Origin of the sequence: Marinobacter manganoxydans MnI7-9, from assembly GCF_000235625.1 — a bacterium.
GTDB classification, from domain to species: domain Bacteria; phylum Pseudomonadota; class Gammaproteobacteria; order Pseudomonadales; family Oleiphilaceae; genus Marinobacter; species Marinobacter manganoxydans.
On record NZ_AGTR01000028.1, the window covers coordinates 57,672 to 115,342 of the forward strand.

The 57,671-nt window shown below is 58.0% G+C and carries 42 protein-coding genes (2 of these 42 cut by a window edge); 15 read left to right on the forward strand and 27 right to left on the reverse strand.

The features are described 5' to 3' along the window. A protein-coding gene (gyrA, locus tag KYE_RS07705) for a DNA gyrase subunit A (RefSeq protein ID WP_008172069.1) crosses the window boundary here: on the reverse strand, positions 1-630 show its beginning. Its footprint begins 2,001 nt before the window's first position; the window shows 630 of its 2,631 coding nt (coding positions 1-630); its start codon is at positions 628-630; its stop codon lies off the left edge, out of view. A gap of 126 nt (positions 631-756) precedes the next feature. After that, positions 757-1,611, reverse strand: coding sequence for a formyltetrahydrofolate deformylase (gene purU / locus KYE_RS07710; RefSeq protein ID WP_008172070.1), 855 nt, complete (start codon positions 1,609-1,611; stop codon positions 757-759). 143 nt (positions 1,612-1,754) lie between these two features. On the opposite strand from purU, the gene ggt reads away from it, so the two are divergent. From ggt to ftsH, 3 genes are all read left to right on the forward strand, one after another. Next, the gene (gene ggt, locus KYE_RS07715) at positions 1,755-3,518 is read left to right on the forward strand and encodes a gamma-glutamyltransferase (protein ID WP_008172072.1); all 1,764 of its coding nucleotides are present in this window, start codon (positions 1,755-1,757) and stop codon (positions 3,516-3,518) included. Between the two features lie 40 nt (positions 3,519-3,558). Further along, positions 3,559-3,738 (forward strand): thiamine-binding protein, encoded by a 180-nt coding sequence (locus tag KYE_RS07720; RefSeq protein WP_008172074.1) that lies wholly within the window; start codon positions 3,559-3,561, stop codon positions 3,736-3,738. Positions 3,739-3,803: 65 nt separating this feature from the next. Then, positions 3,804-5,717 carry an ATP-dependent zinc metalloprotease FtsH gene (gene ftsH / locus KYE_RS07725; protein WP_008172077.1) on the forward strand — a complete coding sequence of 638 codons (1,914 nt, stop codon included), beginning with the start codon at positions 3,804-3,806 and terminating at the stop codon, positions 5,715-5,717. Positions 5,718-5,732: 15 nt separating this feature from the next. Here ftsH and KYE_RS07730 read toward each other — a convergent pair whose 3' ends face one another. From KYE_RS07730 to cysP, 7 genes are all read right to left on the reverse strand, one after another. Then, positions 5,733-6,452 (reverse strand): ZIP family metal transporter, encoded by a 720-nt coding sequence (locus KYE_RS07730; protein WP_008172078.1) that lies wholly within the window; start codon positions 6,450-6,452, stop codon positions 5,733-5,735. A gap of 35 nt (positions 6,453-6,487) precedes the next feature. Next, positions 6,488-7,354, reverse strand: a complete 867-nt coding sequence (locus KYE_RS07735; RefSeq protein ID WP_008172080.1) for a universal stress protein — start codon at positions 7,352-7,354, stop codon at positions 6,488-6,490. Further along, a complete protein-coding gene (locus tag KYE_RS07740; protein ID WP_008172082.1) occupies positions 7,347-9,746 on the reverse strand; it encodes a Lon protease family protein in 2,400 nt (799 codons plus the stop codon). Before KYE_RS07740 ends, KYE_RS07735 begins: the two co-directional genes overlap by 8 nt. A gap of 132 nt (positions 9,747-9,878) precedes the next feature. Next, on the reverse strand, positions 9,879-10,970 hold the full coding sequence (locus KYE_RS07745) for a sulfate/molybdate ABC transporter ATP-binding protein (protein WP_008172084.1): 1,092 nt from the start codon (positions 10,968-10,970) through the stop codon (positions 9,879-9,881). A gap of 9 nt (positions 10,971-10,979) precedes the next feature. After that, on the reverse strand, positions 10,980-11,810 hold the full coding sequence (cysW, locus tag KYE_RS07750; protein ID WP_008172086.1) for a sulfate ABC transporter permease subunit CysW: 831 nt from the start codon (positions 11,808-11,810) through the stop codon (positions 10,980-10,982). Positions 11,811-11,813: 3 nt separating this feature from the next. Beyond that, positions 11,814-12,686, reverse strand: a complete 873-nt coding sequence (gene cysT, locus KYE_RS07755; RefSeq protein WP_008172088.1) for a sulfate/thiosulfate ABC transporter permease CysT — start codon at positions 12,684-12,686, stop codon at positions 11,814-11,816. A gap of 18 nt (positions 12,687-12,704) precedes the next feature. Next, complete coding sequence (cysP, locus tag KYE_RS07760) at positions 12,705-13,739, reverse strand: thiosulfate ABC transporter substrate-binding protein CysP (RefSeq protein WP_008172090.1); 1,035 nt, start codon at positions 13,737-13,739, stop codon at positions 12,705-12,707. 256 nt (positions 13,740-13,995) lie between these two features. Here cysP and KYE_RS07765 point away from each other — a divergent pair, with 256 nt between their 5' ends. Further along, positions 13,996-15,480: a hypothetical protein gene (locus KYE_RS07765; protein ID WP_008172091.1), complete on the forward strand. Its 1,485-nt coding sequence runs from the start codon at positions 13,996-13,998 to the stop codon at positions 15,478-15,480. After that, the gene (locus KYE_RS07770) at positions 15,477-16,517 is read left to right on the forward strand and encodes a hypothetical protein (RefSeq protein WP_227497787.1); all 1,041 of its coding nucleotides are present in this window, start codon (positions 15,477-15,479) and stop codon (positions 16,515-16,517) included. The genes KYE_RS07765 and KYE_RS07770 overlap by 4 nt, the downstream gene beginning before the upstream one ends. Positions 16,518-16,597: 80 nt before the next feature. Here the strand turns inward: KYE_RS07770 and KYE_RS07775 are convergent, their stop codons facing one another. From KYE_RS07775 to KYE_RS07825, 10 genes are all read right to left on the reverse strand, one after another. Further along, positions 16,598-17,008: a hypothetical protein gene (locus tag KYE_RS07775; protein ID WP_008172093.1), complete on the reverse strand. Its 411-nt coding sequence runs from the start codon at positions 17,006-17,008 to the stop codon at positions 16,598-16,600. 45 nt (positions 17,009-17,053) lie between these two features. Beyond that, positions 17,054-18,283, reverse strand: coding sequence for a hypothetical protein (locus tag KYE_RS07780; RefSeq protein WP_008172094.1), 1,230 nt, complete (start codon positions 18,281-18,283; stop codon positions 17,054-17,056). A gap of 311 nt (positions 18,284-18,594) precedes the next feature. After that, positions 18,595-19,311: a sulfite exporter TauE/SafE family protein gene (locus KYE_RS07790; RefSeq protein WP_008172096.1), complete on the reverse strand. Its 717-nt coding sequence runs from the start codon at positions 19,309-19,311 to the stop codon at positions 18,595-18,597. A 14-nt stretch (positions 19,312-19,325) separates the two neighbouring features. Further along, positions 19,326-23,171: a hypothetical protein gene (locus KYE_RS07795; protein ID WP_008172097.1), complete on the reverse strand. Its 3,846-nt coding sequence runs from the start codon at positions 23,169-23,171 to the stop codon at positions 19,326-19,328. Beyond that, positions 23,168-26,962 carry a hypothetical protein gene (locus tag KYE_RS07800; protein ID WP_008172098.1) on the reverse strand — a complete coding sequence of 1,265 codons (3,795 nt, stop codon included), beginning with the start codon at positions 26,960-26,962 and terminating at the stop codon, positions 23,168-23,170. Before KYE_RS07800 ends, KYE_RS07795 begins: the two co-directional genes overlap by 4 nt. A 9-nt stretch (positions 26,963-26,971) precedes the next feature. Then, entirely contained in the window at positions 26,972-27,934 is a 963-nt protein-coding gene (locus KYE_RS07805) for a hypothetical protein (protein WP_039881919.1), read from the reverse strand. Beyond that, positions 27,931-29,967: a hypothetical protein gene (locus KYE_RS07810; protein ID WP_039881920.1), complete on the reverse strand. Its 2,037-nt coding sequence runs from the start codon at positions 29,965-29,967 to the stop codon at positions 27,931-27,933. The genes KYE_RS07805 and KYE_RS07810 overlap by 4 nt, the downstream gene beginning before the upstream one ends. A 57-nt stretch (positions 29,968-30,024) precedes the next feature. Next, positions 30,025-39,852, reverse strand: coding sequence for a DUF6603 domain-containing protein (locus tag KYE_RS07815; RefSeq protein WP_008172100.1), 9,828 nt, complete (start codon positions 39,850-39,852; stop codon positions 30,025-30,027). Between the two features lies 1 nt (position 39,853). Next, entirely contained in the window at positions 39,854-40,450 is a 597-nt protein-coding gene (locus KYE_RS07820; protein WP_008172101.1) for a hypothetical protein, read from the reverse strand. Positions 40,451-40,847: 397 nt separating this feature from the next. Then, complete coding sequence (locus tag KYE_RS07825; RefSeq protein ID WP_039881921.1) at positions 40,848-41,723, reverse strand: LysR family transcriptional regulator; 876 nt, start codon at positions 41,721-41,723, stop codon at positions 40,848-40,850. 94 nt (positions 41,724-41,817) lie between these two features. Here KYE_RS07825 and KYE_RS07830 point away from each other — a divergent pair, with 94 nt between their 5' ends. Next, positions 41,818-42,318, forward strand: a complete 501-nt coding sequence (locus KYE_RS07830; RefSeq protein ID WP_008172104.1) for a lactoylglutathione lyase family protein — start codon at positions 41,818-41,820, stop codon at positions 42,316-42,318. Between the two features lie 52 nt (positions 42,319-42,370). On the opposite strand, the gene KYE_RS07835 is transcribed toward KYE_RS07830, so the two are convergent. The 3 genes from KYE_RS07835 to KYE_RS07845 form a co-directional block, all read right to left on the reverse strand. Beyond that, positions 42,371-42,907 carry a GNAT family N-acetyltransferase gene (locus tag KYE_RS07835; protein WP_008172106.1) on the reverse strand — a complete coding sequence of 179 codons (537 nt, stop codon included), beginning with the start codon at positions 42,905-42,907 and terminating at the stop codon, positions 42,371-42,373. A gap of 98 nt (positions 42,908-43,005) precedes the next feature. Further along, positions 43,006-43,269 carry a Txe/YoeB family addiction module toxin gene (locus tag KYE_RS07840; protein ID WP_008172108.1) on the reverse strand — a complete coding sequence of 88 codons (264 nt, stop codon included), beginning with the start codon at positions 43,267-43,269 and terminating at the stop codon, positions 43,006-43,008. Continuing rightward, positions 43,266-43,508 carry a type II toxin-antitoxin system Phd/YefM family antitoxin gene (locus tag KYE_RS07845; protein ID WP_008172109.1) on the reverse strand — a complete coding sequence of 81 codons (243 nt, stop codon included), beginning with the start codon at positions 43,506-43,508 and terminating at the stop codon, positions 43,266-43,268. Before KYE_RS07845 ends, KYE_RS07840 begins: the two co-directional genes overlap by 4 nt. A gap of 210 nt (positions 43,509-43,718) precedes the next feature. Between KYE_RS07845 and KYE_RS07850 the strand changes: the two genes are divergently transcribed. Then, on the forward strand, positions 43,719-43,964 hold the full coding sequence (locus tag KYE_RS07850) for a type II toxin-antitoxin system CcdA family antitoxin (RefSeq protein WP_008172111.1): 246 nt from the start codon (positions 43,719-43,721) through the stop codon (positions 43,962-43,964). After that, complete coding sequence (locus KYE_RS07855; RefSeq protein WP_008172112.1) at positions 43,964-44,281, forward strand: CcdB family protein; 318 nt, start codon at positions 43,964-43,966, stop codon at positions 44,279-44,281. Before KYE_RS07850 ends, KYE_RS07855 begins: the two co-directional genes overlap by 1 nt. Positions 44,282-44,553: 272 nt before the next feature. Here KYE_RS07855 and KYE_RS07860 read toward each other — a convergent pair whose 3' ends face one another. Beyond that, entirely contained in the window at positions 44,554-44,901 is a 348-nt protein-coding gene (locus tag KYE_RS07860) for a 4a-hydroxytetrahydrobiopterin dehydratase (protein WP_008172116.1), read from the reverse strand. Positions 44,902-45,029: 128 nt separating this feature from the next. On the opposite strand from KYE_RS07860, the gene KYE_RS21920 reads away from it, so the two are divergent. The 4 genes from KYE_RS21920 to KYE_RS07875 are packed head-to-tail and all read left to right on the forward strand — an operon-like array spanning position 45,030 to position 50,265. Next, a complete protein-coding gene (locus KYE_RS21920; RefSeq protein WP_008172117.1) occupies positions 45,030-45,176 on the forward strand; it encodes a hypothetical protein in 147 nt (48 codons plus the stop codon). Further along, on the forward strand, positions 45,173-45,718 hold the full coding sequence (gene imuA, locus KYE_RS07865; RefSeq protein ID WP_008172118.1) for a translesion DNA synthesis-associated protein ImuA: 546 nt from the start codon (positions 45,173-45,175) through the stop codon (positions 45,716-45,718). The genes KYE_RS21920 and imuA overlap by 4 nt, the downstream gene beginning before the upstream one ends. Positions 45,719-45,727: 9 nt before the next feature. Continuing rightward, the gene (locus KYE_RS07870) at positions 45,728-47,146 is read left to right on the forward strand and encodes a Y-family DNA polymerase (RefSeq protein ID WP_008172120.1); all 1,419 of its coding nucleotides are present in this window, start codon (positions 45,728-45,730) and stop codon (positions 47,144-47,146) included. Next, on the forward strand, positions 47,146-50,265 hold the full coding sequence (locus KYE_RS07875) for an error-prone DNA polymerase (RefSeq protein WP_008172122.1): 3,120 nt from the start codon (positions 47,146-47,148) through the stop codon (positions 50,263-50,265). Before KYE_RS07870 ends, KYE_RS07875 begins: the two co-directional genes overlap by 1 nt. A 52-nt stretch (positions 50,266-50,317) precedes the next feature. Here the strand turns inward: KYE_RS07875 and KYE_RS07880 are convergent, their stop codons facing one another. The 4 genes from KYE_RS07880 to dbpA form a co-directional block, all read right to left on the reverse strand. Then, a complete protein-coding gene (locus tag KYE_RS07880; RefSeq protein ID WP_039881922.1) occupies positions 50,318-51,652 on the reverse strand; it encodes a sodium ion-translocating decarboxylase subunit beta in 1,335 nt (444 codons plus the stop codon). 14 nt (positions 51,653-51,666) lie between these two features. Continuing rightward, positions 51,667-53,454: a sodium-extruding oxaloacetate decarboxylase subunit alpha gene (oadA, locus tag KYE_RS07885; protein ID WP_008172125.1), complete on the reverse strand. Its 1,788-nt coding sequence runs from the start codon at positions 53,452-53,454 to the stop codon at positions 51,667-51,669. Positions 53,455-53,495: 41 nt separating this feature from the next. Next, the gene (locus tag KYE_RS07890) at positions 53,496-53,747 is read right to left on the reverse strand and encodes an OadG family protein (RefSeq protein WP_008172126.1); all 252 of its coding nucleotides are present in this window, start codon (positions 53,745-53,747) and stop codon (positions 53,496-53,498) included. A gap of 223 nt (positions 53,748-53,970) precedes the next feature. Then, positions 53,971-55,344, reverse strand: a complete 1,374-nt coding sequence (dbpA, locus tag KYE_RS07895) for an ATP-dependent RNA helicase DbpA (protein WP_008172127.1) — start codon at positions 55,342-55,344, stop codon at positions 53,971-53,973. 106 nt (positions 55,345-55,450) lie between these two features. Between dbpA and KYE_RS07900 the strand changes: the two genes are divergently transcribed. From KYE_RS07900 to KYE_RS07910, 3 genes are all read left to right on the forward strand, one after another. Beyond that, positions 55,451-55,987 carry a DUF2058 domain-containing protein gene (locus tag KYE_RS07900; protein WP_008172128.1) on the forward strand — a complete coding sequence of 179 codons (537 nt, stop codon included), beginning with the start codon at positions 55,451-55,453 and terminating at the stop codon, positions 55,985-55,987. Positions 55,988-56,119: 132 nt separating this feature from the next. Beyond that, a complete protein-coding gene (locus tag KYE_RS07905) occupies positions 56,120-57,334 on the forward strand; it encodes an IS256 family transposase (RefSeq protein ID WP_008172129.1) in 1,215 nt (404 codons plus the stop codon). Between the two features lie 267 nt (positions 57,335-57,601). Further along, positions 57,602-57,671, forward strand: partial view of a methyl-accepting chemotaxis protein gene (locus KYE_RS07910; protein WP_227497788.1) — the start only. It continues 1,760 nt past the right edge of the window; only the first 70 of its 1,830 coding nucleotides appear in the window; the start codon lies at positions 57,602-57,604; its stop codon lies beyond the right edge, outside the window.

Here is a 57,671-nt window from a genome sequence, read left to right on the forward strand (position 1 = left end):
TTCCATCAGCTCATCGATGGTCAGATCCGGATTATCAATCAGCGCCAAGCAGCCGCTTACGACTTCCGTCAGGTTGTGGGGCGGAATGTTGGTAGCCATGCCCACGGCAATACCGGAGGAACCATTCACCAGCAGGTTGGGCACCCGGGTGGGCAGAACCTCGGGAATCCGCTCGGTACCGTCGTAGTTATCGACGAAATCGACGGTTTCCTTGTCCAGGTCCGCCAGCAGGGAGTGGGCGATCTTCTCCATGCGGATCTCGGTGTAACGCATGGCAGCCGCGTTGTCACCGTCGATGGAACCGAAGTTACCCTGGCCATCAACCAGCGGATACCGCAGGGAGAACGGCTGGGCCATACGTACGATGGTGTCGTATACCGCAGAGTCACCGTGGGGGTGGTATTTACCGATAACATCACCCACCACACGGGCGGACTTCTTATAGGCCTTGTTCCAGTCGTTGTTCAGTTCGGACATGGCGAACAGAACGCGGCGGTGAACCGGCTTGAGGCCATCCCTCACATCCGGAAGCGCCCGCCCGACGATCACGCTCATGGCGTAATCGAGGTAGGACTGTTTTAACTCGTCTTCAATATTGACCGGCAGGATCTCTTTGGCTAACTCACCCATCGAGAAAGGTTCCTTTGCGTTATCTGGAAGTCGTATCGGGGCCGTTTCCGGGCCCCATAGTTATTCTTCAACAAGCCGCCAAGTCTACCACAGTCGCACCCTTTCCGGGGCAACTGTGAGGCAGCCTTAATCAAACACCACTGTCTTGTTTTCGTAGGTGATCACCCGGTCTTCAATGTGTGAGCGCAGGCCCCGGGCCAACACGTTCTTTTCCACATCCTTACCCAGGCGAACCATATCCTCGATAGAGTCGCTGTGGGTGATCCGGATAACGTCCTGCTCGATGATCGGGCCCTCGTCGAGGTCCTGAGTCACGTAGTGGCAGGTGGCACCAATCAGCTTAACACCGCGGCTGTAGGCCTGGTGATAGGGGCGTGCACCGGCGAAAGACGGCAGGAAGCTGTGATGGATATTGATCACCTTGCCGGAGTATTTCTCGCAGAGCTCGCCAGGAAGGATCTGCATGTAGCGCGCCAGCACCACCACATCGGCCTCATATTTCTGGAACAGCTCATCAATATGGGCGAAAGCTTCCTCTTTGTTTTCCTTGCTTACCGGCACGTGGTGGTAGGGAATCTCATGCCACTCCACCATCCGGCGCAGGTCGTCGTGGTTGGAGATGACCGCCACGATCTCGGCATTGATCTCCTTGCTGTGCCAGCGGTGCAGCAGATCAGCCACACAATGGGATTCCTTGCTGCACATCAGGATGACTTTCTTGGGCTGGGCCGAGTCGGCAATGTGCCAGTTCATATTGAATTCGCGGGCAATCGGCTCAAACGCGGCGCGGAACTGGTCCAGACCGAACGGAATCGAGGTGGCCTTGATCTCGTGCCGCATGAAAAACCAGCCGGTTTGCGTGTCGGAATGGTGACTCGCCTCGGTAATCCAGCCATTGTATGTCGACAGAAAATTACTCACCTTGGCGACAATTCCCACCCGGTCGGGGCAGGAAATCACAAGACGATAGGTATGCTCCATGAAAGCCTTTCCTTAACTGAAATCCGGGAAAGCAGGTGCGTCGGGGAATCACCGCCGACATTAACGGCAGGTTAACGGTACGCACCTATGAAAATGACCGGCTATCATAGCCTATCTGAACGCCAGAAACGAGGAATGGAGATATGGACAGAGGCCTCTACCAACGCACAATCAAAAACCTCGCCACGGGGCGCTCAGGCCGCCTTTCGATTGCGGCCGCCTTGACCTTTTTCATCACCACCGCGCCGGCCTTCGGACAGGCCATTCTCGAGGGTGAGCGGTTTCACCCGGTTACCGCAACCCAGGGCATGGTTGCCACCAGCCATACACTGGCCACCGAGGTGGCTCTGGAAGTGCTGAAAAACGGCGGCAATGCAATCGATGCAGCCGTTACCGCCGGTTTTGCACTCGCTGTTACCCAGCCCCGTTCCGGCAACATTGGCGGTGGCGGTTTCATGCTGATTTCCAGGGGCGACGGATCAGATCCGGAAGCCATTGATTATCGCGAAAAAGCGCCCGCTGCCGCCACAGAAACCATGTTCCAGGACGAATCCGGCGAGGTGGTCAGGAACCGCAGTCGTTTTACCCACCTGGCCGCAGGGGTTCCGGGCACAGTTGCCGGCCTTGCACTGGCGCTGGAGCGGCACGGCACCATTACCCTCAAGCAGGCACTGGCGCCGGCCATCAAACTGGCCCAAGACGGTTTCGTAGTGCCCCAGCGTTTTACTGAAGGTCTGGAGCAGGCCCGGGAGAGACTCGAGCGATGGCCCGCCACCCGTGACACCTTTTATAGGGAAGACGGCAGCGCCTGGCAGCCCGGGAAACGCTTTCGACAGCCGGAACTGGCGGCAACACTCCAGCGCATTGCCGACAACGGCGTGAAAGGCTTTTACGAAGGCGAAACCGCCGATCTGATTGCCAGCGAAATGGAACGGAATGGCGGCCTCATCACGCACCAGGACCTGAAAGACTATCGCCCGGTTGTCCGGGCGCCGGTTCACGGCAACTATCGCGGGTACGATATTTTCTCGATGTCGCCGCCCTCCTCCGGCGGCACGCACATTGTCCAGATCCTGAATATCCTGGAAGGCTTCCCGATGGCCGAGTTTGGCCATAACTCCGCTGATGCGATTCATCACATGGCCGAAGCCATGAAACTGGCCTACGCGGACCGTTCAAAATACCTCGGCGACACGGATTATGTGGAGGTGCCGCTGGCGGGGTTAACCAGCAAAGGCTACGCAGAAGAACTGCGCAAAGGCATTGATCCAGACAGGGCACGACCGGCCAGCGACATCAATCCCGGCCAGCCAGCTGCCTGGGAAAGCCCTGAAACCACCCATTTTTCCGTGGTGGATAAATGGGGCAACGCCGTGTCCAACACCTACACAATCAATTTCAGTTATGGATCCGGCATTACGGTGGAAGGCGCTGGATTCCTGCTTAACAACGAAATGGACGACTTCAGTGCCAAGCCCGGTGTGCCCAACGCTTATGGCCTGATCGGTGGCGAAGCCAACAAGGTCGAGCCCGGCAAACGCATGCTGAGCTCCATGTCGCCCACTATCGTTAAGAAGGATGGCAAGAACGTTCTGGTTACCGGCAGCCCCGGAGGCTCCCGGATCATTACCACCACCTTGCAGGTGATCCTCAATGTGATTGATCATGGAATGAACATCCAGACCGCCGTGAGCGCTCCGCGCATGCACCACCAGTGGCTGCCGGATGAAATCCGGATCGAACAGGGCATCAGCCCCGACACCATCCGGCTTCTGCAGGAGCGGGGGCACACGGTGGTCGGTGGATCAGCCATGGGCGCCATCCAGAGCATCCTGATTGACGAAGAGGGTGTTCTCAATGGTGGCGCGGACCCGAGGAGGAGCACTTCGTCGGCCATGGGCTATTAACGGGCAATTGACCAGGGTCACTGACCTGAATGGAGGCTTTATGTATCTTTCTGTACAACTGAGCTGCTATCCCCTGAAAGAGGAGTACAAGCAGCCAATCAAAGACCTGATCGCGCGCCTGGAGCAGACCGGACTGGAAGTCTATCCGGGGCGAATGAGCACCGAGATTTTCGGCGACTATGATGAGGTTATGGGCGTGCTCTCGGACACCATGAAATGATCGTTCGAGACCTACGGCAAATCTGTCTTCGTGGCGAAGATCATGGAGGGCGACCGGAGACCGAAATGACAGCACCGAGTGGGCCAGACAACCAGCAACAGAAACCGGATCAGAACCAACAACCGGTCATTCCGAACCAGTCTGCGTTCCTTTGGCTGAGCGCTGCCATCTTCCTGATGGTGCTCTGGCTGCAGGATGGCGGACAACCGCGGCTTCAGGACCTCGCCTACTCGGAATTCAAGACGGCTGTTGTGAACAATCAGGTGGCAGAAGTCACGTTGAAAGAAGAAGCCATTACCGGCTTGTTCACCGACAGCGGTGCAGCCGATTTCAGCTCTGACAGCCCACCCCACACCAGCACGCCCGGTTTCCATACCATCCGCCCGCCCATGGAAGACCCGTCGCTGCTCAACCTTCTTGAAGAGCACAGTGTCACCATTCGGGCCACGCCATCAGGTCTGCCCTGGTGGCAGGAAATGATTCGCGGCTTCCTGCCCTGGATCCTGCTGCTGGCGCTGATGTTCTGGTTCTGGGGTGCAGCGCAGAAACGCATGACACAGGGTGGCGGCCCGTTTGATTTCAGCCGCTCCAAGGCACGGCGGGCCCACAAGGAAACCTCTACCGCCACCCTGGACGACGTGGCCGGCATTGAATCCGCCAAGCGGGAAATTGCCGAGATCATCGATTTCCTGAAATCTCCCGAAAAATACCGGGCACTGGGTGCCGTCATGCCCAAGGGCGTGCTTCTGGTCGGCCCGCCGGGCACCGGCAAGACACTACTGGCCCGGGCCATCGCCGGCGAAGCCGAGGTGCCCTTCTACAGCATCAGCGCCTCGGAATTCATCGAGATGTTCGTGGGTGTCGGCGCCGCGCGGGTTCGGGACATGTTCAAGGAAGCCCGGAAAGACGCGCCGGCGCTGATTTTCATCGACGAACTGGATGCCATTGGCCGATCACGTGGTGCGGGCCTGGGTGGTGGCCATGATGAAAGAGAGCAAACACTGAACCAGATCCTTACGGAAATGGACGGTTTCGAGGCTCACGAAAATGTTCTGGTACTGGCTGCCACCAACCGGCCGGACGTTCTGGACAGCGCCCTGCTCCGCCCGGGCCGTTTTGACCGTAAGATCACCCTCGACCGCCCCCACAAGGAGGCCCGCGCGGCCATCCTGGCCGTTCACGTGCGAAAGGTACCCTTGGCGAATGATGTCGACCTGGATCAACTGGCCGCACGCACCATCGGCTTTTCCGGGGCGGATCTCAAGAACCTCGTAAATGAAGCGGCGCTCACCGCAGCCCGCGAAAGCCTGCATGAGGTGAATGCCCATTGCTTTGATCTGGCCCGGGACAGAATTATTCTCGGTGAAAAGCGCGACACCAAGCTGAACCCGCAGGAGCGTGAGGCTGTTGCCTACCACGAGTGTGGTCACGCCATCATGGCCTACTACATGCCGAACGCGGATCCCCTTACCAAGTTGACCATCATTCCCCACGGCATGGCCATGGGAGTGACGGAACAAACCCCGCGGGAAGATCACTACACCTACACCGAAAGCTATCTTAAGGATCGCATCAAGGTGATGCTTGGCGGTCGCTGCTCGGAAAAGCTGATCTACGGAGAAGTCAGTACCGGCGCCCAGAACGACCTCAAGGAGGCCACCGCGCTGATACGCAAGATGATCGGCCAGTGGGGCATGAGCGAAAAGATCGGCCCGCTGGGCCTGAACATCGGCGAGGAACATGTTTTCCTGGGCCGGGAGATGGGCATGCCGAGGGAGTTCAGCGAAAAGATGGCTGAGATGATTGACGAGGAAATCCAGTCCCAGCTCCTGGCCCTCGAGAAGGCAACCCTCGACTTCCTGACCGAGCACCGAAACCAGTTGGACGCACTGGCCAAAGCCGTGCTGAAACAGGAAACGCTGTCAGCAGAGGACGTCGAGGAAATCCTGCGCAAGGAAGATGCACGGAAGATTGCCTGATACTCAAGTCATGGCCTAGATCACCAGGTAATGACTGAACAGGGTAATACAGAACCCAAGGACCGCTCCCAGAGGTGGCCCCCAATGCCGGTCAAGCCTCGACTGAGGAGCGATGTCCTGGAAAATCAGGTACAGAATACCCCCGGAAGCCATCAGCATCAGTGAGCCCAGTAATACGGGGCGCTCCGACAAGAAGAAATAGCCAAACAGGCCGGCCACCGGACCTGTGATCACCAGGCTACTCATAAAGACCAGCGTCTTTCGGGAGCTGTGGCCTTTCAGGTAAAGCAACTCCCGATAGGCGTTGAACCCTTCCGGCAAGTTCTGCAAGGCAATGAGTAACGCCATGAGCAGCGCAATCTCGGTGTTCACCACGGCGAGCCCGCCCAGCGCGGCAGCTTCCGGAATAAAATCCAGCATCACACCCAGGAGCTGCGGAGATTCACGGCGTTTCAAACCGAGAACCCGCTCTATCAGAAAGAATATGAGCCCGCCCGCAAGAATAGCCGGAATCGCAAGAAGGGATCCTCCCATGCTGGATCGGCCTTCCGGAATAAAAACCACAGCGACCGCGCCAAGCAGGATGCCGCCACCGAGCGCGATCACGAAATGGCGAAACTCCTGCTCCAGCCAATTGGGTCGGATCCGTTCAAAGCTGGCGAGCAGTCCGCCCAGTGGAATGCAGGCGCCGGCAAGGACGGTCAGTCCAACAATGGAGAGAACATCTATAAACATCAGCTAATCAAGACCTATGGAGCAACCGATGGGATTCAGGGCGTGACCGTGACGGGAAGGTTCAGGGCCACCAACAATCGCTCTGCGCCGGGCTCCTGGAGCAGTGTGCATTCCCGGCTTAGCACCAGCTCTACCGCCCTTTCCTGTCGTAGAATTCCGGCCACAACAGCCGGATCCGTTGATGGCAGAGACCTTACACGAAGCTCCGATTCCTGAATACCCAGGTCCTGCGCGACGCCTTTAAGATCGTCGGCTGAGACCGTCGAGTCAGCGCCCAACAGTAGTGTCACGGGCCGGTGGGAATGACGAACCACCTCAGCGGTTGCCTGGACAGCGCGGCCGTTAGCGCCATGATGGTCATTGAGAAACACCACAACCCTGCCCAAAGGTTCGGCCCGACTTTCACACCAGAGCAAGACCCTTCCCCGGGAACGACGAACCAGCCCTTTTGCCGTCGAGCCCAAGCGCGCACCGGGCTCGGAGGACCAACCAACGCGGCCCAGCACCAGAAGATCCTGAGGGCCGGCGAGCGCCAGCACCTCATCAATCACATGGCCCCGGGCGACACTCAGGGATTGCCTGCCACCGTATGACGCGACGGCACCGGCAAGAGCACGGCGGGCTTCGCTCGCCAACCTTTGCATGCGCTGTTCAACGTCGCCAGCAGCCAGGGGGCGGCTGATACCGGACGAACCGCCCACTTCGCGGGCAAAACCATAGCCGGCGCTTCGCAGCTGATTCAGCTCCTCAACAAACACACCGAGCACATCGGCACCGGTATTCGCGGCAATCCCGACCGCAGCCTGCAAGGCGGCGTAACTCATCCTGGAACCATCGAGAAGTACCAGTACACGACCGGTTGTGGTGCCGGGATCAGCCTGGTCTGCTGGCCTATCAGTCACGATCCTTGCCTCCGCTGCTGTTCGCTTCTCCGTTCTCGTCCCGTTTCTTGCTGGCCTCCGCGAACTTCTCCAGGCGTTCGGCAACCCGGTGATTGAAGCTGTTCTCGGGGAACTCGCCATTACTATCCGGTTCTCCGGGCTCAAGACCGGTTAGCAGCTCAATTGCCTCATTGATGCTTGAAATCGGATAGATCCGGAACCGGTCTTCAGCGATCGCCTGCCTCACATCGGCTCTCAGCATGAGGTGCTCAACATTGCTTGCAGGCAGCAAAACGCCCTGCCCGCGAACGTCGCCGGCCTCTTTGCAGACATCGAAAAAGCCCTCAATCTTCTCGTTCACTCCGCCCACGGCCTGAACTTCACCATGCTGGTTCATCGACCCCGTGACCGCGAAGGCCTGCTTGATTGGCACCCGGGAAATGGCTGAAAGCAGCACGCAGGTTTCTGCCACCGACGCGGAATCGCCCTCAACCCCACCGTAGGATTGCTCGAAGGCAAGACTCGCCGACAGGGAAAGTTCGCCGTCGCCGGCGTACCGGCTCGCCAGGAAGCGGGAAAGAATCATCACAGCCTTGCTGTGAATGGGGCCGCCGAGTTTGGCCTCCCGCTCGATATCCACCACCTGCCCCTTACCGGGACGGGCCGTGGCGGTAATCCGGGTAGGCTGCCCGAACATCGACGCCCCAAGCCTGAGCACCGAAAGACCATTTACCTGAGCTACCTCCTCGCCAGTAGTGGCTATCATCACCACACCCCGGCTGATTTGCTCGCGACTTCGTTCCCGGACCCGGCTGGCCCGGTATTCCCGTTCATCAATGGCCTGCTGGAGATGGCTGGCTTCAACCGTATCGGCCCCGGCCTGTCCCGCCCAGTGGTCTGCCTCGCTCAGAATGTCGCGGAGCACCCGGTCGTGGGCGGTCAGTTTGCGCTGGTCTGCTGCCAACCGGCTGGCATGTTCAATCAGCCGGGCCACGGCGCTTCGCTCCAGCGGTCGCATTTTCAGGCCCCGGGCCATGGTGGCGATCATGCGCGCGTAGAGTTCATAGCATTCTTCATTGCGGTCCAGGTCGTCCTCGAAATCCGCTTCTACTTTGAACAGGTCCAGAAAGTCGGGATCATAGTGGGACAGCAGGTAATAGAGCATCCGGTCCCCGAGCAGAACCACCTTGACCGACACCGGAATGGGCTCCGGCTGCAGGCTGACGGTACTCACCAATCCATAGAGCCGCTCCAGGGACTCGATGCGGATTTCGCCTGAAGACAGGATCCTCTTGAGGCTTTCCCAGGCCATCGGCTGGGTTAGCACCCGGCGGGCGTCAATGATCAGATAGCCGCCGTTGGCACGGTGCATGGAACCACCGCGAATCAGCGTGAAGTCGGTATAGAGATTGCCTTGCCGGGCCCGATGTTCGATTTGCCCCGCCAGGTGTTGATGATTGGGCAGATCCTCATAGATGACCGGCGCGCCTACGGTTTCGGCATTATCCACCAACAAGTTGACCTTATAACGGGCCAGCAGCCCTGCCGGTGGCCCGTTATCGCCGTCCTGAAAGGCTTCGGCATGCTCCACCACGTCTTCGCGGACCGCATCCAGATAGTCCACAATATCCGGGAGGTGGGACCACTTTCCCCTGAGTTCCCCGATCGGGCCGCCGAGTGTCAGCTGGACCATCTCTTCATTCAGAGCGTGGACGCGCTCCCGAACTTCTTTCCGCATCCTGGGAATCTGCTGGATGGTCTGCTGCAGCTTCTTCTGAAGCTCCTCAACCTTGGATTCAACCAGTTGTTTCTCTTCATCCGAAAAGTTCTTGTATTCCTCGGGATCGATCACCTCACCCTTGCGCATGGGGGCAAAGGTAAAACCGGCTGGCGTTGTGATCATGGCAATGTTGTTGCGGTTGGCCTCTTCCTGGATCTCGAACAGGCCCTGGTGCTGCCGCTTGGCCATTTCTTCCTGCAGCTCCTGCAAGCGGGCCTGGTATTCCTCGCTTTCAAAAGCCGCCGGAATGGCCGTGCGAAGCTCTTCTGCCAGCTCACTCATGTCTTTCTTGAATTGCTGCCCCTGCCCCGCTGGCAGCTGGATTGCGCCCGGCCGATCTGAAAAGCGGAAGTTATAGACATGGCACCAATCTGGAGGAACCGGTTGCCTGGCTGCATTCAGGGAAAGAAAGCGTTCGACAAGTTCGTGTTTACCTGCCCCGGAGGGTCCGAGGACAAAGAGATTAAAACCCTCTGCCCGAATACCGGCGCCAAATTCCAGCGCTCGCAAAACCCGGTCCTGACCGTAGGGTTGATCCAGGTCTTGCACGTCATCGGTGGTTACGAAATCCAGCTTGTTTTCCGGACAAACGTGGTAGACCTGGTCTCCGGTTAAGGGGGTGGGTAGTGGCATTACATCCTCCTGATGGTTTCCACCCGAAGGTGGAGTACGCCGATTACGTCGAACGAGTAATCCGGGGGCAACGCCCCCTCATCAGGAAACTATAGATTATGGCTGGGGCCCTGCTCCAACAATCGGGGGGCCCTAACGCCACTCGAGGGTCTTGGGCTCCACCGCATGTTCACAGAACAGATGCCCGACATCCGGCACCGCAAAGCAGCGGTCGCCCCGCTGGGGCTGGCGGGCGTTGAACTCAGTATGGCTGATGCCAACCTCCCACAACTCTTCACACTCCCACCCATCGGGCTTGAGTTCGATCCGCACTTCCGCACCAATCAGGTTGATGGCCTCTATGCGAAATGGCAGGTGGGCCTGATCACTGGCAGCCTGAGTCAGCCGCACCTCGTGGGGCCGCAGATAGAGCTGGGCGTCGTCGTTTTCACAGCCTTCGGGCAAGCGAATCCAGGCGTCGCCCTGGCTCATGACGCCGTCGCGGACCTTGCCGGACAACACATTCACCTGGCCCAGAAATTCGAACACAAAGCGACTGTCCGGGCGGCCATAAAGCTCCAAGGGCGTATCAACCTGTTCAATCCGGCCATTGCTCATCACCACCACCTGGTCGGAGAGCTCCAGGGCCTCCTCCTGATCGTGGGTCACGAAAACACTGGTGAAATGCAGCTCGTCATGGAGGCTGCGCAGCCAGCGGCGAAGGTCTTTTCGCACCTTGGCATCAAGCGCTCCGAAGGGCTCATCCAGCAGAAGAATCTCCGGGCGCATGGCCATGGCCCGCGCCAGGGCGATGCGTTGCTTCTGCCCACCTGAAAGCTGCGCGGGGTAGCGGTCGGCCAGGTGTTCCAGCTGCACCATTTCCAGCAGGTCTTTTACCCGCTTGCGGATCTCGGGCTTGCCGGGACGCTCCTTGCGCGGAAGCACATTGAGGCCAAAGGCCACGTTCTCGGCCACTGTCATGTGACGAAACAACGCATAGTGCTGGAACACAAACCCCACACGCCGGTCCCGCACATGCAGATCGGTCACATCCTTGCCGCTGAACCGGATTCGGCCCTCTTCGGGAGTTTCCAGGCCGGCAATGATCCGCAGCAGCGTGGTCTTGCCCGAACCGGAAGGGCCCAGCAATGCCGTGAGCTGGCCATCCGGAATGGTCAGATTGATGTCATGCAGGGCCTGGAACTTGTCGAAAAACTTGTTGATACCCTGTATCTCGATGCTCATTGGAAACCCTTAGTTACGACTCTGACGCCATTCAACGATGGCCTTGACGACAAGCGTGATCAGCGCAATACCTGCTAGCAGCGAAGAAGCTGCAAAAGCGCCCACGGTGTTGTAATCCTGGTAAAGCAGCTCTACCTGCAACGGCAGCGTATTGGTCTCGCCCCGGATGTTGCCCGAGACCACCGACACGGCACCGAACTCGCCTACAGCCCGGGCGTTGGTGAGGATCACGCCGTAAAGGAGCGCCCAGCGGATATTCGGGAAGGTCACCCGCCGGAACAGCTGCCAGCCGGACGCGCCCAGCACCACGCCGGCCTCTTCCTCTTCCCGACCCTGTTGCTGCATCAGCGGGATCAGTTCTCTGGCCACAAACGGACAGGTCACAAACACGGTAACCATCACAATGCCGGGCCAGGAGAACATCAGTTGAATGTCGTATTCACCGAGCCACTGCCCCACCCAGCCATTGCTGCCGTAGAGCAGCAGGAAAAGCAGGCCGGCAACCACAGGCGAAACGGCGAACGGGATATCAATCAATGTGGTCAGCAGCTTGCGACCAGGGAACCGGAAGCGGGTCACCAGCCAGGCCAGGAACACGCCGAACACCATATTTAACGGGACCGTGAGCAGCGCAACCACGAGCGTCAGGCCAATGGCATGGAGCGTGTACTCGTTGAGAATATTGCTGACGTAACCGGCCCAACCCTCGGCAAACGCTTGCACAAAAATCAGCACCAGGGGCATAAACAGCAGAAGCACCGTCAGGCCGACGGCGATTCCGATCAGAGTGCGACGAACCAGAGGGTTGTCGCCAACGCGGCGATGTTTACGCACAGCCATACCCTAACCTCCGTGCAGGCGCTTGAGATAGCGCCCCTGCCAGACGTTGATCGCCAGGAGCAGCAACAGCGATACCGTCATAACCACTGCGGCAATGGCGCTGGCCGCCGGAAAATCGTATTCCTCCAGGCGAACAAAGATCATCAGACTGATCACTTCACTGATGTAGGGTGAGTTGCCGGCAATAAAGATAACCGCGCCGTATTCCCCAAGGCTGCGGGCAAACGAAAGCGCACCACCGGTCACCACAGCCGGCCAGAGTGTCGGGAACAGGATTTTCCGAAAGACCGTCATGTCCGAAGCACCCAGGCTCATGGCGGCTTCTTCATCCTCCGGCGCCATTTCCTCCAGTACCGGCTGAACCGTGCGCACCACAAACGGTACACTGGTGAAGGCCATCGCCACCACAATACCCAGCGGTGTGAATGCCACTTCAATACCCAGATCGGCGAGATACTGCCCATACCAGCCGTTCTCGGCAAACAAGGTTGCTAGTGTGATGCCGGCCACGGCGGTTGGCAGCGCGAAAGGCAGATCCATGATCGCATCCAGCAGCCGCTTGCCGGGAAACTCGTAACGCACCAGCACCCAGGCCATCAGCAGGCCGAACACGCAGTTGAATAGAGACGCTGCCAGGGCTGCCAGCGCGGTGACTTTATAGGACGCAACCACCCGCGGATCGGTGATCACAAACCAGAACTGCTCCCACCCCATGCCGGCAGCACGGATAAACAGGCCGCTGATGGGCAGAAGCAGCACCAGGCTGATAAAGAAAAGCGAAATGCCGAGGCTCAGTCCGAACCCCGGCAAAACGCGTTTGGTGGCGGGAGCGCTCAGCCGCTTTGACGGGCGCTCCGAAACGTCAGTGGTGGCCATGAATCAGCTGCGCATCCCTTAGCGGCGACGCTGCAACTGGTCCAGTTTGCCGCCACTGGCAAAGTGGGTCTCCATGGCATTTTCCCAGCTGCCGGCGATGTCCTGAATCGGCATCAGCTTCAGTTCGGGGAACTTGTCAGCCACTTCCGCTTTCACGGTTTCGTTGTGCACCCGGTAGTTGAATCCAGCCAGCATGCGCTGGGCTTCTTCGGAGTACAGATGCTTCAAGTAGGCCTGAGCCAGTTCTTCGGTGCCCTTCTTCTCGATGTTCTTGTCGATCCAGGTCACCGGGAACTCGGCCAGGAAACTCACTCTCGGGACCACAACCTGGAAATTCTTGTCCGGGTTCAGGGCCGGAATGTTGTTCACTTCGGATTCGAAGGTCAGCAGCACATCACCCAGGCCCCGTTCCACAAACGTGGTGGTGGCACCACGACCGCCGGAGTCGAATACCTTAACCTGGCCCAGCAGGTCGCTGAGGAAAGCATCAATCTTCTCCTGGTCGTCACCGAACTTGTCCTGGGCAAAACCCAGCGCCGCCAGGTAGGTGTAGCGGCCGTTACCGGAGGTTTTCGGGTTCGGCATGATCAGTTCGACATCTTCGCGGATCAGATCATCCCAGTTCTGGATATTCTTGGGGTTACCCTCGCGCACCAGGAACGCCATGGTGGAATAGTACGGAGAGCTGTTATTTGGCAGGCGTGATGCCCAGTCCTCGGGAATCAGGTTGCCGCGCTCGGCCAGAATGTTTACGTCGGTGACCTGGTTGTAGGTAACCACATCCGCACCCAGCCCCTGCAGGATGGCGCGCGCTTGCTTGGAAGAGCCAGCGTGTGACTGCTGGATATCGACGGTTTCGCCGGTTTTTTCTTTCCAATAGTCCTGGAAAAGAACGTTGTATTCGGCAAACAGCTCGCGGGCAATGTCGTAGGATGAGTTCAGAAGCTCACGCTCCTGGGCAGAAGCCGGCCCTGTTAGCGAGAACGCCAGTGCCAGCGCACTGAACCACAGGCCCTTACGGGCTTTGGAACCGGAAAAAATCGAATTCGGCATAGTCGGCAGAGCTCCCAGTTAACTCGGAATCTTTATATACGCCAGAGGAATAGGTCGGCGTTTTCTTAGAACGCAAAGATAAAGTAGTCACCTAGGAACAACAATACTCCACCTAGATGATTTATAACTCCTTTAATAACTTTGAGCTATATAAATCACCATTGAAAACCCTACCGATGATTTAGCGTCGCTGAGGTGGTGTACAGCGCATCTTCCACTACTATCAAGGTAAGTCAGCGCTAGAGAAGACGTTGCCGTGGGACTGTCGATCAAGACAACAGAGTTTGCGCCGGAAGAGTTTGAACGTTTTGCCGCCAAGGTCAGGACGGATCTCAAGGCACTTACTCGTCTTCTGAACAGGCCCGGCTTTGGCGAAGGCGCAAGCTCCATCGGAGCCGAGGTAGAGTTCTACATCGTAAACCCGGCCCTGCGCGTTCAACCTATCAACACCGAAATCGCCGCCCGCGTTCAGGACCCTCAACTGACGGTTGAGCTAAACCGCTTCAATCTCGAATACAATCTCAGCCCCCAGGCTTTCAAGGGCTCTCCCTTCGCCAGAACAGAGCAGGAGTTGCTCTCTGCGATCCAACGGATCAACCAGCACGCCGCATCACTGGATGGAGAACTGGTGCCGATCGGCATTCTGCCCACGCTTCGCCAGTCTGATATGGGTGCGAAGGCAATGACAGACGAGCCCCGCTATCATGCGTTATCCAAAGCGCTGATCCAGCAACGGGGAGAGCCATTCAGCATCCATATTGGTGGTAACGACGTTATCAATCTGGAAGCTGACGACGTCTATATGGAAGGAGCAAACACGTCCTTCCAGCTTCACTGGCGGGTGCCCGCACACCGTTTTGCCGATTACTTCAATGCGGTCCAACTGGTCACGCCGGTTGTCCTCGCTCTGGCCAGCAATTCACCCAGCCTGTTCGGCCACCACCTGTGGGACGAAACCCGCATTGCCCTGTTCAAGCAATCCATCGACAGCCGATCGCCCAACCATAAAACCTGGCGCCATCCGCCACGGGTATACTACGGCAATGGCTGGACACGCAGCGCCTGGGAACTCTTTGCCGCCTCGGCATCGCTCTATCCGCCCATCATTCCACTGATGTCGGAGGAAGACCCGATGGCGGTGATTGATCGCGGTGATGTGCCGAAACTGGCTGAACTGCGACTGCACCAGGGAACCACCTGGCCCTGGAACCGTGCCATCTACGACCATACCGAAGGCGGCCACCTGCGCATCGAGATTCGCTCAATGCCCGCAGGCCCTACGGCTGCTGATATGTGTGCGAACGGGCTGTTCATAATTGGCGCTGCGCTGGCAGTCCTTGATGATATTCATCATCTGACGTCGATACTTCCCTTCCATTACACGGAACACAACTTCTACCGCGCCGCGAAATATGGCGTTGGCGCAGAAATCATATGGCCACACAAGAATCAGGTTCAGTTGCAGGATACGCCCCTGTTAAACGTGGCCCGGGATCTGCTACCCCGCGCCCGGGACGCACTGGCACAAACAGCCGTGGACGAGTCAGAAATTCACCGCTTGCTGGGAATTATCGAAGGCCGCATTGAAACCGCCATGTCGGGCGCCCGGTGGCAACGCCAAATCACCGAATCCCTGTTCAAATCCCTGAGCCCCGACGAGGCCTTCCAGACCATGCTCTCCCTGTACATGGCCAACCAGAAGACAAATACGCCGCTCCATGAATGGACATTGTCGCCGTGAGTAACTCGAACGTCCTTGATTATTTGAATGATCCCTCGCCCCGGACCCTGGGCCGCTCCGCCCTTGAGTGGTTGGACCAGCTACAAAAGCCCACGATTATTCGTGTTGCCGGTCGTGATCGCTCCCGGACCCGAGCCATGGCAACGCTGCTTCACGGCAATGAGCCTTCAGGTCTGTTTGCCCTTCACAGGTGGCTACTTGAGCAGCATACCCCCGATGTCAACATGCTGTTTCTGCTGGGAGGCGTCTACCCGGCGAAGATCCCACCCATGCTCTCACTGCGCCAGTTGTCGGAAGGACGTGATCTGAACCGGTGTTTCAAAGAGCCGTTTGAGGGAGAAGAAGGTGCGATCGCAAAGGCCATGCTGGCAGAGTTGCACAAAGTGAAACCAGAGTGCCTGCTGGACGTACACAACACCTCAGGCACGGGCCCCTCCTTCGCGGTGACCATCACCAATGATGCGGCCCACCAGGCGTTGACCTCTCTGTTCACAGACCGCCTCATAATGACAGATCTTCGCCTCGGCGCCCTGATGGAATACTCCGAGCAGGAAGTCCCAACGGTAACCATCGAATGTGGTGGGTCCCAAGATGATCAGGCCCATCAATTGGCGTATGAGGGCCTCGTGCGGTATGCCTCAAGGCCAGACGTGTTATCACTCGAAAAGGCGGAGTGGGACGTGGAGGTACTAAGAAATCCGATTCGGGTGGAGCTGGTTCCGGAAGCAACCATAGAATATCTTCCTGAACCCTCCGGCCGGGCTGACCTCACTTTACCACCAGACATCGAACACCGAAATTTCGGGATCGTATCGCCAAATGAGCCGCTGGGATGGATTGGAAAAAAAGGCCTCAGCGTACTCAACGCCATCGGCCATAACCGGACCGAGAACATGGGGCAGGTTTTTCAGGTCAGAGAGGGGCAAATCTTCCCCGCGCAGGCCATCAAAGCCTTTATGATCACCACCAATCCGGTGATTGCGAAGAGTGATTGCCTCTTCTACGCGGTCAAGGCGACTGGTGAGCCCATTTTCTGACAAGAAACAATAAGGCAAGCGACCCTTTCGTCCCTCCAATATGGCATGGACTCGCCCATTAAGCACAAACCGTTCGTTATCTATGGCTGATACGTCTTTATCCTGTGACAATTTCGAACATCAAAGTGAAGCCACGATACGTTTAACTCAACGCTTCCAATCATCTCAAAATCAGGGTCTGTTGAATGGCTCAAAATGTCCTGGCGTACTTCTTCAGCGGCTCGTTCAGCAAAGAGACAGTCTGCCGCACGACCGAAAGTATGTTGGCTGTAGCGTGAGTAAAATGGGCTGTCTTTGGTACGCAGCCCGCTCCACTCTCTTTCTTTGCCCCAGTAGTAGTTGTTAACCGTCATGGGGCCGTATCTCCGCCTCAGACGGTCAAGGGTTATAAGGAGCCGTTCGTCCAACAGTTCCCAGGCTTTCTCCCCCCATTCTTGGAAGACCTTGGGTGGCACCAACTCGTGAATAGCAAAATACTCGCAGCGATACATGGCATTGCTCCTCCCACAAAAATAACGTTCAGACAGCCAATGGTTTTATGGCTTGAATGTAAGAACCTGCGGAACAATATTTGCCCTTCCCGCACCTCCCTGAAGAGTAAAGGCGGACGCCATCCAGTAGGTTTTACGGCGTGGGTCTGGCTGAATATCGAGGTAGTCTCCCCATGCTCGAGCGTGGGGCTGGTGGCTAGAGGCATCGCCCAGGGCCATCTGCCAGTTTGGCAAAGCATTCGACTCTCTGTCATCCAGCCACCCGACCCCCAGCGTTGGGTGGCGGCCTCCGGCACCGCACACCGCGACTATGCCCACATCGCCCCGTTGGTTCGGGCAAACTGACGGATAAGCCCAGGCCCGGTCCGAATTCCACAGATCGGGCTCATCAATCAGCTCATTCGAACTCTTCCTGATTCTCACCACGCGTACGAAGGGAAAAGGGTGCTGAACATCCGCCGAGGCCACCCAGACGAAACCAAGAACACCGCCTGACTCCCACGCTCCGAGAACGCGATCATCCATGCGATTCATCCATTGACTTGTCGCATCATCAGGTTTTGCGTAAGGGCCGTCGCGCCAATGCCTCACAGCGACGGAAACTTGCGAGACATCCTCTTCGTCGTCAGGCCATCGGAACACCTCGATAGATGGCTGAAAATAGCTCAGGCTGGCAAAGATCGCCGTACTTCCCATGCCACGACAAAAACGGAGAGATCCGAATTCTTCCGTTGACCAGGCTTCCCGGGAGATCGCTTCACGCGCCTTCAATTGATCCAGGGACAGTCGTAACACCACCGCTCTTTGCCAGCGGTCTGTGGTTGTGCTGAAAACGTTGAACGACAGCAAGAGGTGGTTATCTGATTCGGCCAGATCGGGGTAATCCAGCCAGGTCCCCGACCACTGTTCGTCAATGTCCGTCGGAGTTGTATCCCACCAGGTCCATGTACCAGGCGCGCCGGATGAACTGACAGCGACACGAATCAGGTTTCCTTGGGTGGTCTTGGAAAACTGCAGAAGCCAGATCCAGAGCCGTCTGGCAGAGCAGTAGTGAATGAGCTGATCGCAACAGAATCCAGCGCCTGCGGGAGGCAATTCCGTGTAGGGGTCTACAAACACCCAGTTGTCGCCACCGTCGGTGGTTCGGGAACAGAACCAGTTGCCCGTGACGATAATGCGTTTGCCGGAGCATGCAAGAGCAGGTTCCAGGATTGTAGCTGCCTGTCCCCCGGTGTCGCCACTGTTCAACCGCTTGGTATCGACGATAGCTGTCATGGCTTTTTGCCTTTCCGGCCTTTTGAACCCTCGTCGATGACGGCCTCAGGCAGTGCCGATGTTTGCTCACCCGGTCCTCCCTCGGCTTCCGGCTCCGGCTGGCTTTCCGATGACGGACGAGAGATTTTGCCGGGCCCCGGCGCCTTTCGACGCGGCGAAATGTTTTGATCTTTCTGATCGAAATCAGGTTTTTCTGCCGGTTGTCCGGAGGCCACCTTTTCGGCTGCGTCTCGTGCAGGTTGCTTTTCAGGTGCCTGGTCAGTCAAGGAATGGTGTTTTCCCACTCCCTTCTTCTCTTTTGGGTCCGCCATTTATGTCACCAGTCGCAAGATATAGCCGCCCATTACGGTCCAGAACAGAACGCTATACCAGCGTTCTCCCAGTTTCCTGTTGATGGTTCTTCCCAGCAAGGTACAACCCGCCATAACAAGGACCAGAGTACCTGCCAGAACCAGATGCTCGATTTGCAGCAAGCCGGACTGACTGAACACCACGGCCTTGGTCGTGTCGCCGACCAGGGACACCAGAGAGGCGGCGCCCACAAAGTAAAAACGCTCAAGCTGCAGGCTGCGAAGTGCAACGCCCTTCAGCGGCCCCGAAGTACCTGAAATACCTGAGGTAGCGCCAGAACAGAACGCTAGCCCAACCCCCCAGGCTTTTTTCGCGCGATGATAGGGCGAAAACTCCCACACGAGGGTGACAACAATCACCAGCGCAACGGCATACCGAATCCATAGCTCTGGCAGTTTGAGCATCAGAGTCGCGCCCAGTGCGGTGCCCAGCAGAACTGCGATGATGACGGCGCCGGAGGCCCTCCAGGGCAGGGTTTTCCGGTAAACCGTCACCTTCGCAACGTTGTTGCAGGCCAACAACAAAGCAGCCACGGCGATCCCCTCTTTGGTACCGATGGCCATCATCATGGCGGGCACCAGAATCAGGGAACCGCCGAGGCCCGCTGCAGCGGAGACAATAAACGACGCCGGGATGGCCAGGGCCAGAAGGATCAGAGATATCGCATCAAGTTCCATCGGTGCGTCCTTGCTTAAGGGAAAAGTTGATTGCCGGGTCGAGGCCAGACGCTGACAACCCGGGCCGCAGCATGGGGCCAGTTGCGCACCAGATTTTCCACGGAGGTAACCGGACCCGTTGGTACTGCCGAAAAGACATCGTTTGTTGAGCCGACAACAGCCAGGAGCAGTATCCGATGACCGGTCGAAACGCCGGAAAGGTCCACGTTGATTGACACGGCTCGTGGCATTCGAGCAGCCAGGTCAACCGACAAACGGTTCAATGGCGTGCCGTCAGCCGCCAGCGCCACGTTCCATCCCGGAGGTGTTGGCTGCGGCGCTCCGCCGGTCAGGCTGCGGACAAAGGGCACGAGGTTTGTGCAATCGGTTCCCAGCAATGTGTTTTGAGAGGCTCCGGAACGCCATAACAGCACCACAAACGCTCCGTTTGCTGCCACCGGCCGGGTGTCTCGATGGTGCAGCAACACATCAACGGTGCTTCGCTCGCGGTATACCTGCCAGACTGAGTTCCTGACTCGCCGGGGTACCACTGTTTCCATCAGGTCAATCTCCGAACCGGGTAACGCTGGTACGGCTGCGTTTTGCCAGGGTGCCCTGTAAACACCCGGCGAGCCGTTCTCGTCAAGTGCGTTGGCCATGACGTCAGCCCACAAGGCTGCATCTATTCGTCTTGCGCCCGGGTTTGCGATGCCTCTCAAGCGGCGGTGGCGCTCAACGAGATCACCCATTTGATCACTCCACTCACCATTTGGGATGACGCTGGGGTAAATCCACCGGAAGGCGGTCTGGAACGTCCAGAGTTGGTAGCGCAGGTTTCCGTTCCAGATGTTGGTTCCCCGGAACGATGGCGTTGTCCCTACTGGGGCCTCGGGCCGCACGACGATATCCGGACTTGAGAAGAAAGGCTCTGCCGCTGCCCCGGGACGAAGACGCGGATTTTGCATGGGGGTCGGGAACATGCGACGGTCATCCCTCGGGTGCACGCGCACATAGGTTCGGGCGGGCTCAGCTGCAGCGAGGTTGACCTCCCAAACGCCTCGGGACTGCAAGGTGGCCCTCATCAACCTCGGCGACGTGCCCGCGCCGGACGGATCTTGCCAGATGTGAAGGTCCTGCACGACCGCTTCCGGCAGACCGTTCACGAACAGCTGCCACGGTCCGTGGGCGTTACCCGCAATTCTGGTTGCCGTCCACACCGCAGTCGAAGTTCCAACGTACACGGTATTGGGATTCGCCGGGTCAACCGTAACCGAATACGCCGGGTCGATCGGACTGGTTGCGAGAGGGGGCATGGGTGGCAGGGCCTGACCCAGGCCTGTCAGCCGACAACCGCCAGCAGCGTCATCGTAATAAAAACAGGAGTCTGCAGCAGCGGTTGGCGAAACGGCCGCCACCGCTGCGGATGTTGGCGTAGCTGGAACCGCCGGTGTCCAGGTATTGGTCTGGCCGGTTGTCACGAGATAGAAATCGCTGGTTCCCGGAACTGGAGCAATATCTGTGAAAAACGTAGCCTGCGGTGTTACCAGTGGCGCAGCCGGCGCCGCAACGCCCGGGCCGATCAACGCGGTTGACGTCCAACGCCCCGCATTACCGGGATCCTCGCTGTAACGGATAACCCCCTGATTAAATAAGGCCAACAGGGTGCGCTCATCGACCCATTTCACCGTGACCACCGGCCCAAAACCTGCTGGCGGTACCCCAAAGGCCATGTTGGCTGCAGTGCTCGGGGTTCGGTTGCCCGGACGGCCATCCCGCCACTGCACAAAGGTGCCAGCGGCGGTTATGGGTAATACTCTCCACGTGTTCGGGTTGCTGGTACCCAGATTGTCGGTCACCCAAACCCTGTTGGTCCCCAGCGCTACCCTTCCCAGGTTCCCTGCCGCACGTCGAACAGTATCGATACCCGAATAGAAGTTACTGGCATTGGACTCCGGATCGTTGTTGATCAGATTACACGGCGCTCGGTATCGGCCCGCCGGGTCACAGGCCCAATCCGCATTGGCAAATTGCCCCATCACGTAGTGGGACTGAACCGGGTGAAACGTTACCCCACCACCGTCGCCCTGCATCGACGTCTTCATCTCCCAGACGGTGCTTCCCACCCGGACCTGTCGGCCATTGTCCTGACAACCGAGCATCGAAAAATGGCTGGAGGTGGGATGACTGGCACTGAAGATAGATTCGATGGACGCAAGACCCACGTTTCGGCTGCTGAAGGTATTGGTTTGGCCATCGCGCAGGGAAACGAACACGCCGCCATCGCAACCCACCCAGATTTGCCGGGATCCATCTGCATTGGTGGCTTTCCTGAGAGAATGAACGTCCGGGTGAACTGCATCGCCGATCAGACCAGGCTGTGTGGCTCCTGAGTTCGTGCCGACTGGCTGATCGGAAACGCCCGGAGACGGTACGAGGTTGTTGCCATTCACGTCGAAAGCCCAAATGGACGCGTTCCAGTTATTGACCTGAATGAGCGACCCGCCGATATAGACCCGGTCTGTCCGTACCGGCGGTGGAACCAGAGCCGTATTCCGGGTCGTAACGACGATGGCCTGATCATAGTCACGCTGCCCGGGCCAGAGATTGGCGGCGGATGGAATGTTATTCAATGGGTTGGCAATGGGCGCAGCATCACCCGGATTTGCTATTTGCCAGATATGGGGCACAGGATTCCCACCGGCGGGATTAGTGGTCACCTCACCGAGAATATACAAAGCGGTGTTGTCATCATTCACCGCCATGCTCATTCTTCCATCCAACCTTCCCGTGGCCGGGACAGTCGGTGCCGGAAGAAAGTTCTGCGTAATCCAGTTGAAGGTGTTGCCGTGATCGTCTGAGAACGCAATGCCTGAGCTTCGAAAACACACAAACAGACGATTTCCGACATAACACAAATCGGTCGGCGCACGATTGACCGGGGCCATGGCGGCCCCGTTTGCGGGCGGCGATGGCGCGGGGGCAGGCAACGGCAGGGCTGACCAGGTAAACGAGAGGTTACCGCCAACCATGGATCGAGTGCCCAGATAAAGTCCGCCGCCCTGGATGTTCCAGCCAAGATCCCGACCACCTGAAGTGGCTGCGATCACACGATCTCCGGCAGCTCCGGGTGCGGAGCCGGGAACGCGTACCATGCGTGTTATCGACACGCCCTCCAGAGCGGCAATGCCCGTCGCAGTTTCCCAGGGGTCCGAACTGACCGCACCGGCGGCGGGTCCTGATGCGGCGAGAATGCCAACCCCGCGAATTGCATCAGCGCCATCAACACCCTGCATCGCGTCGAATTCACCGGTACCCACCATCACAAAATCAGCACCGGCGTTGGCACCGAAGTTCACCAGTAAACACCCACAGGCGAATGCGCTGGTGTTGCCACCGAACCGCCTGGGCTCGTTGGCCCAGCCCCCCAGGGGTTCCCAGGTAGCGCCACCGTCGCCGGTATACCAGACGCCACCTTTGGCCGTGCCTGCGTAGGCGCGTTGGCCATCAGGGCTTACGGCCAGATCACGAACCCGGCCAGACACTCGCGGCCTACCCTCAGCCTGCCCCTGACGAACCACCGAGGGCCCGATCGGCACCCACCGATTGGTATTGTTGGCGGGAAACGCCATGGGGGCGGGCCCCAGGCCAGCCGAAGAACGGGCAGACGTTCGGGCCGGAGGTTCGCCGAATGGACCAATACCCTCGCGCTCCATTAACGCCTTCATGGAGGCCGCCAACGCCTGTTTGTCGGGTGAACCCGAAATTGATGTTAAGAAGCTATCCCTCGCGACCGCGTTTTTTCGCTTCTCGGCTTTCCTCTTGCGGCGCCGTGCAAGCGCTCGTTCCTGAGCGAGAGTAGGATCAACCGGTACATCACTCATGACTGATCCTCCTCAATGATCCGAATCCAGCCCTCCTGGAATTCGTGAGGCGTTCTTGGCAGAAGTGCTGACTGCGTCGCGGCAACGATGGGGTCGTCTCGCCAGGTCAAGGGGCCGGTCCGACGGGTGAACTGTTGCTTCTCGCCCAGAAGATTGACCTTGGGTAACCGAATCTCCTCAGGATCAACAAGCACCGGACCTACCCGAACAGAAGGGATAACCCGCTTTAGGCCATCATTGATCCAGGCGTCATTGAGAGCCAGTGACTTTCTCGGCAGAACGCCGGAGGTAAGGTGAACCTTGCCAGCAGGCAGCATCAACAGCGTCAGCGTATGGCAGGTACCGGGCCGGACGTAGAAAAGATCCTCGTCAACCAGATAAGGATGGTCCAGTGGCTGGACATCCGGAACATGAACCTTGCCCAGCAAACCCAACTGCCCTCGGCGACGACCGCTCTCCCTAGCCAGCGCACCGATGGACTTGTCGACGAGATGGAACTGGTCGTAGTTGTCATCAATAAAATATCCGAGCAGTGAATCGTCGCTGCGCTGGAGATCGCCCAGCCGTACCGGAAACGCCTGATCCCGGAGCGCCTCGAACGCGGCCTTGCGGGTATTCGCCGTTTCAATTGAATCCACTCGCACATCGTCAAGATCGTCGGGTACATCCAACCTCAGTGTCGCCTTGACCACAGCGATGGGACGCCCCACCAGGCCGGCAATCGATGATGACCCCAAGGTACTGAAGGTATCCACTGTCCAGAGTGTGGTGTCGATTGCCCTCAGCAAACCTGTCAGCGAGCTTTCGGTAGTCGGTAGCTCCCCCTTCCGATGCTGCACATCCGTTCTGATCACCCCGGAAACAAGATTGCCCACGGGCGTTGCATCGGGCGGCAGATCGGCCATAGGCCCAGCGCCCGGGGGCAAGGGCCTCCCCGGAGCTGGCTCCCAGCGGACCGCTCCGGTCAGCTCATGATGACTGATCTGGCCCAATGGATTACCCCTCTTATCGAAAGCTTCGAGAGATTCATCAATGTGGTCAGGTAACAGAAAGCCGGCAACAGGGTTAACCGCCAGGGTTGGCTCCAATTGATTCACAAAGGCTTCAGGAGCCAGTGCCGGGTCGCCCTGGTAGGCCGGATCGACCAACCGAAAAAGCCAGCGCCCGCCCCCCTGGATGCGCAGTGGCATCTTCATGGCAGAGGTATCATCCGGTATTTCCAGGGGTGTGGTGGTTTGAATGTCCGTGGTAGGCACGTCAAGGACACGGCCAAATGCATCCACCAAACGAAGCGCCTTAAAGGAGATGGTTCCCCCGAACAAGGTCAAAGGATCGGCAATAACCTCTGGCCGGTCATCGGCGCCAGGCGTGGAGAAGAATCCGCCCAGATAGTTCAGGCCCAGGAGTTGTTCCCTGACCCCATCCAGAGAGGCCGACGCCAGATCCTGGGGTTTGATGAAATCCGCCAGGGTATTCAATGTGTTTTCCTGGGATGCCGTCAGCGTATCGCCTGTGGCCTCCCTCTCCTGCTCCGCCGCAATCCAGCGGCTGATACCTGCCTGAAGAGCCGTCCCCAGGCCCCGATGCAGCGGGCTACGGCCAACAATCTCAATCATCTGGACATCATTGGCGTCGGTTTTTCGAACCATGTCCAGTTCATCGAGCTGCCAATCAGTCAAAGAAGTCGAGCCCTCCAATTCAATCCGCCATTCCAGCCAAAGCGGCACCCAGGGCTGTCGCCAGGCGGTAACCCCCAGTGGGCTCGGGCTCAGCCCCTCAAGGTAAGAGGCAACAGCCAGCTCAGCCGTGATTTGCTTTTTCAGGGACGTCTCCCGGAAAGAGAATTGCTGCCAGGTTTCCTTTCCCGGCGCTTGCGGATCCGCAAGGCTGCCAGACAAGGTGTACGCCCCGCTGCCGTCGTAGCGACCATCTGCGGAGTAGAGCCGGAGCATCTCTCCTTCAATGCGGCTCTGATACTTCGGGCGAACCTCGTCCTTGTCGGTGGCAGCGTTGGCCAGCCAGCGGCTGCAGTAGGGATTCAGAACCAGAGCTTCACGTACGATGGTCAACACTTCGGGCGGGATTGCGCCCGATCCCAGCGTGGGCACCAGGTCTTTCGCCTTGACCACGCCTTTGATGCCTTTCACCGCCTCATTGGGGTAACGGCACCGTAAACGGCCATTATCATCGTGGAGCCCGTCATAATGATGGCGCAGGCTTGGCTTGGCACCTTTTATGGCCAGCGACGGGGGCTGGGGCATGAAAAGACGGGGTGCGGGTCGTTCAACGGTGCGCCGGTCTTTGAGCGCACCCCGAATCGCATCGGATTTGAGCTCGATTGGTGGAGCTTTGGGCGCTTGCATTTCCTCGCTGAAGACAACTTTGTCACGCCAACGAGGCAGCGGCGACACCCGTTCGGCGGTGCTCTCCTTGCTCATCCTGGCTCGCCCTTTTCGCCCGACCGAAGTTGCGTTAACCGACGCGGAGTCCTCAACGCGCAGATGATCGAGTTTGGCTGCAGGCAAGGGTTTGCCCGGACGAGAGCTGAACATGTCGTCGTGCTCTCGCTCGGCAATATCCCGCAGGCCGTCCTGAGTGCCCATACGGTCCATCAAATCGCTGGTGAAGGCAGCGGCCAGCATTTCAGCGGCACGCCTCTGGGAAACGCTATCGCCAATGGCATCTGCGCCGAGCGCGGTAACCAGATCATCCGTATCAAACCCGGCCGCGACCGACAGCGCCTCTGAGGATGGGCGCTCGTCAATGACAGGCATGTTCTCTCCGATGGGGACGCCTGAAATCATGCCGTGAAAAAGCGACATGAAGGTGGGAGATTTCTGGGCAATAAACAACTTGGAGGCTTTATCAACCGGCAGGCCCATTTCCGGAGTCATGTCGGCGTATGTGAAAGATTCAACGCGACCTTTTGCCACAAAACTGGTTGGAGTTGCCTCAGCTGGCTGCTTCATCTCCCCTTTCGATAACAGACGTTCCAACACGGCCAGATCCGGTTCGTTGCTGGGCGGCTCGGCTTCCGGATCCAGATACCATCCAAGGTCGGCCATCACATCCAGCAAGTCTTTTTTGCTAACCACCGCCAGCGGATCTTTGTCCATGTCCGTATACCAGCCCGCAACGGTGTAGGTACCGGCATCTTTCTCAAAACCGTCTTTCGCGGTCTTTCGAAGTTCTGGCAGATCTTCCAGGGCATCATGGAAAGCGAAACGATTGGCACTGGCATGATAAGACGCGGTCCAGAGGGGCGATCCGCCTACGGTCCCGTCCAGAGGTTCATAGGTAGGCTGTTCCGAGGTACCGAAATTCGATCCGTTAAAGGAGCCCAGAGGCCGAATGCTCGCGGTTTTTGCATCGATCACCCAGCCTCTTATCATGGGCCGTTTAATCCCGACGGGGAAAAGCGCTCGCACCACAACCCAGTGGTTGGGAAGCTCTGTCATTTCCAGCTCGCCGCCTGCAGCTGATTCGCCCCCCCTCAGGAGCGCATCGGGAAGTGCCCAGTGCAGGTGAACACCATTTTCCGGCACCTGCCCTTCAGCAAAAGGCGCAGGGTCGCCAGGCCCACCGGTCACGGACACCAACGGCTCCGGGTTGGATTCTTTTGCAACATAGGCCTGAACATCGATGGGAACCAGGATGCGTTTGTTCCGCCGCAAATCCGGGTCCCAGGTATTGACGGCGGCCAGGTCAGTATCCGCTCGAACCAGCCAGGCCCATCGTTCGTCATAGACCGCTTTCGTGAGGGTCTTTTTCTTCAACAGGTGTTTGAACATAGCGCCCCCTCACAGCTTGAATGTGGCGTTAACCATGGGCTCATAAGCCACGGTCGCCCGGAACATGGCAGATATCGGTGGAACCTGAACCTCCCCAAACACCTGCCGCCATGGGAATCGAATTAACTGCAAGGCGTACTCCGCGCTATCCAGACCATCGCCCGCGCCGGTTTCATCATGCTCAGCCAGAGCCGCGGATAGCCGCCGAATATCAACAACACCGGATGACCCCACGCGAAACGGCACATCTATGTCCTCCACGTCGAGGTAGCTGAAGTCGCTCTTCCTGCGGGGAGTCAGCGTTGCTGAGCGTTGGTTACCGTTATCCTCGTGTTTGAAGCCAAACTGGACGCCCTGGCGCGGTTCCTCCAGGTGAACAACTTTGGGAACACCATCAAACAGGCAGAGCAAAACGGCGGGGGCCAACCTTTCCAGACGCAGCAGCCGGATTCGTCGGGGATCGTCCTCTTCGAACCGGGCTTCGTCGCCCTCCTCCGGGTCTACATCAAAAGCCCGAACATGCATGCCCGGCCACCCGGATACGGCGGCGGAGCGAAGCAGAAATCCGGTAATGGGACCCGTTTGCCCAGTCAGACGTGGGGCGAGCGTGCGACGACGTACGTTGCGCTCTTCGGTATCCAGTTCGGCGCGGATGGCGTTGTATTGGGCATCCAGTTGGATGCGGTCGTCACTATTCACCGTGCCAACGCTGAGCGCGCCCTGGACCAACGCATCCGTCCAACGCCGATCCATGTAAAACCAGCGAATCGATTCTTGCGGGAGTAGTTCGGAGTCCGCCACCAGATTGGCAAATGGAACCCCGTTGAGCAGCCGCAAGCTGACTAACCAGTTCCTCAGCTCCGCGGGCATCGCGGTGTTTTGGTCAATCCTGAATTCGCTGAGCGGAGCCCGTGCGGTTTTTTCCAGCTCCTGGCCGAGGTTTTCGAGGATGTCCTGGTTTTTGTTGATCATGACTCGTCCTCATCCGTGAAATCTCTGGGGCGGTCCCGCAGGATCACATCCAGATTGTCATTCAAGCCCTCTCTGATCAGGCGATCTGTGACCGGAAATGCAGGGCCGGTCAGGTGTTCGTTGATCAGTTCATTCGACAGTGTGCTGGACACCAGATCGACACGCTGCCGGTCCAGATCCGCCTCCAGGGTGTCCCGCAAATCGACTTTGCCCAGTTCACGTGTAAGCAGGTCTTCTTTGGGCACTTGGACACCCCGCAAACCCTCGAAAACTTTGTTCAGGTCGCCGACGAATAAGGCCGGCGGCAGCCCCAACCCCCGAGCAAGCACGGTGGTGGGCTGACCATTGAATTCCAGAGGCCGTCCCGGTCCGACTTGGGGCATTGGATTTCCCAGAAACTTTTCAGGGGTTCTCACAACAGCATCGGCAAAGAAACGCCCTGAAAGCCGGCCCAGATGGCGGATGTCGATTTGATCAATGCTTGCCCCGAGCACCTCCTCCCAGAGAGTTCTGTTTTTTATGAGCAGGGACTTCAGTCGGGCAGCGTGATAGTCGTTTTGTCGCCACCGCATCAACGAAGCGATGATGGACGGTTGAGACAGTGTGAGAAGACGGCCCGTTTCAAAGGCAGTGGCCAGTGACAGATCTTCCCGGCCATCCGGTATAACCACTCGTAGCTGGTCTGAACTGTGTGCCAGCTTCAGTCGATCAGCACTGGAATTTCGGGTGGGATGCGGCACCAGCGGTCCTCTGTACCAGGACCGTACCTTGTCACCCTCACGGGTTTGGTGGCCCAGACCGACATGCCCACTTTCGGCAACCTCCAGAGGCAGGCGGCCACTCACGGATTTCTGACCTGGCCCAACATCGCCAAGCAGACGGGAGTCCAGGTTTTCCATCAATGATCGGAAGGTGGTGTCGCCGGTCGTGGTGAAACTCCAGTGCAGTAAAACCGGGAACCGATATTCGGGGTCCAAAGGCAGGACCTCGAAGGTTTGAATCACCCGAAAGGGCTCGGCCATATTGAGAGCAATGTCTGCCGAAGTGGAGCCTTTGGACTTTTTGATGGCCCAGGTACCGGAGCCGGAATATGGGACCGCGCCGGCAGTTGCCGCAGCACCGGACTTGAATTGTGTCGATCGGGAGCCTTTGACGCCCGGCGCCAGAGGCACCGGCTGAGTCAGATTCTGAAGGTCACCGGCATTGATTCCCGCGGCCCGTGGAGCCAGAGCCGTGCCCATCACCTGATGGTCGTCGTAACTGGCCATACTCTGGTGAACGGTACTCTTGACCATGAAAGGTGTAACGAACGACGGCACCGGATCCGGGGACCGATCCAACAGCACATCGTATTGGCCCTCAAGATTCACCAGGCAGGCCAGATACTTCACCGGGGCATCATTGCCGTCTTCGTCCTTACCCGGCACAGGCAGTCGGTTGCTGATGACAACGGCAAGAAACCCGTCATCATCACCCATCATCAGTTCGGTATCGTGGATGTCTACTTCCCGGGCATGAGCCAGCAGGTCCACGTCGTTTTTGGTGGGAAAAACCTTATCGATGATTGATTTTCTGATGGCCAGACAGTTGCCCTTGGCGGCTTCTTTTAATCCGTCGAGTTCAACGCCCTCGGTTACGCAATTCGCGACATCAACGCCGGTTTCCAGCCTGGCTTCCCCTTCGGCGATGAGCACAAGTGCCAACCAGGGTGTATTGGCGGGTGCACCGTCAAGGCGGCGCTCCCATGGCAGAGTCCGCCTTTTGATGACCACCTGTGGCAGGCGGCTGCCATAGCTACCAAAAGAATTGGCCGGTGGATAGGTCGACAGAATCTGATCAGGCGGCAGAATGTAGCGCGGCGACCGAATCCTGAGGTGGATATTCTCCTCGTCCACCTTCAGCGCACTGGCATCCAGACTGGCCTCCGGCGTTTGCGCTGAGAATTTCTGGTTGGCCCTTATACGCCACAGTCCCGCCTCAAGAGGCGGATTCAGTTTGGCGTAGAGCTTGAATTTTCCTTCACCAACAGGCATCGCTTGCTTCCTTCTTGCTATCCTCTTTCGCCGGTCTCTGCGTGGATCTGCCCGGCGTTAATCGTCCTGTGCCGGCACCCATTCGATCTCACAGTTGCTGCCGCCAACGGCGCGCAGCCTTGAAACCGTTGCGGGCAATCCCTTTTCCGCAATCAATTCGGCCATCGCCTCAGCCGAGGCGACCGCCCCAATCATTCCCGCAATTTCACGGGCGCCGCCCTGCAGGGCCCGAACGGAAACACCGGAATAACCGGCAAGGGAATTGATTTCAAACAGCAGCACCGAGCGCGCCCCTGCCTGAACAACCACCGGCTGAACCGGCTGCCTGAGGTGCCGTGCACCGTGCAGCTCTATTTCCACATCACTGGCAGACCGACCCTCACCGGCTTTCAGAATCACACCAACACAGGTAACCGTGTGATCAAACCGGGTAGACACGGCAGCCGCACCACGCACCACATTCTGGGCCAGATGCCACCCCACGGAGGCTCTTCCGGCTGTGCCGTTCAGCGACAGAACGCATCCGGCCCCCAGCGCTGATCGACCGGTCAGGCGAACCAGTCTGGATTGATCGTGCCAGCCCACAATTCTCAGACCAGTGGCGCGACCATCGCCTCCACCACTGGCCTGCACGGCAATTGTCGCAGTGTGTTTCGGAACGGCGATCTGACGATCCTGAACCTGCTCATCGGCAACCACAGCACCATTGCCCAATAACATGACCACTCGTGCCGCGCCGGTGATCTTGAGTTCAGGCCGGGTATCTTCCCCATCAATTGCGGCATCCGGAGATCGCATGGTGACTATATCTCCCGGGCGCAGTTTGCTACCGGGCGCCTGGGGGACCGGTCCAGCTCCTGTTCCGAGGCCCTTCACATAGGCGGCCCCCGCACCCGAGCCAACCCGGCCGCCGAGATACGTCTGGCTGGCGCTGGTAACGCTGGTGCGAGGTACAGAGCCACGAACAACGACCGTCAGATCGTTGAAGCTGGACGGAGCATGGGTTGTGTTTAGTTTGATCGGCAGACTGCGGCCCAGTCGGCCGCGAACGGATTCGGTGGACGGTGCCGGACGGCGCTTGATGCGTTTATCCGCAACGGTTGTGGTCGCATCCCGCAAGGCTACGCCCGCCCCGTTGCTCATGAATCCGGTCACGAACGGCTTCGTTGGTTTGATGACCCGGGGGCTCTCATCCAGAGACATGAAGGCGGTCGATCCGTTGCTGGCATTCGACGCCTCCAGGCCATCCATCAGTGTGCCAAACATGGGTGGCGCGGTGCGGGAGCTCTCGTAGATAGCCTGCGCTTTGGCACTGCGCTGCCCTGTGGCCAGAAGCCCCTCGGGTAACGCGCCGGTGCCGTCCGCAAACAGATACTTCCGGGCTTCAATAAAGGCTTCATCAATGCTCGCGCTCTCGGCAACAACTCCCAAAGCGGTGGCCCGGTTCAGGTTGTCGGCCCGCAACGTACCGGCGGCAGACAACGGAAGTGGGCGCCGGCCTGCTTCAACCCGGTAGTAATCGATTTCCGGGCCGGTTTGCGAACTCATGTCCGCCTCGGCAACCATCTTTAACCGGCTGCCAGCGAAAATAACCTCGCCTTTCGGAATGGGACTGGAGGGTTGCTCGGGATCTTCTGGCGGCCCCCAAACACCGATCGGGAAGGCTTCCAGGCCATAGGTAGGACCTTCCTCGGCAGTCTTTTCGTCCTTCATGCCCTCCACCAAGGGGCGCAGGTCCGAGGTGCGATCCGTCCATGTGTTTCCAACCCTGCGCTCAAGGCGAATTTCCAACTCACCCTTCAACCCGGCGGCGTTCATTGGGCTCAGCCCCATCGCTACCGCGGCGCCACTCGGCAATTTGGGCGTAATGTCCTTGTCGATGGCCGGGTTGTTGAAGTCAAACCGGGTGACCGGGCCGGTTGCGACAACCGACACTTCGAACTCTGCGAAGACTTCGAAGGGCCGCTCATAACTACCGTCACTGGAGGGTGCCGAGGTTTCACCCTCCGTGGACGCGGGCAATGCCCCCTTACCCGCTGCCCCCGAGAGCGTCCGCGCCCGGCCCGGCGAGGTTTCTTCCAGATACTTGGGTACGAACTCATCCCAACCCACGAATATGCCGCGAATCTCGCGGGAACTGCCGAACTTCACCTTGATGTCGCAAGGACCTACTTCGATGGTCGCCTTGCCCCGGAAATCAGGCCCCTCGACCTCAATGCGAGCACCAAGACTGATGCTGATTCGAATGGTACCCAGGAAGGTTTTTATCTTCACACCGGCGGAAATGCGGGCGTAGGCGTCCGCCATGAAGTAGAACGGATCGAAATAGACAATGGCATTCGCACCAAAGGCTATGCGGGCCCAGGCGAAGCCAAAGTCGGCACTGACCTCCACTTCCACCCCTGCCATCAAGGCTTCTGATGTGAGGGCAAAGTAAGAGCCACCCTTGATCACAATGGCGTTGGACACCCGCCATTGCAGGCCCAACCTGGCAACAATCGGATACCCGTCACGCTGAAAGCTGGGATGATAGCCACCCAAGGTCAGAACAAACTGGCCCGCATTGGGGCCGAGCCACCAGGTAGCAAAAGCAAAGCCCCCCGTCAGTCGGACTTCGGGGTACAACAGCCAGCTATTGTCGGTAAGCTGCGCCTGAATCAGGAACAGCCCCTCCGAGGACGAGAACCGGGCTAGCAACCCCAGCTCAATGGATACCAGTGCGGCCTGGGGCCTGGGCAAAGCCATTCGAGCCAGACCAAAGAGATTGAGTTCCAACCCGTTGCCCACGGAAACCGACAACACCGCGACACCGTCCACCAGAGAAAAGCTGGTAAAACTGATGCCGGCGGCAAACCAGAAGTTACCCGGCTCCGGAGGGAAGTATTCGGCAAGCTTTCGCAACTCCTCCAATGGATCGGAGGACACGCTCGCCGCGGGATCCAGAGCCTTGATGAAGGGGTATTCGCCAAACTTTGACAGGTCATCCGGAACGCGTAGCCCCCGTTTGATACCCAGACCGCCCCCAATACCAGTCAGGAAGAAGGCGGGAGGACCACCAATGGGGCCTTGAATGGCACCGAATACAAAGAACGAAGGCAGCCCTTTGTCGTCGCTGTATCCGCCGAACAAGGAGAGTCCATACACCCCGAAGCGACCCATCAGCATTCCGACGTAGCCGATCTGTCCCTCCAGGTCTGTTTTCAGAAGACCACCAGCGATAGACAGACCACTGAAGTCCCCGGAAACACCCAGGCCTTTCAAATCGACCGCCCAGTTGGTCAACTCGAAAACGTCCCCACCGAGCCAGTGCAGGCCAAGCTCCTCAACCGATGCCGTTAGCCCGAACAGTGAGACGCGCGCATCGAACAGCAGCGAAATCCCGGTAACGGACCCATCAACTTCGGTGACATCAAAACCGAATTGCTCGAGATAAAGCGGGCCTAACTGTCTCTGGATCGCCAGCCACCAGGGGCCAGGCGGATCCCCTGCCCGCAATGAAATGCCAAGGTCGCCGCCCGGGTTCTTCTGAATCGCCAACGCCGGGCTGAAGGCAGGACGGGCCGAGGGCGACGCATCGTTTCCGGCGTCGCTCATGATGTTATTGGCAACCGCATTGTCGCCGCCAGCCGCCGAGGGCACGATGGCCAGCCCATCAAGCTGAACCTGAACGCCGCCACCTAACCCTGCCGGCACCGCCTCGCCGTATAAATGAACGCCGATGGCGTCGATACTCATAATACCCAGGTTCAGCAAAGGCCCTGCATTTTTGCCAACGCGAACGCCCAGACCAGCGATGGAGAAACCCGCATTCAGTTGAAAATCGCTGCCGACCTTTTCAACGAGCAAGATCGACAAACCCGGCGCGATTCCGGGCGACGTCACCCAGTTGGCGACCACTTCGAGATCCACCGTCGGGTCGCTGCCGCCGAGCGAAATACGCTCGCCCGGGGGCAAAGACACGAAGATGCCTGCAAGATCGCCGTTGCGGGTGAAGCCGACATCCACTTTGCCATCAATGGTAATTTTCAGGTTGTGGTCGGCCAGGTTGAAGCCGAGCTGGAACAGGCGCTTCAACAATGCTTCCGGGTCGACGATGTCGTCAAACAAAGTGGGATCAAGAGTTGGTGTGCCACCGGTGAACAGGACATCCTGCAGGGCATCAACCGCATCCGCTCCCAATGTACCAAGTGCTTCCAAGGTGACACCCGCTGCCATGGAAACAGCCTGGGACAGGAGCGCCAGGGCCACAGCTGCGGGCTCGCTGTCTTCTGTTTCACCGGACGGCGACTCTTCAACAACAACCACCCGCGGCGGCGTCTGATTCAAAGCCCACCGGAACTGAACGGACTGGTCACCCGCACCATCGGTGACGAGACCAAGGGCGGCCATTCGGGAGAAACCGGCGCCGGACACGCCGGCTTCAATTTTCGCTACAGGGCGAAGAATCAAACCATTGCCAACGTCGAATCCGCTTGCCACATAGGAAACAGCAACGGCAACGCCGCTCGCGCTGAGTCGCACCCGGTCGAATCCGACCGTTCCGACATCCGCTATCGAAAGAGCCGCGGCCAGTTCAATGGCAGGGCCCGTGGGGCTGGCATCCAGAGTGATCTCCACAGGATCCGTGCTACCCAGTGACAGTCGACAGATTCCCGTCGCAGGCGTCGATGTCGAAACGACAGTACCCGCAGGGTCGAGAGCATTGGCCAACTGCGAAATTGCGGTAACAACCAGATTGGGCAGGCGGGATAAAAGTACCCCGGCGGGGTCTGCGGCAAAGGTCTGAATTCTGGCGTCGGCAAACTGATTGGATTCCAGAAGATCCAATGCGCTACCCAACTCAAACACTGCCGTAGCCACATTTTTTTGCAGCGACGGCGTCGGGTTGGCCCTTTCGGCAATCAATGCGTTAAGCGCGACCGGGATGGCCATACCTGCTCCAGTCGCCAGAAGTGATCCCAGGCCCGGTCCCGAAGGGTAAATCTGCATGGGCGCTGCAGGGGCAGCCCGCAAGAGGTCGATGCGAATGTCTGGCGATAGGGAGATAGCAACGCCCTTCCCATCAAAGGTCGCCGAACTGGAAACGAGGGTGCTAATCGAGCCGTTGGTGGCTATGGACAGGCCGCCGCCCAGGCTGATGATGACCGGAGTCGCGCCCAATGAATGACTTGTTTCGATGGCGACGGCTACATTCAGTCGTTCTGAGGCCACCCCGTAGGTTACGGACACCTCATTACTGAAATCGAATCCGCCTCCGGTGAAGCCGGGTATCAACAACTGGCCGAGCGCATCGAACGCCTGAATCGCCTGGCCAAACGGGTCGGCCTTCCAGGGTGCAGCGCCTGTCTTCAGCCAACCCACCGGGTCCATAAACAACGCCCAGGGCAGCAACACCCTGCGTGAGGGCAGTTCAGAAGGCGGCGCCAGCAAATCCAGGCCATCCATTATCACCTCAATGGCGACCCTCGCATCGTCAGAAGCGGTTTCGCGGAGGTGATCAACCAATCCCGCCAGAAGCGTTGACGGGATGAACCCCGCTCCCAGTTTCGCCAGGGCGGCCTGCTCGGAAGTGCTTAGCGATGACAGAAGATTGATTGACGTCGCGGACAATGAACCAGGAGTTTGCCAGGCAATAGTCAGGGCGGGTGAAACTCCACCCGTTGCTGCACTGGCTACAAGCCGAAGACCACCCACATCCGGCTCGATTGCGCCGATGGAGCCGGAGATGGAGGCCGAGGATGCCGAAGCAAATAGCGTCAGGCCCAGTGGAACAAGGTCTGCCGCCACATGGTTTACGTCCAGAGCAAAGGCGCGGGAGTTCAGATCGACGGCAATGGTTGCCGCATCGAGTGCCCAGGATATCTCGGCGCCTGCGCCACCAAATCCGCCAAGCGCCCTTAGTGCGCCGGCAAGGTTGGCCGGAGATGCATCTACCGCCGCGTTGATTGCGGCACTGGTATCCAGAATAAGCTGATCAAAACCTTCCGGATCATAACCACCTCCGGCAACCAGCCCGATGTCGGCAAGCAGTTGGCTGAGATCCGGAGATGCCGCAGCCAAGCGCCCCACAACTTCGGCCAGAATCAAATGAACCTCAGACGTGGGCAAGCTCGGCGAGGCTACACCAGCCCCGCTTTCAATCACCCACTGGTCCCGCCGCACCCCGAAGCAGTTGGCCTCGTGCAGAACTATCCGGGCGCCAGATACCCGCGTGCTACCGGCCAAGGGCAGGTACAACCGGGCAGATACCCAGCGCACCTCAATGTCGTTCTGGCCGGCGCCCGGGCCACCAACAAGCCAACCATCCTGAACGCCGAAATGCAGATCCACGATGACCTGCCTATCTGTTTGCACCTCAAAGCCATCGCCACCGGGGCCTCGATCGCAGGTCGCCAGTTCCAGGATGGCCCCCGCCCCGAGGAAGACGCCGCCGAGATTGGCATCAATAACTGGCAGATCCACACCGGCGTGCAGTTTGGTTGGTGGCGTTGCCGGAGGCTCATAGGTTTCGTGGCGGTAGGCAATGGCACCGGCAACGGTTGCAGCAAGACCGGCTTCCAGGGCTTCGGCGTCAAGGGCGCCGAATACCGCGTCTACCGGAAGGCCGGACCGGATCGCTTGCTGGTCCGCCCGCAAAAGCTCATCAAGGCTGTCGGGTGTTAAACCGGCGGCCCGGGACGCCCGCTCAAGAACATAGCCAAACTGCAAGAGGGCGTTGGATTCTCCGGCAATCTCCTCTTCGTTAATCGTCTCGGGCTCTGGTCGCTGGAGCTGCAAGAGGAGCCGCAACGCGTCGCCGCTCAACCCCGACAACAAGCCATTCAGGGAAACCGGCGCCCAGGGCGCGCCTACCGTTACCACCCGATCAATCGAAGTGATCGTACTTGCCGCCTTGATGGCAGCCGCCCCGGCGGAACCGAAGGCAACAACCGTTATGGGCGTGGCCCGATCCTGCAACACCTCGATCAGGCGCTGGCATTGCTCGTCTATGGCACCACGATCAGGTCTCGCTGCCGCGGCTGTTGTTGGATTCGGCAGGCAGATGGACCAGTGTCCGTTGGCGGACGCCGGAACGCCGGGTCCGCTGACCTCTCCCCGAACATCCAGGCTGTCGCTTCCGAAACAGGTACTCCAGAGGTCCTCACAGCCCACGTAAACCACAGAGTCAGGTGCGCTTCCGAAGGCTTCCTGCGGCAACAGGTTGATGGCACCGAATGCCACCAGTTCACGATAGCTCAAGCCTCCAATGTCGATGCCATTCACACCGGTTGGCAGCGAGGCTGGGCGGCCGATCAGGCCGTCGGTACCGGTGAAGCGATCAATTAACGCCTGAAACCCCTCGTCCAGGCGGTTCCGGCCCGTCATCAGATCGGCGAGCTCCGGAAGCTCCGTACCTGCCGTCCGAATCGCTTCTGCAATGGAGGCCAACTCCGTCGGCTCGCTGGAATCGAAATTGCCAGCTGGAGGTTGATACCGCCCGCGGTGGATGTCGCAGCCAGGGTCCAGCCACACCGCAACGCCCGGCGCCCTGGAGTCTGCGGCAATGGCGGCTCGATACGGCGTGCGTTCATTGCCATTGCCCAGCGGTGCCCACTGGCGGAAGCCGCTGAAAAGGTATGAGAGCGGGCTCATCGCCACCCGAACATTGCTGCAATTCAGTACCAGATCACCCATCCAGGATTTCAGAGCAGCTTCCGGGTCGCTCAAAAGCTGCTCAATGGATAGACGAGCTCCCTCGCCGTTCCAGCCAATCAGGTCCGTAAGCGCGGTGATAATCGGCGAGCCCAGTCGCCGAAGCAACGCGGCCACCGCGTTTTCGATGCCCCCCCAATCCGCGCTAAAGCGGACCGTGCCATCGCTGCTGAACTCAGGCAGCGGCAACGGAACTTCGATGGTTGAACTGTCGGATGCATCGACGGCTTCAACTTCGACTGACAGGTCTGGCGCATCCACACGCACGGCAAAGCCCGTTGAAGCCCCCCAAACCACCGAGGCACCGATCGACCGGGCCGAGACATCAACCTGCCCCATATCCAGCCTGAGATCAGATCCATCGGCTTCCCGCAGCCGGGTGCCAGCGTTAATTCGGCTCAGGAACTCCGCACTCGGCGCCGAAAAATTCAGCCGCAACAACCTTGCGCTGACAAAAACGTCTGATCGCTTGTCGTCCAGAACAGTGTTTTCGAGGCGAGCTTCCAAATCAAAATTGATCCAATCACCGTCGATCGAAACCTCAAGCGCTACAGGGTCCAGATCAATGCTCCAGGGATCCGCTGCCGTCCCGGCGCCCGAAACACTGGTTGAGTTACCGGTGATGAGTTCCTGGGTTGACGTTAAAACAACCGCCATGGCTGCCGGCGAGGCAACGAGTGAATTCCAGTAGGCGGCCGTTTTACCCAGAGGGTCGGTCAGGAGTTCGATCGCCGAAGGGCCGGAGATACCGGTGGGCGGATCAAGCCCCAGCAGTTGGGAACAGATCTCGCCGGGGCGACCCAGAGTGGCCAATGCCGAAACCAAAGCACCGTCGACCAGGCTCTCGGCGGCGTCCAGCGCGGCATCGGGAGACGACAGATCCAATAGCTCATGATTGGTGCCGCCGAGCGTGACGTTGTGAGCCGTCAATGCAAAAGCCGGTTTTCCGCCGGTCAGAGTAATACCGGTTTTGATTGATCCAATTGCCGGGTCGCCCGCAAGCAGTGGCGACCCCATGCCCGCTACCTGCCCGAATACAGCAAGAAGCGACAAATTCGGCACGGCTTTGATACTGCCATCCAGGGTTGCCAGCGTAAGCAGGTCCACCTGCGCCTTCACTTCCGCCCCGGCCTGAGGTCTGAGCGAACCTTCCAGCCAGGGCGTGATGATCAATCCCCCGGCAGCTGACGACGCCACACGTAAACCAACGGCTCCGGCCAATGATCCGTCACTGAACTCAATGGCGCTTCGGCCAGAATTGACAGTACCGCCCAGCAGCGTGGCCCACTGGCCGAGCCAGGCATTGCGAGCGGGTGCGGAAGAAAGGATGGATTCAATCCAGCCGGTCAGCGCAGACACGCCATTTGTAATCAGTGACTCCAGCGGAAATGGTGGAATATTCGGAACAGATCTTAATCCCGCCAAACCGGTGAGCGCCGCAAACGGAGCGGTCGCCGCATTGGTGGTATCGAGCGCCTCGGCCTGGGCCTGAATCAGGCCCGTCATGAATTCCAGAAAATCGGAGCCCAGCTCGTTAATGTTATCCACGGTGAGCTCAAAATCCCTGGGCGCATTGGTGCCAGGGAGCTGAAGCCGTTCAAAACCGAGACTGAATTCCAGATCATCAGAGGGGCTGGTTGGAACGTCCACACCCACGGATACGGCGCCAATGTATAGGTCCCCTGGCGCAGGGGCATCGTTGGAAATAATGACTTTGATGGCTAATTCGATGTGCGCGTCGTCCCGACCCAACACCAGCCAATCGGGTTGCGCCCCGGAAATGTCCAGCGCTCCAGCGCCTTCCCGTTCGAACTGGAATACCGGAACATAGGCACTTACAGAGATTGCGGGCACTGAGCTAGCGCTGTCGTATTCGATGCCAAATCCGACTCTGGCGCCGTTGTCGGCCTCCTCCACCACTACGAAAACAGTCGCACCGGAGTCGCTGAAAAGCGGGACCCAGATAGCGCCCCCTTGCTCTTCCCTGTCCGGTGCTCCCAGCACGTCATCAACAAAAGCGATCAATGCCTCTCGCTGCTCGTCGAGGTACATCATCGAACTGAGGCCGCGCTTGCTACCGTTGGGATTGCCTAACGGGTCCTGGAACCAGTCACCCTGTAGTTCACCGTCTCGGGTCAGGCCAACTGCTTCCGCCAGTGTGCCAAAAACGTCCAGATTCTGGTCAGCACCCATGTCAGACTCCCGGCATCAGTGAAAACCGGGCAACAGGTTGCACCAGCATTTTGTTCGGAGCAGCGGCGATCGCGCCAGGAACCAGCGGCAAACCACGCTTGTCGTTGCCAACCTCGGCGCAGAACACGGAAGCGACTTCCAGCACGGACTCCCAGGCGAACGCCTGAATCGCGTCCCGCCAGGCCAATATAAGTTCTTCCGGGCCCTCGAGGTCTTCGAACGTGGACATAACAAGGCCGCTTGGCGACTGTTTGGTGCCAACGCCAATCGGTACCGGAATACTGAGCTTTCCATGCTCTTCGCATTCCGCGCTCACCGTTACCGTGATAACGCCGCTGGAGAATTGAATACGGGTTTGGTCACTGTGGATGAGCAGCTCGCTGTCGCCTTTGGTCCAGACAACCAGGGGTGTGCTGTTTCGCGGCAAATCGAGAACCAGTCGAACCACTTCCGAAAGCACACGCTGGGCGTCTTTACCGGGAACAGTCAGCAGGTCTGGTGACAGGTCACCGACATCAAGCAGAACATCAGCATCGATGCGGTTTAGCCAATCGAATTGGGAGAAGTCGACGGTGATAAAGCGGGCGAAATTTGCCATAGCGATCCCTCGCAGCGAATGTCTTGCGCAGGTTTCGAGACCGGCAGGAAAAACATCCTTCTTTCCCGTGGTAGCCGGACTGCAGCATCAAAACCCTGTTGCGTAGATTCAGGCCATAGGCCCCGGAAACAGCAAACAGCGTCATGAATTCAAGCTATGACATAAGGGAGTATAGGCAGGGTGAAGGAGGGTGCAAAAAAATTGGATAAATTTTAATCAAATGAGCCGATTAATCATACATATCATGAGTATCGGATCATGATTAACGGGCTTTCAAGGCCCCGGAATACCCGCTTCGGCGTTGGTCAAGAAAGGTCGCAGGTACGTCAAATCAGGCATGCGCCTTCCAAAATAATGTGAAAATCTGGTGACTGCGCAGAGTCATTCAAAACCTGCCTCAACCATTCAGCCACCGCTTGGCCTCAGCTATCACAGTATTCATTCTCGCCTGAAGTGATCGATTCCGGGGAACGCTGAGATACAACGTTTCGCTGACCGGGTGAGAGAGACGATGAGCTTTGATGCCCTCAGACTTTTCAAAGGCCTCAACGGCATGTGCTGGTAAAACAGCAAAGCCCAGCCCCAGGCTGACCGGCTCCAGGATCAAACCGATCTGGTTCGAGAACCCCTTTCTGGGAAACAGGCTACTGTGCTGAAACTCGGTGTAATTGGCACCAAGAAGCAAGCCGGCGTGATGACTTCCATCAGGGTGGTCGATAAACCCGAGGGTCATCAACGTCTCCCAATCCGGTTCTTCGACCGTAGCAGGTGTTACCAACAGCAGTGATTCTTGCGCGATGGGCGTACAACTCACTTCCGCCAGGGTAGATTTTGCCGTCATGAATCCGATATCAACAGTGGATTCGGCGATTGCCTTTTCCACATCAGGATTCGGCGCAAACCGGTAATCAATAATGAGCTTCGGGTGCTTGCTCTGCAGCGACAACAAATGAGGATACAGCTTCAGCCCCACACTTCCCGGAGACATAAGCCGCACAGTTCCCTCATAGGGCGGGTCCTCACCAACTGTTTGCTCAAGATTCGACAACGCCAGGAGAATGTCCTGCGCCTCGGCATAAAGCTTTTCGCCGGCACCCGAAAGCGAAAATTGTTTCCCCTGTCTGACGAGCAATTCCGTACCAAGCTGCTCCTCAAGCTTACGCACATGCTGACTTACCCCCGATTGTGTCATGTGGAGACGTTCGGCTGTGCGGGTGAAATGTCCCACTTCAACCAGCGTGCAAAACGAGCGTAACCAGGTGGTATTTATCATTACTTTTCGTAATCTTTTAAAGAATAAATGATAATTTTAGCTGATAAACACCAGCATGTAACCTGCTCTCAGTCTCACTAAAGGAGGACAGGCAATGAGCAACGTGTACCCAAGAAATTTCTCGCACATCGGCATATCCGTGCCGGACCTTGAGCAAGCCGTGAAGTTCTACACAGAGGTTATGGGTTGGTATTTGATTATGGAACCAACCGAGATCGAAGAGGACGAAAGCGCCATTGGGGAGATGTGCACCGATGTTTTCGGTGCCGGCTGGGGAAGCTTCCGTATTGCTCATTTATCGACGGGCGACAGAATCGGTGTGGAGCTTTTTCAATTTAAAAACCAGACCAACCCGGAAGACAATTTCGAGTACTGGAAAACCGGCATCTTTCACTTTTGTGTGCAAGACCCGAACGTCGAGGAATTGGCTGACCGTATTTTGGCTGCTGGCGGGAAAAAACGCATGGAGAAGCCGCGCTACTATTATCCCGGCGAGAAGCCCTACCGGATGATCTATATGGAAGACCCGTTTGGCAACATTTTAGAGATCTATAGCCACAGCTATGAGTTGATATACAGCGAGGGTGCCTACTGATAAAGGCCAGAACAGTTCAAGGGGGCTTTCCGAGGCGGAGAGCCTCCTGGATTTACCAATACTGAGGATCGTTGAATGCCTCAACGCAACACGCCTGCCCCAGTGGGAGTTTAATACTGCCGCCATCCAACGACTGCCCCAGCCACCCCTCTGGATGGGTTAATTTAAATGGCGCTTCCGCAACCTCTTGAGGTACGTGTTCGAAACCCGCTTTTGAATAGTAGTTCGGATCACCATAGGTGAAAATGAGTTCGACACCCCGTTCACGCAAGTGCTCAATGCCAAAATTAATCAGTTTTTGACCAACGCCTTTCCCCTGATGGTCTGTATCAACGGCTACCGGTGACAACATAAATGCGTTTACGCGGGAGCCGAACGACAATCTCGTGAAAAAGATACACCCGACTATCTGCCCTTGCTCGGTAGCGATGAACCCGAACATGTCATCGGTTTCGGTCCCGTTCATCAACTCATGCACCAGATGGCCAATCAGCTTTTCCTCGGACTCACCTTCCGAATCAGAGAATGTCCGGGTAAACAGGACCTCGATTTCCTGACGATCAGACTCGCTAGACTTCGAGAATTTCATGGCTTGAAAACCCTATTGAGTTCCTTGAAGAACAGGCCGTTTTTATACATAACGGGAAGCAGTGGAAAAATTGTCCGGCGACAGCGGCTGGCTATGGATTATTCGTAGTGGCTCCAGAGCCTGAGGACTTTCACCACTTGCTCGTCCTCTAGCACTTGGTAGACCAGACGGTGCTGAATATTGATTCGGCGTGAATAGGCTCCCGAAAGATCACCTATGAGCTTCTCAAGCGGAGGGGGCTTGCGGTATGGATCTTCTGCTATAAGCGCCAACACTTCCTGGGCTTTTGGTTTGAGACCGCTGAAGGCCAGCTTTTTTGCATCTTTCTGGGCTTGCTTGGTGTAAACCAACTTCCATGTCACCAGTCCAGCTCCTCATCGCATTCATCCTCGGGGGTATCCATCCCCTCACGAATAGACTCCCGCATACCAGGCACGGAGAGCAGGTAAAGCGTTTCCTGAATTGCAGACCAGTCTTCCTCGGAAACCAGGACGGCTTTGTTCCGCTTACCCATGATGACGATTGGTTGGTGGGACTCGGCGGTCTCGTCGATCAACCGATATAGGTTGCTGCGCGCCTCAGTTGCTGTGATTCCGGTCATGACGCACCTCTTGTATGTTCAACTTTTAAACAAGTGTACGCTCTTGGGTACGTACGTCAAGGCGAACGTATTGCATAACGCCCTGGCTTTGCGGAGCGGCGAAGCGCCAGCTCAGGCGCGTCCGACAAGAGCCTTTGGCTAAATTCTTGAATGCGCACTATCATGCGCATAAACTGAGGCCATGCATTAAATAGCCACTTGGAGGCTGGAATGGCCGAACTCTACAACACAGCCGCACCGAAAAAAGCTGCGAACCTCTCAGTCAATAGCGATCTACTGCGTAAGACCCGTGAACTGAACATTAACTTGTCTGCTACCCTGGAGCGAGCCCTGAAAGAAGAGCTTGCCAAACGCGAAGCAGAACAATGGGTTGAAGAAAACAGGTCTGCGATAAAAAGTTATAACGATTTTGTCGAACAACATGGATGCTTCGGCGATGAATTCAGGGAATTTTGATGGCACAGTTCGATGTATACCTCAACCCAAGTAAAACTAGCAAAGCTCACTACCCTTACCTTGTCGATATTCAAAGCAGCCTGCTGAGCGAACTGGCAACTCGTATCGTCATTCCTTTGGGGAAACGCTCCGCATTCGGTGGCGAAGCCATGCAAGGACTCACCCCAGAAATCAGCTTTGCAGACCAGGAGCTTCTCCTGTTGACCCCGCAAATTTCCTCTGTTTCTGAAAAGCATCTCAACAATCCGATTGGTTCTCTATCACATTTCAGAGATCAGATTGTTGGAGCCCTAGACATGGCTATCACTGGCATTTAGCAGCTAATTACACGAACGCGTTCGTATATCACCCGTTTATCAAACTCCTAAAACTGTTTTTGGAGTGCAAAGCACAGTTGACGAAGGCTTCTAACTCTCCCAGTTACTGGCTGGAATTCGCTTAACGTGGATGTGGCTGATAAGCCGGATGATGAGCTCTTCCCTGCCGAGCTTCAGGGTCAGGGGGTTATCGGTGCGGTTTTCAACCATTCGTCTGGTGGTCTCCGGTCCGGAAGGAGCACGGCGGAAACCGGGTTCCGCCGTGATTGGGATTATTGCATGTCGTTGAAAGCAGCGTCGGTTCTCGCTGCCAGGATGAAGTCGTTCTTGTGCAGGCCGCCGATTTCGTGGCTCCACCAGCTCACTGCAACTTTGCCATATTCCAGAACAACCACCGGGTGATGGTCTTCTTCTTCGGCAAGTTCGCCAATCTTGTTGGTGAACTCCAGGGCCTTCACAAAGTTTTTAAGTTTGTAGACCTTATGAAGCTGTTCTTCCCCGTCAATTTCCAGAATTTCCCAGTCTGGGACCTCTTTATGCAGCTGCTGCTTTTCTTCCTCGGTCGCCTTGCTTGCGTTCGGGCTGCAAGCTTCACAGCTGTGTGCTTTCAGGTCACTCATTTCAACCTCCATGGTTGATGGCTGTATTACAAGCGTGGGTCGTGCCCTTCGCTTTATCAACCCTTCTCTTGAAATCCGGCGGCTTTCCGAATACTGTATATTTAAACAGTATTTTGAGAGTTTTCATCATGAGCGAGCTTCTGAACACGCTGATGCAGGATGCCCGTGTCTGGCAGGGGCACCGCCACACCCAGACCACACAGCCTGCGCAATCAACCGGTTACCAGGTGCTGGATAACCAGCTCGGAGGCCTGGGCTGGCCCCGGGTGCCTTGAGCGAATGCCTGCTGGATGCACCGGGTATTGGTGAGCTGCATTTGCTTCTGCCGCTGATGCAACGGGTGTGCGAAGAGGGCAAAAGCGTGTTCTGGCTGAACCCGCCGCATACGCCCTATGCCCCTGCCCTGGCCCGGGAAGGCGTCAACCTGGACCAGGTGGTGCTGATCCATACCGATGATGAGGGCGACTTTTTGTGGACACTGGAGAACTGCCTGCGCTCACCAGTAACAGGCCTGGTAATGGCCTGGCCGGGCAAGCTGGCCTCACGGGAAGTCCGTCGCCTGCAACTGGCCGCCGAAGCCGGGAGCAATGTGTGTGTGCTGTTCCGGGAACGACGTTACGCCGGGCAGAATTCTCCGGCTGCCCTGCGGCTGGAGCTGGAACCGGGGGAGCAGCAGGATCTCAAGGTGAATGTGCTCAAGCGCCGGGGTAGCTGGCCCGGGCAGCGCTGTTCACTGGCCATGGCCCAGCGGGCCGATCTCTCCTTCCGTGAAACCACCCGGGTTGTCCGGGGCCCCTGGTCGGGTTCAACCGGGTAATAACGCTCCATGCTATGGCTGTATCTGCATTTCCCGCACCTGGTGCTGGACCATATTCGGCGCACCCGTGAAGATGAGGGCGCCCTGGTGGTGGTTGAAGGCTCTGGCCAGAAGGTGATCCAGGCCTGCCCGGACGCCAGGAGCCAGGGTATTCGTAGCGGCATGCGCCTGAAAACCGCCATCAGCCTGGCTCCGGATCTGGGCATGGTGCGGGCTGATGAAACCCAGGAAGCCAGGATTCTGGAAGATCAGGCCCGCTGGCTGTACCGCTATGCGGCCCATATTGTGTTGGTGCCGCCCGATGGTCTGCTGGCCGAAATTGGCAGCCTTCAAAAACTGTATGGCGGGCTGCCCGCCGTTTGGCAAACCGTGGAACAGGGGCTGAATGAGCGCCAGCTGAATGCCTGGATCGGTATTGGCTATACCCCTCTGTCGGCCCGGCTGATTGCCCGCGCCGGCAAGGGGGAATGCACGGCAGACAAAGGCCACATTCTTCGAAGCCTGAGCCAGATGCCCCTGTTGGCAGCTGAATTCAACGAGAAAGCCTGTACCCGTTTGCAGCGCCTGGGGCTGAACACGTTGGGGGAGGTGTTTGATTTACCGCCCGGCGAACTGGCACGGCGTCTGTCTCCGGAGTTACTGGCTTACATCCAGAAAATCCAGGGCACCCGGCCAGATCCCCGCACGCCCTGGCAGCCGCCCCACTCGTTCCGGCAACAGGCGGATTTTGTGCAGGAAATAGAACACACCCAGGGGCTGCTGTTTCCGCTCCAGCGCATGCTTGTCGAACTGGAAGAGGATCTGTGCTGGCGCCAGCAGGATACCGACAGCCTGCGGCTGGTTCTGAAGCACCGGCATGCGGAACCAACCCGGCTGCAGATTCGCACATCCGGGCCGGAGCACCGGGCCGATCATTTCTTGAACCTGGTTCGTCTGCGGTTGGAGCAACATTCCCTGAGCGCCCCGGTTATCTCCATGGTTTTGCTGGTGAAGCGTTTCCTGTCACGGGAAGCACCCTCCGGGCAGGATCTGCTGGGTGAAACCCAGGATCTGAATGAAGCCTGGCATACCCTGATCAGCCGGCTGCAGGCGCGCCTGGGCGATCAGGCTCTCAGGCAGCTCTCGCCCCAGGCGGATCATCGTCCCGAACGGGCCTGGTCGGCCTCGGAAGTTCTGCGTAAAACCGGAACGCCGCCAGTACCGGCAGCAGAACTGCCCAGGCGGCCGCTCTGGTTATTGAAAGGCCCGCAACCGCTGACCGAGGCGCCCGTTACCTGGTTTTCCGGGCCTGAGCGCATCAGCGGTGGCTGGTGGGATGGCCAGCGCGTGCACCGGGATTATTACATTGCCCAGTTGAGCAGCGGCCAGTTGGCCTGGGTCTTCCGGGATGCCCGGGAAGGCTGGTTTGTGCATGGGTGGTTTGGCTGATGTCCGGGCAGCAGTATGCAGAGCTGTTTTGCTTCAGCAATTTCACCTTCCTCACCGGGGCCTCTCATCCCCACGAACTGGCTGAGCGAGCGCATGAGCTGAGCTACACCGCCCTGGCCATCACCGATGCCTGCTCCGTTGCCGGTATTCCCCGGGCCTGGGCGGCGCTGGCAGAAAGTCCTGTAAAACTCATTACCGGCAGCTGGTTTGAGTTGTCGGATGCCCCCACCGGCGCCGCTTCTCCTCGCTTTATCCTTCTGGCCCGCACGCGCAAAGGCTATGGCCAGCTTTGCCAGTTGATCACTACCGGCCGCCGGCGGGCTGAGAAAGGCCATTACCAGCTGTATTACCGGGACATTGAAACCCACACCCTGGATGACTGCCTTTGTCTGTGGCTGCCCCCATCGCCTACCGAAGCGGATTCCGATCAGGCGCTGGCCTGCGGCGAGTGGCTGGCCCGACTGTTTGACCCCCGGATCTGGATTGCCGCGGCCCGCACCCTGGAATCCGGCGAGGAGCAGCGGCTGGCACGGATACACTGGCTGGCCGATCAGCTGCGCATTCCCGTGGCTGCCGTGGGCGAGGTGCACATGCACAGCCGGGAGCGCCAGCCGCTGCAGGATGTACTGACAGCCCTGCGCAATCACACCAATCTGGAGAATGCCGGCCACTGCCTGTTCCAGAATGGCGAGCGATACCTGCGCCCCCTGCCCGTTCTGCAACGGCTGTTTCCGGAAGCCTGGCTGCATGAAACCCTGACCATTGCCAACCAGTGCACCTTCGAGCCCGGCAGCCTGCGCTATGAATACCCGCCAGACCTGGTGCCGGAGGACGAGACTCCGGCCGGCTACCTGAAACGGCTGACCCGCGAAGGCGAGCGCCGGCGTTACCCGGATGGCACACCACTGCAGGTTCAGAGCCTGATCCGCAAGGAGCTGGGCCTGATCTCGGAGATGAACTACGAGCATTACTTCCTCACCATCCACGATATTGTCGACTTTGCCCGCAGCCGGGGGATTCTCTGCCAGGGGCGGGGGTCGGCAGCAAACTCTGCGGTTTGTTATTGCCTGGGCATCACCGAGGTGAACCCGGCCCGGGTGGAACTGCTGTTCGAGCGGTTTATTTCCAAAGACCGAAACGAACCGCCCGATATCGATGTGGATTTCGAGCACGAACGTCGTGAAGAGGTTATCCAGTATATCTACCGGCGTTATACCCGTGAGCGCGCCGCCCTGGCTGCCACGGTGATCCGTTACCGGCCCAAAAGCGCCATTCGGGATGTCGGCAAGGCCCTGGGGTTTGATCCGGCCCTGGTGGAACAGCTGCTGGAAGGCATCGACTGGCGGGACAAGGCCACCAACTGGCGCCAGCAGATTCTCGACAAGAAAATCACCCGCAACCCACAGGTGGCGGACCAGTTCTTCACCCTAGTGAATACCCTGCTGAGCTTCCCCCGACATCTGTCCCAGCACGTGGGCGGTTTCGTGATCAGCGCCGGGCCACTGGCCGAACTGGTGCCAGTGGAGAACGCTGCCATGGCCGACCGCACCGTAATCCAGTGGGACAAGGACGACCTTGAGAGCCTGGGACTGATGAAGGTGGATGTGCTGGCCCTTGGCATGCTCTCCGCCATTCGAAAAGCGCTGGAACTGATCAGCGATGAAAAAGGCCAGCCTTTCCGGATACAGGACATTCCCCAGGAAGACCGTGACACCTACGCCATGCTTCAGACAGGCGACAGCATCGGGGTTTTCCAGGTGGAGTCCCGGGCCCAGATCAACATGCTGCCCCGCCTTAAACCGGAAACCTATTACGACCTGGTGATCGAAGTGGCCATCGTGCGGCCGGGCCCCATCCAGGGTGACATGGTGCACCCGTACCTGCGCCGCAAGCACGGCCTGGAGCCGGTGGATTACCCGAACGATGCCGTGCGCAAGGTGCTGGAGCGCACCCTCGGCGTGCCCATCTTCCAGGAACAGGTGATCAAACTGGCCATGGTGGCGGCCGGCTTCTCCGCCGGCGAAGCCGACCAGCTCCGCCGGGCCATGGCCGCCTGGAAATCCCACGGCGACCTGACTCCATTCCGGGAAAAGCTGGTCACCGGTATGCTCGAGCGTGGTCACGATGCCGACTTCGCCGAACGGCTGTACCAGCAGATCTGCGGCTTTGGCGGCTATGGCTTCCCCGAATCCCACGCCGCCAGCTTTGCCCTGCTTGTCTACGTCTCCGCCTGGATCAAGCGGCACTATCCGGCGGCGTTTTACTGTGCCCTGCTGAACAGCCAACCCATGGGGTTCTATTCGCCTTCACAACTGGTGCAGGACGCCCGGCGCCACAATGTCACCGTACTGCCACCAGATGTGAATGCCAGCCAGTGGGACCACACCCTGGAAGGTGAAGAACGCCATCTGCGCCTGGGCCTTAGAATCATCCAGGGCCTGTCCATTCATGGCGCCGAGCGTATCCACCAGAACCGGCCAGCCGAGGGCTACCGCTCTGCCAGCGAGCTTCGCCGCCTGGCCGCACTCAACCAGCGGGATATGGAACTACTCGCCGGGGCCAACGCCATGCCGGCATTCGCCGCCAACCGCCACCAGGCGTACTGGCAACTGCTCGACCATGAACAACCTGCTGAGCTATTCGCTCAGGAAACAGCGGTCGACTACCAGCCGGACTACTGCCAGCAATTGCCGGAACCCTCGGAAGGCCAGAACGTGCTGGCCGACTACGCCAGCCAGGGCCTCACCCTGCAGCGTCACCCACTGGCATTACTGCGGGAACAGGGCCATCTGAAGTTCTGCCTCAGTGCCGAGCAACTGAAAAGTACCAAAGCCGGCATTCCGGTTCAGGTCGCCGGCCTCGTCACCGGCCGCCAGCGCCCTGGCTCCGCCTCCGGCGTCACCTTCGTCACTCTGGAAGACGAAACCGGCAACGTGAACGTGGTGGTGTGGCTGGAAACGGCACGGCGACAGCGCAAGCCGTTACTGACTGCCCGGTTGCTGCATGTGAAGGGAGTGCTGGAGCGACAGGGAGACATTGTGCATGTGATGGCAGGTCGGCTTTCGGACCTCAGCCACCTGATTCAGTCGTTACCCGTGAATTCCAGGAATTTTCATTAGACACAAAAAAACCCCGCACAGAGGCGGGGCTTTTTGTACTGCGGTGAACAAATCAGCCAAGAAGCTTGATCATTACACCCGCAGCAACCGCAGAGCCGATAACGCCGGCCACGTTCGGACCCATGGCGTGCATCAGCAGGAAGTTCTGCGGGTTGGCTTCCAGGCCCACCTTGTTGGAAACCCGCGCTGCCATCGGCACCGCAGATACACCGGCAGAACCAATAAGCGGGTTAATGGGTTCACTGGTGAACTTGTTCATCAGCTTCGCCATAAGAACGCCGGTTGCCGTACCAACACCAAAGGCCACAATGCCCAAGCCCAGGATGCCCAGGGTCTGGCCATCCAGGAACTTGTCTGCCATCAGCTTGGAGCCAACAGACAAACCCAGGAAGATGGTCACGATGTTGATCAGGGCATTCTGAGCGGTGTCGCTCAAACGCTCAACCACGCCACATTCCCGCATCAGGTTACCGAAGGTGAACATACCCAGGAGCGGCGCTGCATCCGGCAGGAACAGAACCACGGCAATCAGTACCACCAGCGGGAAAATGATCTTTTCCTGCTTGCTCACGGGACGGAGCTGGGACATCTTGATAGAGCGCTCTTTCTGGCTGGTCAGCGCCTTCATGATTGGCGGCTGAATCATCGGCACCAGCGCCATGTACGCATAGGCGGATACCGCGATTGCACCCAGCAGATGCGGAGCCAGAACACTGGACACGTAGATAGAGGTAGGACCATCGGCACCGCCAATGATACCAATGGCGGCTGCTTCCAGAATGGTGAAATCCAGAATTCCGGTCCAGTCCAGCAACGCCGCACCGATGACCGTACCGAAAATACCGAACTGTGCAGCGGCACCCAGCAGCAGGGTCTTGGGGTTGGCCAGCAGCGGACCGAAATCCGTCATTGCACCTACACCCATGAAGATCAGCAGCGGACCAATGGTGCTGCCGATGATAACGGAGTAGAAGTTGTACAGCATGCCATTGCCGTAACCGAAATCCTGAGCCAGGGAGTTAGCCGCCGCCATTTCAGAGTAGCTTGCCTCTTTAACAGCCTGCTTGAAGGCTTCCTTAAGCTCAGGCGTCACCGCCTGCCCTGCCTGATAAGCCACATCCAGGGGTGCAGCCAGAGCAGCCAGAATCTGGGTTGACTCACCCTTCAGGGCAAAGTGGATCGCATTTTCCGCCGCAGTCAGGGCCAGGCCTGCCTCCGGAATATTCGCCAGAATGCCACCGAACCCGATGGGTACCAGAAGCAACGGCTCAAATTTCTTGTTGATCGCAAGATAGAGAAGACCGAGGCCGATGGCGATCATGATCACCTGGCCGATCTCGATGTTGAACAGGCCACTGCCTGTCCAGAGTGTCATTAATTTTTCCATGGAATGCTGGCCCTTTATGCGATTGTCAGCATTTCGTCATCAGGGGAGACGGCATCACCGACCTTGATGAAGACTTCACCGATTGTGCCGGCTTTCGGCGCGCGAACCTCGGTTTCCATTTTCATGGCCTCGAGGATAATCATCACATCGCCCTCTTCCACGGTGTCACCCGGAGAAACCAGGACCTTGAAGATGTTGCCACCCAGCGGTGCAACCACAGGCTCGCCTTCACCCGCTGCGGGTGCCGGAGCCGAGGAAGCAGCCGGTGCAGAAGCGGCACCGCCCTCGCCCTGGATCTGGCTGATCTCGCCACCTTCGGAAACGGCAACCACAAACTTCTTGCCATTCACTTCAACGGTGTAGGTCTCGGGGCCTTCAGACTTGGCAGCCGGAGCACCGGTTTCAGCGGTCGGAACCGGCTCGAACGCGTCCGGATTGTCACGATTCTCCAGGAACTTCAGGCCGATCTGCGGGAACAGCGCGTAGGTGAGAACGTCGTCTTCAACGTTGTCAGCCAGCTTTATGCCCGTCTCGTCGGCCAGCTTCTTGAGTTCGTCAGTCAGCTTGTCCATTTCCGGCTCAAGCAGATCTGCCGGACGACAGGTCACAGGCTCTTTGCCATCCAGAACACGTTCTTGCAGTTCCTTGTTCATCGGCGCCGGTGCAGCACCGTACTCGCCTTTCAGGATTGCAGAGGTTTCTTTGGAGATGGACTTGTAGCGCTCGCCGGTCAGAACGTTCAGTACCGCCTGGGTACCGACGATCTGGGAAGTCGGGGTTACCAGCGGGATGAAGCCCAGGTCTTCGCGAACCTTGGGAATCTCGTCCAGAACCTGGTCGAACTTGTCGCTGGCGTTCTGCTCACGCAGCTGGTTTTCCATGTTGGTGAGCATGCCACCCGGTACCTGGGCAATCAGGATGCGGGAATCAGTGCCACGCAGGCTGCCTTCGAATTTCGCGTACTTCTTGCGTACCTGGCGGAAGTAGCTGGCGATTTCCTCAAGCAGGTTGAGGTCCAGGCCGGTGTCACGGTCTGTACCCTCCAGGATCGCAACCACGGCTTCTGTGGGCGAGTGGCCGTAGGTCATGCTCATGGAGGAAATGGCCGTATCCACGTTATCGATACCTGCCTCCGCAGCCTTGATGGCGGTAGCGGTCGACATGCCGGTGGTGGCGTGACACTGCATGTGGATCGGAATATCCAGCTCTTTCTTCAGACGGCTGACCAAATCATAGGCCACGTAAGGCTTGAGGATACCGGCCATGTCCTTGATCGCAATGGAATCCGCACCCATGTCGGCAACTTCTTTCGCCAGCTCTACCCACATCTCGATGGTGTGCACCGGGCTGGTGGTGTAGGCAATGGTGCCCTGGGCATGCTTGCCGGTCTTGCGGACGGCTTTAATGGCACGATCCAGGTTACGGGGATCATTCATCGCGTCGAAAATACGGAATACGTCAACGCCATTTTCAGCGGCACGTTCACAGAAACGGTCCACCACATCATCCGCATAATGACGATAGCCCAGCAGGTTCTGACCGCGCAGCAGCATCTGCTGCTGGGTGTTGGGCATGGCTTTTTTCAGCTCGCGGATGCGCTCCCAGGGATCTTCGCCCAGGTAGCGAATGCAGGAATCAAAGGTAGCGCCGCCCCAGGATTCCAGGGACCAGAAACCGACCTTGTCGAGTTTCTCGGCAATTGGCAGCATGTCATCCAGCCGCATACGGGTGGCAAGCAGGGACTGGTGGGCGTCACGCAGGATAACGTCCGTAATCCCCAGCGGTTTCTTTGTGTCAGTCATCGTGTCAGCCTTCTGTTTAAAGGTTCTAGTCTTTTACCGGTTCACTTCTTGTGGCGGGACCGGAATTGTGCAATCGCCTTCTTGATGGCCTCGGCGGTGTCAGGGTCAACCGACGCGGGCGCCTTCGGCTTGGCACGTGGCGTTTTGGCCGGGGTTGCCGGCTCTGGCGGCGCAAACCGTCCTATGAGCTTGGACATGAGGAGTGTCGCGAACACCAGAATAATGAGGAACACGAATACAAACCCCATTCCGGCAATCATCAGATCGACGGCTTGTGACATCAGGTCATTCATATCGAACAGCTACCTGTATTGATTTATATTTCTCCCGATCTGTGCCCGGACTGACCAGTTAGACTAAGGTCTAACACGCTTCCGCGACAATTCGGGGGGCAAAATCCTGCGTAATTTACCGTTTTCAGGGTGCCCGGGCAACCTGAATGCAAAAATCTATACGGGGTTTCCGAGCGTCGCGGTCCGAAAAGACACGCATTTATACAGACGAAGCAATTCTCATTCAGGCATATCGAACGCGTATTTTCCGCCCCTTGACCTTGCCACTTTCGAGCCTGGCCAATGCCTTAGCTGCAAGCGACTTCTCTACCGCGACAAAACACTGATGATCAAACAGATCAATCTTGCCGACAGCTTTGCCAGGCAGGCCTGCTTCGCCCGTCAGGGCACCCAGGACATCGCCGGGACGAACCTTGTCTTTGCGACCACCGGCAATGCACAGGGTCTTCATGGCGGGCACGACCGGTTTCAGCGGCGTCGCCAGGAGTTTCTCTGTGTCTCCCCATGTCACGCTGCGGCCTCTTTCGGACTCGATGCGGGTAATCTTGTGCCCCTGGGCCGGCGTGCAGAAGGTAACAGCATGACCCCGCTCCCCTGCCCGGCCGGTGCGCCCGATCCGATGGGTATGCACTTCGGGATCCCGCGCGGGCTCGGCGTTGATAACCAGGGGCAGAGACTTTATGTCGAGGCCACGGGCAGCCACGTCGGTGGCAACCAGGATGGAGCAGCTCTGATTGCCAAACCGCACGAGCACGCTGTCTCGATCCCGTTGCTCCAGATCGCCATGCAAAGGCAGCGCAGAGAAACCCCGCTCACCAAGTTCCGCCGCCATGTCGTCACACTGCTGTTTGGTGGTGCAGAAAACGATGCAGGACTCGGGCTGACGCTCGGAAAGCAGCGCTACGATGGCATCCGATTTGGAATGTGGCGACACTTCGTAGAACAGCTCTTCAATGTCCGGGTTGTCACCGGCTTCCTCGGCCCGAACGTCTACCGGGCTTTTCTGGTACTGCTTGCTCAATTCACGGATGGGCGCCGGCCAGGTCGCCGAAAACATCATGGTCTGGCGTGATGGCGGAGTCTGGGACAGGATGTCTTCCATCGCTTCCTGAAAACCCATATCCAGCATTCGGTCCGCCTCATCAAGCACCACGGTTTTAAGCCGCGCCAGCGAGAGGGTCTGCTTGCGCAGGTGGTCCTGAATCCTGCCCGGGGTACCCACAACAATATGAGCGCCATGGCTCAGGGACCCGATCTGGGGGCCGATGGCAACACCACCACACAGAGTCAGCACCTTGATATTGTCCCGGGCCCTCGCCAGCTCACGGATAGCTTTGGCGACCTGGTCTGCCAGCTCACGGGTCGGGCACAGCACGAGCGCCTGAACCGCGAACAGACGGGGATTGAGCCGCTCAACCAGGCTGATGCCAAACGCCGCCGTTTTTCCGCTACCGGTTTTGGCCATGGCAATGATGTCTTTTCCCGCCAGCCCCGGGGCAATGGCCTTCGCCTGAATCTCCGTGGGTTGGGCAAACCCCAGCTGGTTAAGGTTCGAGCACATGGCGGTAGACAGGCCAAAGTCGTTAAAAGAAGACATAGAAGAAAATCCCGGATTCAGCGGAAGCTGGTTATGAAGGCAATAATGAGGGCGTATACTAGGCCGAAATGATACCAGAATATGCAACGAAAGAACGGAGTTACTGATGGCATCCCTGCAGGATCAATTGCTGAAGGCCGGCCTTGCCGACGAGAAAAAAGCCAAGGCCATTCGCAGCGAAAAACGGAAGAAAAGAAAGCAGCAACCCAAGGGGGCTGTGGAAGTTAACGAGGCCGAGACCCGTGCACGTCAGGCCCGTGAGGAAAAAGCAGAGCGGGATCGCCAACTCAACCTGGAGCGCCAGCGCGCTGCCGAAAAGAAAGCCATCCAGGCCCAGATCCGGCAATTGGTAGAAACCAACCGGCTGGACCGAAGCCGCGGCGAAACCTCCTATCAGTTTGTTCATGACAAAAAGATCAAGAAGCTCTTCGTAGACGACACTATGGTCGATCAGCTATCCCGCGGCCGCCTGGCAATTGTTTTCGTGAACGATAACTACGAGATTGTGGCGGAAGGTGTTGCCCGAAAAATCATGGAGCGGGATGAGAGCGCCGTGGTGGTACTTCATGATCGCAAACAGGACGATGCAGGTGAGGATGATCCTTACGCAGGCTACGAAATTCCTGATGATCTTATGTGGTAGCCATCCCCGCTGGTTCTGATAGCAATCGGAACCAGCGCACCACCATTGCGTATCACGGAGGCTGTAAACCAAATTGTGTAACTGCCCACGACTGAGTAACCTTTTCAAAAGGATACCATCGTGGGTACGCAATTGGACCAAGAAAAACTCAAAGCCATGGCCACCGAGCTGGCCAAGGACATCAAGTCTGAAAAAGATCTAGGAGCCCTCACTCAGCAACTGGTCAAGCTCACCGTCGAGACCGCTCTCAACGCCGAACTGGACGAGCATCTTGGATACGAGAAGCATGCTCCTGAAGGCCGTGGCACTGGCAACAGCCGTAACGGCTATTCTGCCAAGCGCCTGAAGGGCCAGCACGGCGAAGTGGCGATAGAAGCCCCTCGTGACAGGGACGGCTCCTTCGAGCCGCAGTTCGTCCGTAAAGGCCAGTCCCGCCTGACCCAGATGGATGACCAGATCCTGGCGCTATACGCCAAGGGCCTGAGCACCCGGGATATCGTGGACGCCTTCAAGGAGATGTACGACGCGGACATCTCGGCAACACTGGTTTCCAAGGTGACGGAGCGTGTGATCGATCAGGTTCACGAGTGGCAGAATCGCCCTGTTGATCCGATCTACCCCATCGTCTATCTGGACTGCATCGTTCTGAAAATTCGTCAGGACAAGAGGGTGATCAACAAGTCCCTATATCTTGCCCTGGGCATCAACATGGAGGGCCAGAAAGAGTTGCTGGGCCTCTGGCTGGCCGAGACCGAAGGTGCGAAGTTCTGGCTATCGGTACTGACGGAACTGAAGAACCGTGGTCTGGAGGATATTCTGATCGCCTGTGTGGACGGTCTCAAGGGCTTCCCGGATGCCATTGCGGCTGAATACCCCCAAACCAAGGTTCAGCTCTGCATCGTGCATATGGTTCGGAACTCGCTGCGCTACGTGTCCTGGAAGGACTACAGGGCGGTTACTGCGGACCTGAAGCAGATCTACCAGTCTGCTACGGAACACGAAGCCCGGCAGGCGCTGGAGGCCTTTGGCGAACGCTGGGATAGCCAGTACCCTCAGATCTCTCGCTCCTGGCACAGCCATTGGGACAATATGATCACGCTCTTCGAGTACCCTCCGGCGATCCGGAAGGTCATCTACACCACCAATGCCATTGAGTCACTGAACAGCGTTATCCGCAAAGCGACCAAACGTCGCAAGCTGTTCCCTACCGATGACTCGGCACTAAAAGTGGCCTTCCTGGCGATCCAGCAGGCATCAAAGAAATGGACCATGCCGATCCGTGATTGGAAGCCGGCATTGAATCGCTTTATTATCGAATTCGGTGACCGCCTGGACGGCCACCTGTAATGGGGTGGGCAGTTACACAGATTTATTTACAGGCTCCGTATCACGTTAAAAAACACCCGGTAATCATCTGTTACTGTAAAGTTCTGGAATACCCTGCCGTAAACCGCCTTAATATAAGTCAAATAAAATGCACCTTTATCCTTCCTTGCGTATCAAAATCCCCTCCCCGGCCGTTCGCCGGCGAGAGGCGCTATCGAAGTTGGGCCGGCCACTCTCACATCGTTCAGGGACAAAGCAACAATGCGTTTTTCAGAGCTCTTCAGCAATATGACGATCCGTACCCGGTTGGCCGGAGGATTTGCCATCTTGCTGCTTCTGACCATCCTGGTTGGCGTGG

Excerpts from the sequence above, each read along its gene's own strand:
- KYE_RS07740 (WP_008172082.1), bottom strand. The coding sequence starts at position 9,746 with ATGCCACTACCCACCCCCTTAACCGGAGACCAGGTCTACCACGTTTGT.
- KYE_RS07875 (WP_008172122.1), top strand. The coding sequence starts at position 47,146 with ATGTCCGGGCAGCAGTATGCAGAGCTGTTTTGCTTCAGCAATTTCACC.
- KYE_RS07820 (WP_008172101.1), bottom strand. The coding sequence starts at position 40,450 with ATGGCAAATTTCGCCCGCTTTATCACCGTCGACTTCTCCCAATTCGAT.
- KYE_RS07795 (WP_008172097.1), bottom strand. The coding sequence starts at position 23,171 with ATGAGTGATGTACCGGTTGATCCTACTCTCGCTCAGGAACGAGCGCTT.
- cysW (WP_008172086.1), bottom strand. The coding sequence starts at position 11,810 with ATGGCTGTGCGTAAACATCGCCGCGTTGGCGACAACCCTCTGGTTCGT.
- oadA (WP_008172125.1), bottom strand. The coding sequence starts at position 53,454 with ATGACTGACACAAAGAAACCGCTGGGGATTACGGACGTTATCCTGCGT.
- cysT (WP_008172088.1), bottom strand. The coding sequence starts at position 12,686 with ATGGCCACCACTGACGTTTCGGAGCGCCCGTCAAAGCGGCTGAGCGCT.
- KYE_RS07720 (WP_008172074.1), top strand. The coding sequence starts at position 3,559 with ATGTATCTTTCTGTACAACTGAGCTGCTATCCCCTGAAAGAGGAGTAC.
- KYE_RS07825 (WP_039881921.1), bottom strand. The coding sequence starts at position 41,723 with ATGATAAATACCACCTGGTTACGCTCGTTTTGCACGCTGGTTGAAGTG.
- KYE_RS07890 (WP_008172126.1), bottom strand. The coding sequence starts at position 53,747 with ATGAATGACCTGATGTCACAAGCCGTCGATCTGATGATTGCCGGAATG.
- KYE_RS07880 (WP_039881922.1), bottom strand. The coding sequence starts at position 51,652 with ATGGAAAAATTAATGACACTCTGGACAGGCAGTGGCCTGTTCAACATC.
- KYE_RS07745 (WP_008172084.1), bottom strand. The coding sequence starts at position 10,970 with ATGAGCATCGAGATACAGGGTATCAACAAGTTTTTCGACAAGTTCCAG.
- KYE_RS07835 (WP_008172106.1), bottom strand. The coding sequence starts at position 42,907 with ATGAAATTCTCGAAGTCTAGCGAGTCTGATCGTCAGGAAATCGAGGTC.
- dbpA (WP_008172127.1), bottom strand. The coding sequence starts at position 55,344 with ATGTCTTCTTTTAACGACTTTGGCCTGTCTACCGCCATGTGCTCGAAC.
- KYE_RS07810 (WP_039881920.1), bottom strand. The coding sequence starts at position 29,967 with ATGCCTGTTGGTGAAGGAAAATTCAAGCTCTACGCCAAACTGAATCCG.
- KYE_RS21920 (WP_008172117.1), top strand. The coding sequence starts at position 45,030 with ATGAGCGAGCTTCTGAACACGCTGATGCAGGATGCCCGTGTCTGGCAG.
- ggt (WP_008172072.1), top strand. The coding sequence starts at position 1,755 with ATGGACAGAGGCCTCTACCAACGCACAATCAAAAACCTCGCCACGGGG.
- KYE_RS07900 (WP_008172128.1), top strand. The coding sequence starts at position 55,451 with ATGGCATCCCTGCAGGATCAATTGCTGAAGGCCGGCCTTGCCGACGAG.
- KYE_RS07855 (WP_008172112.1), top strand. The coding sequence starts at position 43,964 with ATGGCACAGTTCGATGTATACCTCAACCCAAGTAAAACTAGCAAAGCT.
- ftsH (WP_008172077.1), top strand. The coding sequence starts at position 3,804 with ATGACAGCACCGAGTGGGCCAGACAACCAGCAACAGAAACCGGATCAG.
- KYE_RS07845 (WP_008172109.1), bottom strand. The coding sequence starts at position 43,508 with ATGACCGGAATCACAGCAACTGAGGCGCGCAGCAACCTATATCGGTTG.
- KYE_RS07800 (WP_008172098.1), bottom strand. The coding sequence starts at position 26,962 with ATGTTCAAACACCTGTTGAAGAAAAAGACCCTCACGAAAGCGGTCTAT.
- purU (WP_008172070.1), bottom strand. The coding sequence starts at position 1,611 with ATGGAGCATACCTATCGTCTTGTGATTTCCTGCCCCGACCGGGTGGGA.
- KYE_RS07815 (WP_008172100.1), bottom strand. The coding sequence starts at position 39,852 with ATGGGTGCTGACCAGAATCTGGACGTTTTTGGCACACTGGCGGAAGCA.
- KYE_RS07850 (WP_008172111.1), top strand. The coding sequence starts at position 43,719 with ATGGCCGAACTCTACAACACAGCCGCACCGAAAAAAGCTGCGAACCTC.
- KYE_RS07830 (WP_008172104.1), top strand. The coding sequence starts at position 41,818 with ATGAGCAACGTGTACCCAAGAAATTTCTCGCACATCGGCATATCCGTG.
- KYE_RS07860 (WP_008172116.1), bottom strand. The coding sequence starts at position 44,901 with ATGAGTGACCTGAAAGCACACAGCTGTGAAGCTTGCAGCCCGAACGCA.
- cysP (WP_008172090.1), bottom strand. The coding sequence starts at position 13,739 with ATGCCGAATTCGATTTTTTCCGGTTCCAAAGCCCGTAAGGGCCTGTGG.
- KYE_RS07775 (WP_008172093.1), bottom strand. The coding sequence starts at position 17,008 with ATGTATCGCTGCGAGTATTTTGCTATTCACGAGTTGGTGCCACCCAAG.
- KYE_RS07780 (WP_008172094.1), bottom strand. The coding sequence starts at position 18,283 with ATGACAGCTATCGTCGATACCAAGCGGTTGAACAGTGGCGACACCGGG.
- KYE_RS07805 (WP_039881919.1), bottom strand. The coding sequence starts at position 27,934 with ATGATCAACAAAAACCAGGACATCCTCGAAAACCTCGGCCAGGAGCTG.
- KYE_RS07790 (WP_008172096.1), bottom strand. The coding sequence starts at position 19,311 with ATGGAACTTGATGCGATATCTCTGATCCTTCTGGCCCTGGCCATCCCG.
- KYE_RS07870 (WP_008172120.1), top strand. The coding sequence starts at position 45,728 with ATGCTATGGCTGTATCTGCATTTCCCGCACCTGGTGCTGGACCATATT.
- KYE_RS07730 (WP_008172078.1), bottom strand. The coding sequence starts at position 6,452 with ATGTTTATAGATGTTCTCTCCATTGTTGGACTGACCGTCCTTGCCGGC.